Raw genomic sequence first — 55,118 nt, forward strand, 5'->3', positions numbered from 1 at the left:
CCCATGCGAGAGTAGGTCATCGTCAGGCACCTTTTCAGAAACCCCGGCCATTGGTCGGGGTTTCGTCGTTCAGGGGTCTCCCACGGAGAGTAGCGGAGCGCCGCCCGGATCATCGTCAGGCACCTTTTCAGAAACCCCGGCCATTGGTCGGGGTTTCGTCGTTTGGGGGCTCCCACGGAGAGTAGCGGAGCGCCGCCCGAGTCATCGTCAGGCACCTCTTCAGAGAAAACCCCGTGCACATCCGTGTTCGGGGTTTTTTCGTTTCCGATCGATGGATTTCCGGGGGACGAGAGTTCCGCTAGAATGTGCCTTTTCCCGTCTGGGGCATGAGGCATGACCATCGGTGACTTGATCCGCTTGCTGAGCGATGGCGAGTTCCATTCCGGTGAGCAGCTCGGCGAGCGCCTGGGGGTGTCGCGGGCGGCCGTCTGGAAGCAGTTGAGGAAGCTGGAATCGCTGGGTATCGCCATGGAGGCGGTGAAGGGGCAGGGGTATCGCCTGGCTGAGCCGTTGGAGTTGCTCGACGGGAGCAAGATCGTGGCTGGTCTATCAAGAGGGGGGCGACAGCACCTGGTGCGTCTGTTCGTCGAGGAGACGCTGCCCTCCAGCAACGCCTTCATCCGCGAGCGCTTCGAGCACAAGGCCGGTCATGGTGAGGTCTGTCTGGTGGAGCAGCAGAGTGAGGGCCGCGGGCGCCGTGGGCGTGTCTGGTCGACGCCTTGGGGGCGTACCCTGATGCTCTCTCTGGGGTGGCGCTTCGAGTCCGGTGTCACGGCCCTGGAGGGACTCAGCCTGGCCATCGGTGTGGTACTGGCGGAGGTGCTGGAGCAGCACGGCGTGCACCCTCTGCTGAAATGGCCAAACGATGTGCTGCTTGAGACGCCGGATGGCGAGTTGGGCAAGCTGGCCGGCATCCTGGTGGAGATCAGCGGCGATGCGGCCGGCCCTTGCGAGGTGGTCGTGGGCATGGGCATCAATGTCGACCTGCCCGCCGACTTCCGGGCCGGTATCGATCAGCCGGTGGCGGCGGTGCGTGACCAGGCCCCCGGGATCTCGCGCAATGCGTTGGCGCTGGAGCTGCTCGAGGGCTTGCTGCCGTTAATGGCGAACTTCGAGCGGCAGGGCTTTGCGGTGTGGCAGGAGGAGTGGAACAACCGTCACGCCTTCGTTGGCCGTGAGGTGGACATCTTGCGAGGCGGGGAGCGCGAGGTGGCCGTTGCCGAAGGGGTGGATGCATCCGGCAATCTCTGGGTCCAGCAGGGGCAGCGGCGTCTGCGCCTGGCGGGAGGGGAAATCAGCGTGCGTGGTCGCCCATGATCCTGGATCTCGATATCGGCAATACCCTGTCCAAGTGGCGATTGAAGGATGCCGATAGCAGCGAAATTCGCTCGCGCGGTGCCGTCTGGACCCGTGAGGAGTGGCGTCCCGGCGCGGATATACCGGACCTGGACGTGGTAGAGGCGGTGCGCATCTCCAGCGTGGCGCGCAAGGCGGTCCTGGAGGAGACTGTGGCGTTGCTGCGCCGTCGGGTCGGGGCGGTGCATGTGGCGCGCTCCACCGCCGAGGCTCTCGGCGTCACCAACGGCTACGAGGAGCCCGGTCGGTTGGGTGTGGATCGCTGGATGGGGACGCTGGCCGGCTACCAGCTGGCCGGTGGCTGCTGCAGCGTCGACTGCGGCAGTGCCATCACCGTCGACTTCGTGCTGCCGGGGGGGCGGCACCTGGGGGGATACATCCTCCCGGGCCTGCGACTGATGAAGGAGAGTCTCAAGCTCGGTACCCGCAACGTGGCCATCGACCCCGACAGCGAGGCAGAGGAGCTGCTGGTGCCGGGGCGCAGGACCGTCGAAGCGGTCAATCACGGCATCTACATGGCCGCGGTCAGCGCGCTGAATCGCATCTACAGCGAGGTGTGCGACCGGGAGAGCGTGCCTCTGCCCATGTTGTTGACCGGCGGGGATGCGCGGGTGATCTCACGGGGTATCGAGGTGCCCCATGCGGTCTGGCCGGACATGGTCTATGCCGGGCTCGAGGCCTGCTTCCCGTTGACCGCCGCCGAACGAGCGGGGCGACTGTCCGGAGCGCCGCGCGTGCCGGCGCCGGTTTCGCTGGAAAAGATACGTGCCGGGCTTGCATTCTCCATGCTGCTTTGACACAATGCGCCGCGTTCCGAGGCGACGGGGCTGTGCTGGAAGGTCGGTCTCCCTGGTCAAGATAGCTGAGAAAACAGTGACTTGACATCGGATAAAAAGGTGGTAACATGTGCCGCCAGTTGGAGGGGTTCCCGAGTGGCCAAAGGGAGCAGACTGTAAATCTGCCGCGAAAGCTTCGAAGGTTCGAATCCTTCCCCCTCCACCAGAATTCGCCGGCACCGGCATGGTCGGGTGGCGGCCGCAAGAGTGGGTAGGCGGGCATAGTTCAATGGTAGAACCTCAGCCTTCCAAGCTGATGATGCGGGTTCGATTCCCGCTGCCCGCTCCAGGCATCGAGTGACATATGGTGTCGACAGGTTGCGCTCATGTAGCTCAGGGGTAGAGCACACCCTTGGTAAGGGTGAGGTCGACGGTTCAAATCCGTCCATGAGCTCCATATCGAAAAGGCGAGCCACGTGGTTCGCCTTTTCTCTTTCCCCTCCGCGGCGGCGTCGTTGGGGAGGGGTTGTCAGGCGAGGCGGCTTTCGCTATCATAGCGCCCGCTGTCGTGCAGGCCGCTCGCAAGGGGTGGTTGCGGTACAGATACAGGCCAGTAGCTCAATTGGCAGAGCAGCGGTCTCCAAAACCGCAGGTTGGGGGTTCGATTCCCTCCTGGCCTGCCAGTCTTCCCCAGGCTGGCGTTATTTCATATACTTTCATGTTTCGATTGCCGCGCCCTGAGGAGTCTCGTTTTCATGAAGCATAGCGCCGAGGTGCAAGAGTCGCGCCACGACGGGCTCAAGTGGACGGTTGTCGTCACTCTGCTGGTCCTGGCCGTTGTCGGCAATACCTATTTCGCCGATCAGGCACTCCTCTATCGCGTGCTGGGTGTCGTCGCCCTGAGTGTAGTGGCGGCCCTGATCGCCCTGACCACGGGCAGGGGGCGCGAGCTCACTGAGCTGGCCAAGAGCGCCAAGAAGGAGATCCAGCGCGTGATATGGCCGACCCGCCCCGAGGCCGTGCAGACAACGGGCATCGTGCTGGTGGCCGTGCTGGTGGTCGGTCTGATGCTGTGGCTGATCGACACCCTTCTAGGCTGGGCGATGTCCGGCGTCATTGGTTAGGAGTTTCCATGTCCAAGCGTTGGTACGTCGTGCACGCCTACTCCGGCTTCGAGAAGCATGTCATGCGCTCGCTGATCGAGCGCGTGAAGATGCATGGCATGGAGGACCGTTTCGGCGAGATCCTGGTGCCCACCGAAGAAGTCGTCGAGATGCGAGATGGCAAGCGCCGCAAGAGTGAGCGCAAGTTCTATCCCGGCTACGTGCTGGTCGAGATGGAGATGGACGACGCGACCTGGCACCTGGTCAACGAGACCCCGCGCGTGATGGGGTTCATCGGCGGCACCAAGGAGAAGCCGGCGCCGATCACCCAGAAGGAGGCCGATGCCATCCTGCGTCGAGTGAAGGACGGCACCGACAAGCCTCGCCCCAAGACCTTGTTCGAGCCGGGTCAGTCCGTTCGCGTCATCGATGGCCCCTTCGCCGATTTCAATGGTGTGGTCGAAGAAGTCAACTACGACAAGAGTCGCCTGCAGGTCAGCGTGTTGATCTTCGGTCGCGCGACCCCTGTCGAACTGGAATTCGCGCAGGTCGAGAAGGAATAGCCTCTCGGCCTGACGTTCGCGATGCGGCCGCCTGGCCGGCCGCGTAACCCGGGGAGCCGCAAGGCGCTATTACCCAACTGGAGTTTACCATGGCCAAGAAAGTACAGGCTTACATCAAGCTGCAGGTCGCAGCTGGCAAAGCCAATCCGAGTCCCCCCGTGGGCCCCGCGCTGGGTCAGCACGGTGTCAATATCATGGAGTTCTGCAAGGCCTTCAATGCGGCCACCCAGGACATCGAGCCGGGCCTGCCGACTCCCGTGGTCATCACCGTCTACTCCGATCGCAGCTTCACCTTCGTCACCAAGACCCCGCCCGCGGCGGTCCTGCTGAAGAAGGCGGCTGGCATCAAGTCCGGCTCCGGTGAGCCGAACAAGAAGAAGGTCGGTACCGTGACCCGCGAGCAGCTCGAGGAGATCGCCAAGACCAAGGAGCCGGACCTGACGGCTGCCGATCTCGACGCCGCGGTGCGTACCATCGCCGGTAGCGCCCGCAGCATGGGCCTGAACGTGGAGGGTCTCTGATCATGGCTAAACTGTCCAAGCGCGCCAAGCTGATCCAGGAGAAGGTCGACACCACCAAGGTGTACTCCCTCGAGGACGCCGTGGCTCTGCTCGCCGAGCTGTCCACCGTCAAGTTCAAGGAGTCCCTGGACGTCGCCATCAACCTGGGCGTCGATCCGCGTAAATCCGACCAGGTCGTGCGTGGCGCCACCGTCATGCCCAATGGTACCGGCAAGGACGTGCGTGTCGCCGTCTTCACCCAGGGTGCCAACGCCGACGCCGCCAAGGAAGCCGGTGCCGACATCGTCGGCATGGACGACCTGGCCGAGCAGGTCAAGAAGGGGCAGCTCGACTTCGACGTGGTCATCGCCTCGCCGGACGCCATGCGCGTCGTCGGCCAGCTGGGCCAGATTCTCGGTCCGCGCGGCCTGATGCCGAACCCCAAGGTCGGCACCGTGACGCCGGACGTCGCCACCGCGGTGAAGAATGCCAAGGCCGGCCAGGTGCGCTTCCGCACCGACAAGAACGGCATCATCCATACCACCCTGGGCAAGGTCGACTTCGACGCTGCCGCCATCCAGGGCAATCTGGAGGCATTGGTCGCCGACCTCAAGCGGCTCAAGCCGAGCTCGTCCAAGGGTATCTATTTCAAGAAGGTGACCCTGTCCACCACCATGGGCCCGGGTATCACCGTCGATCACTCCGCGCTGGTCTGAGCGGCGGGTCGACGACAACAGGCAAGAACTTTGCGGTCCCCGTGCATGGTTGCAGAACGTGCCGGCGGGGCACCGTCAAAGACCGCAGGCGCCGCGCTTCATTGAGAAGGGCGGCTTAATCTTCCGCCGGGAAGGCCTGCGCAGATGGTGTGCCGCCAGGTTTCTGGTGAGCACCATCACCCAGGACTCCCGTTCAGGCGCTCGAGCGACTGAACGGGAGAGATGGTAACCACCGGAGTCTCGTTCGAGGTTCCGGCACGAAGGAGTGATCACTGTGCCACTAGCACTCGAAGGCAAGAAGGCGATTGTTGCCGAGGTCAGTGCAGCCGCCAAGGATGCTCTCTCCGTCGTAGTTGCCGACTCTCGTGGCGTCGCGGTCAGCGCGATGACCGACCTGCGCAAGCAGGCCCGCGAGAATGGCGTGCAGATCCGTGTTGTCCGCAACACCCTGGCACGCCGCGCCCTGTCCGGAACTCCCTGGGAGATTCTGGAAGAGACCTTCTCCGGCCCGACCATGCTGGCCTTCTCCTACGAGCATCCGGGCGCTGCCGCCCGCCTGTTCAAGGAGTTCGCCAAGGGTGAGAAGGACTTCGAAGTCAAGGCGCTGGCCTACGAAGGTGAGTTGATCCCGGCAAGCGACATCGACCGCCTGGCGACACTGCCGACCTACGATGAGGCGATCGCCAAGCTGATGTCCGTCATGAAGGAGGCTTCTGCCGGCAAGCTGGTTCGTACCCTCGCCGCGCTGCGTGACCAGAAGCAGGAAGCCGCCGCCTGATCGGGCGAACTCCTGCGCGCAGCCCGAATCGAATATTGAATCCTTGAGCTATCGGTCCACCGAAGCTCCCGCAAAGTTAGGAACCTGAAAATGGCACTGACCAAAGAAGACATCATCAACGCCGTTGCCGACATGTCCGTGATGGAAGTCGTCGACCTGATCGAAGCCATGGAAGAGAAGTTCGGCGTCTCTGCCGCTGCTGCCGTCGTGGCCGGCCCTGCCGCCGCCGGTGAAGTTGCCGAGGAGCAGACCGAGTTCGACCTGGTGCTGACCGCTGCCGGCGAGAAGAAGGTCAACGTGATCAAGGTCGTCCGCGAGATCACCGGCCTGGGCCTGAAGGAAGCCAAGGGTGCCGTCGATGGCGCACCGGCGACCATCAAGGAAGCCCTGTCCAAGGAAGACGCCGAAGCGGCCAAGGCCAAGCTGGAAGAAGCCGGCGCGAGCGTGGAGCTCAAGTAATCCTTGTGCCCATGGCTTCACGCGCTGCGTAAGCTTCCACGGCTGGTGGCGGGACACCCGCTGCCGGCCTTTTTCTGTTGTCACTGGCCTCTGCCCGTGCAGAGCCGCCAGCCGAATTCCGAAGGCGAGCAACCCAACGCGGTGCTTGCCTTCATCGCCTGACGGAGCCGCTCCCGTCGGGTGGCGCCGACCACGCATCGGTCACCCATGGTGAACAAGCTGGGGAATACAGATGGCTTACTCATACACTGAGAAAAAACGCATCCGCAAGGATTTCGGCAAACTGCCCCAAGTGATGGATGTGCCCTACCTGCTGGCCATCCAGCTTGATTCCTACTACGACTTTCTCCAGCAGGACCGCTCGCCCGAGGAGCGCCTCGAGATCGGTCTGCATGCGGCCTTCAAGTCCGTGTTCCCGATCGAGAGCTTCTCCGGCAATGCCGCCCTGGAGTACGTCAGCTACCGTTTCGGCACCCCGGCCTTCGACGTCAAGGAGTGCCAGTTGCGTGGCGTCACCTACTCGGCTCCGCTGCGGGTCAAGGTTCGCCTGATCATCTACGACAAGGAGTCGTCGAACAAGGCCATCAAGGACATCAAGGAGCAGGAAGTCTACATGGGGGAAATCCCCCTGATGACTGAGAACGGCACCTTCGTCGTCAACGGCACCGAGCGGGTCATCGTTTCCCAGCTGCACCGCTCGCCGGGGGTATTCTTCGACCACGACAAGGGCAAGAGCCACTCCTCCGGCAAGCTGCTCTACTCCGCCAGGGTGATCCCCTACCGCGGGTCCTGGCTGGACTTCGAGTTCGACCCGAAGGACAGCGTCTTCGTGCGCATCGACCGCCGCCGCAAGCTGCCGGCCACGGTGCTGATGCGGGCGCTGGGCATGAGTGCCGAGGAGATCCTCGACGAGTTCTTCGAGACCAGTACCTTCCACATCGAGCAGTCCGGCTTCTCCGTGGAGCTGGTGCCGTCGCGCCTGCGCGGCGAGACCGCCACCTTCGACATCAAGGATGGCGAGGGCAACCTGATCGTCGAGGAAGGCCGCCGCATCACCCAGAAGCACATCCGCCAGCTGGAGAAGGCCGGCCTCGAGCGCCTCGAGGTGCCGATGGAGTACCTCTTCGGCAAGACCCTGGGCAAGGACCAGGTCGACCCCAACACCGGCGAGTTGATCTGCCCCTGCAACAGCGAGATCACCCCGGATCTGCTCGAGAAACTGGGCCAGGCCGGCATCACTACCCTCGAGACCCTCTACACCAACGACCTCGACTGCGGGCCCTTCATCTCGGACACCCTCAAGCTGGACACCACCGGGTCCCAGCTCGAGGCATTGGTCGAGATCTACCGCATGATGCGTCCCGGCGAGCCGCCCACCAAGGAGGCCGCCGAGACCCTGTTCCACAACCTGTTCTTCACCGAGGACCGCTACGACCTTTCCGGCGTCGGTCGCATGAAATTCAACCGTCGCCTGCGTCGCGACGCCGACACCGGTTCCGGTGTGCTCGACCAGCGCGACATCCTCGATGTGCTCAAGGAGCTGATCAATATCCGTAACGGCTTCGGTGAAGTCGACGATATCGATCACCTGGGCAACCGTCGCATCCGCTGCGTCGGCGAGATGGCCGAGAACCAGTTCCGCGTCGGCCTGGTGCGCGTCGAGCGCGCGGTCAAGGAGCGCCTCTCCATGGCCGAAAGCGAAGGTCTGATGCCCCAGGACCTGATCAACGCCAAGCCGGTGGCGGCGGCGGTCAAGGAGTTCTTCGGCTCGAGCCAGCTCTCCCAGTTCATGGACCAGAACAACCCGCTCTCCGAGGTCACCCACAAGCGCCGTGTCTCCGCACTCGGTCCGGGCGGCCTGACACGCGAGCGGGCCGGCTTCGAGGTGCGCGACGTCCACGCCACGCACTACGGTCGCCTGTGCCCGATCGAGACCCCGGAAGGTCCCAACATCGGCTTGATCAACTCGCTGGCCACCTACAGCCACACCAACAGCTACGGCTTCCTCGAGACGCCCTACCGCAAAGTGGTGGACCGTCAGGTGACCGACGAGGTGGTGCACCTCTCGGCCATCGAGGAGGGGGATTACATCATCGCCCAGGCCTCGGCCACCGTGGATGAGGCCAACAAGCTGGTCGACGACCTGGTGCAGGTGCGCCACAAGGGCGAGACCACCTTCATGCGTCCCGAGCAGGTCACCCTCATGGACGTCTCCCCGCGCCAGGTGGTGTCGGTGGCGGCGGCGCTGATTCCGTTCCTCGAGCACGACGATGCCAACCGCGCCCTGATGGGGTCGAACATGCAGCGTCAGGCGGTGCCGACCCTGCGTGCCGAGAAGCCGCTGGTGGGGACCGGCATGGAGCGCTTCGTGGCCCGTGACTCCGGTGTCTGCGCCGTGGCACGCCGCGGCGGCGTGATCGATTCGGTCGACGCCAAGCGCATCGTGGTGCGCATCAACGAGGACGAGATCATCGGCGGCGAGGCCGGCGTCGACATCTACAACCTCACCAAGTACGTGCGGTCCAACCAGAACACCTGCATGAACCAGCGTCCCATCGTGCGCCCCGGCGACGAGGTGGCGCGAGGCGACATCCTGGCCGACGGCCCCTCCGTCGACATGGGCGACCTGGCGCTGGGCCAGAACATGCGCATCGCCTTCATGCCCTGGAACGGCTACAACTTCGAGGACTCCATCCTGCTCTCCGAGCGGGTGGTCCAGGAAGACCGCTTCACCACCATCCACATCCAGGAGCTGACCTGCGTGTCGCGCGACACCAAGCTGGGGCCGGAGGAGATCACCTCCGACATCCCCAACGTGGGCGAGTCGGCACTGGCCAAGCTGGATGAGGCCGGCGTGGTCTACATCGGTGCCGAGGTCGGACCGGGCGATATCCTGGTCGGCAAGGTCACGCCCAAGGGCGAGACCCAGCTGACCCCGGAAGAGAAGCTGCTGCGCGCGATCTTCGGCGAGAAGGCCAGCGACGTGAAGGACACGTCTCTGCGGGCGCCGACTGGCATGCGCGGCACCGTCATCGACGTCCAGGTGTTCACCCGCGACGGCGTGGAGAAGGACTCCCGGGCGCTGGCCATCGAGCAGATGCAGCTCGACGAGGTGCGCAAGGACCTGCAGGAGACCTACCGCATCGCCGAGGACGCCACCTTCGAGCGCCTCAGGCGCACCCTCTCCGGCCAGGCCGTCAACGGCGGTCCGAAGCTGAAGAAGGGTGATATCCTCTCCGACGACTACCTGGAGGAGCTGCCGCGCCAGCAGTGGTTCAAGCTGCGCCTGCAGGACGAGGCGCTCAATGAGCTGCTGGCCCAGGCCGACGAGCAGCTGGAGAATCGTCGCAAGGAGATGGACGAGCGTTTCGAGGACAAGAAGCGCAAACTGACCCAGGGCGACGATCTCGCGCCGGGCGTGCTCAAGATCGTCAAGGTCTACATGGCGGTCAAGCGCCGCATCCAGCCGGGCGACAAGATGGCCGGCCGTCACGGCAACAAGGGCGTCATCTCGGCGATCATGCCGATCGAGGACATGCCCTTTGACGACAACGGCGAGCCGGTCGACGTGGTGCTCAACCCGCTCGGCGTGCCGTCACGGATGAACGTCGGTCAGATCCTCGAGACCCACCTGGGCCTGGCGGCCCGTGGCCTCGGGGTGAAGATCGAACGGATGCTGCGCGAGGCCCGTGACCAGCAGGTTGGCCAGCTGCGCGACTTCCTGGGGCAGGTCTACAACACCGAGGGCACTCGCGTCGAGAACCTCGACTCGCTGACCGACGATGAGGTGATCGCCCTGGCGAAGAACCTCCAGGGCGGCGTGCCCATGGCCTCGCCGGTGTTCGACGGCGCCAAGGAGGGCGAGATCAAGCACCTGCTCAAGCTGGCCGAGCTGCCGGATTCGGGCCAGATGACCCTCTACGACGGCCGCTCCGGCGACGCCTTCGACCGCCCGGTGACGGTGGGGTACATGTACATGCTGAAGCTCAACCACCTGGTGGACGACAAGATGCATGCGCGTTCCACCGGCTCCTACTCGCTGGTCACCCAGCAGCCGCTGGGCGGCAAGGCGCAGTTCGGTGGTCAGCGCTTCGGCGAGATGGAGGTCTGGGCCCTGGAAGCCTACGGTGCGGCCTACACCCTCCAGGAGATGCTCACGGTCAAGTCCGACGACGTGGAAGGGCGCACCAAGATGTACAAGAGCATCGTGGACGGCGACCACACCATGCAGGCGGGCATGCCGGAATCCTTCAACGTGCTGGTGAAGGAGATCCGTTCGCTGGGCATCGATATCGAGTTAGAGAGCTAGGAGCCTCCCAATGAAAGATTTGGTGAAAGTCCTCAAATCGCAGTCTCAGTCCGACGAGTTCGACGCGATCAAGATCACGCTCGCGTCGCCGGACATGATTCGCTCCTGGTCCTTCGGCGAGGTCAAGAAGCCCGAGACCATCAACTACCGCACCTTCAAGCCGGAGCGGGATGGGCTGTTCTGCGCCAAGATCTTCGGTCCGGTGAAGGACTACGAGTGCCTGTGCGGCAAGTACAAGCGCATGAAGCACCGTGGCATCATCTGCGAGAAGTGCGGCGTCGAGGTCACCAAGGCCGCGGTACGCCGTGAACGCATGGGCCACATCGAGCTGGCCAGCCCCGTCGCGCATATCTGGTTCCTCAAGTCGCTGCCGTCGCGCATCGGCATGTTCCTCGACATGACCCTGCGCGACATCGAGCGCGTGCTCTATTTCGAGAGCTTCGTGGTCATCGATCCGGGCATGACCACCCTCGAACGCGGTCAGTTGCTCAATGACGAGCAGTACTTCGAGGCCCTCGAGGAGTTCGGCGACGACTTCGACGCCCGTATGGGCGCCGAGGCCGTCCAGGCGCTGCTCAAGGATATCGACCTCGAGGAGGAGATCGATCGCCTGCGCGAGGAGATCCCCCAGACCAACTCCGAGACCAAGATCAAGAAGCTCTCCAAGCGGCTCAAGCTGCTGGAGGCCTTCCACCAGTCGGGCAACGCCCCGGCGTGGATGGTCATGGAGGTGCTGCCGGTGCTGCCGCCGGACCTGCGTCCGCTGGTGCCGCTGGACGGCGGGCGCTTCGCGACCTCCGATCTCAACGACCTCTACCGTCGCGTGATCAATCGCAACAATCGCCTCAAGCGGCTGCTCGACCTCAATGCGCCGGACATCATCGTGCGCAACGAGAAGCGCATGCTGCAGGAGGCGGTCGACGCCCTGCTCGACAACGGCCGTCGCGGCCGGGCCATCACGGGCTCGAACAAGCGCCCGCTGAAGTCGCTGGCCGACATGATCAAGGGCAAGCAGGGGCGCTTCCGCCAGAACCTGCTGGGCAAGCGCGTCGATTACTCGGGCCGCAGCGTGATCACCGTCGGCCCGACCCTGCGCCTGCATCAGTGCGGCCTGCCGAAGAAGATGGCGCTCGAGCTGTTCAAGCCGTTCATCTACTCCAAGCTGCAGACCCTGGGGTACGCGTCGACCATCAAGGCCGCCAAGAAGATGGTCGAGCGCGAGCTGCCCGAGGTGTGGGACATCCTCGCCGATGTCATCCGCGAGCACCCGGTGCTGCTCAACCGTGCCCCGACCCTGCACCGCCTCGGCATCCAGGCCTTCGAGCCGCTGCTGATCGAGGGCAAGGCGATCCAGCTGCACCCGCTGGTGTGTGCCGCCTACAACGCCGACTTCGACGGTGACCAGATGGCGGTCCACGTGCCGCTGACGCTGGAGGCCCAGCTCGAGGCGCGGGCGCTGATGATGGCCACCAACAACGTGCTGTCACCGGCCAACGGCGAGCCGATCATCGTGCCGTCCCAGGACGTGGTGCTGGGCCTCTACTACATGACCCGCGAGCGCATCAACGCCAAGGGCGAGGGCATGGTGTTCGCCAACCTCAACGAGGTGGAACGCGCCTTCGGCACCCAGAGCGTCGAGCTGCACGCCCGGGTCAAGGTGCGCCTGAGCGAGGTCGAGATCGACGAGGAGACCGGCGAGAAGCGCGAGCACCGCCGCATCTACGACACCACCGTGGGGCGCGCCCTGCTGTTCCGCATCCTGCCCGAGGGCGTGCCCTTCGAACTCGTCGACCAGTCGATGAAGAAGAAGGCGATCTCGAAGCTGATCAACGAGGTGTATCGCCGTGCCGGCCTCAAGCCGGCGGTGATCTTCGCCGACCAGCTGATGTACACCGGCTTCCGCCTGGCGACCTGGTCCGGCGCCTCCATCGGGGTCAACGACTTCGTCATTCCCGAGGCCAAGGCCGAGATCATCGAGGCCGCCGAGGACGAGGTGAAGGAGATCGAGGACCAGTTCTCCTCCGGTCTCGTCACCGCGGGCGAGAAGTACAACAAGGTCATCGACATCTGGTCCAAGGCCAACGATAAGGTGGCCAAGGCGATGATGGCAGGCATCTCCAAGGAGACGGTGATCGACCGCGACGGCAAGGAGGTCGAGCAGGACTCGTTCAACAGCGTCTTCATCATGGCCGACTCCGGGGCCCGGGGGAGTGCCGCCCAGATCCGTCAGCTGGCAGGGATGCGTGGCCTGATGGCCAAGCCGGATGGCTCGATCATCGAGACGCCGATCGTCGCCAACTTCCGCGAGGGCCTGAACGTCCTCCAGTACTTCATCTCGACCCACGGCGCGCGGAAGGGCCTCGCGGACACCGCACTCAAGACCGCCAACTCCGGTTACCTGACCCGCCGCCTGGTCGACGTGGCCCAGGACATGGTGATCACCGAGGCGGATTGCGGTACAGAGAACGGCCTGACCCTGCACCCGGTCATCGAGGGTGGTGATATCATCGTCTCCCTGGCGCAGCGTGTGCTGGGGCGCGTGGTGGCCCAGGACGTCATCGACCCGTCCACCCAGGACGTGTTGATCCCGCGCGGCACCCTGCTCGATGAGGCCTGGTGCGCCGAGCTCGACACCATGGGTGTCGATGAGATCGTGGTGCGCAGCGCCATCGCCTGCGAGACCGCCCACGGCGTCTGCTCGGCCTGCTACGGTCGCGACCTGGCGCGTGGCCACCAGGTCAACATCGGTGAGGCGGTGGGCGTCATCGCCGCCCAGTCGATCGGCGAGCCGGGTACCCAGCTGACCATGCGGACCTTCCACATCGGTGGCGCGGCATCGCGTGCCTCCGCCGTGGACAGTGTGCAGGTCAAGCATGGTGGCAGGGTGCGCTTGCACAACATCAAGTTCGTAGAGCGTGCCGATGGCAAGCTGGTGGTGGTCTCCCGCTCCAGTGCCCTGGCGGTGGCCGACGATCATGGTCGCGAGCGGGAGTACTACAAGCTCCCCTACGGCGCCGAGCTCTCGGTCAGGGACGGTGAGGCGGTCGAAGCCGGCCAGGCCGTCGCCAAGTGGGATCCGCACACCCACCCGATCGTCGCCGAGGCCGAGGGTACCGTGCAGTACGCCGACATGGACGAGGGCCTGACCATCCACCGCAGCGTGGACGAGATGACCGGTCTCTCCTCCATCGAGGTGATCGAGGCGGCGGCGCGGCCCATGGCCGGCCGCGACAAGCGTCCGATGATCCTGCTGGCAGGCGATGACGGCAAGCCGGTCACGGTGTCCGGCTCCGACACTCCTGTGCAGTACCTGCTGCCGGGCAAGGCGATCGTCACCGCCGACAACGGCTCGAAGATCGGTATCGGCGAGATCGTCGCGCGGATCCCGGTGGAGGCGTCCGCCAACAAGGACATCACCGGGGGTCTGCCGCGCGTGGCCGACCTGTTCGAGGCGCGCAAGCCGAAGGAACCGGCGATCCTCGCCGAGATCAGCGGCGTGATCAGCTTCGGCAAGGAGACCAAGGGCAAGCGGCGCCTGACCATCACCCCCGAGGGTGGCGGCGACCCGTTCGAGATGCTGATCCCGAAGTGGCGCCAGATCGCCGTGTTCGAGGGCGAGAGCGTCGAGAAGGGCGAGGTGATCTCCGATGGCCCGAGCAATCCCCACGACATCCTGCGCCTGCTGGGCGTGGCGGAGCTGGCCAAGTACATCACCGCCGAGATCCAGGACGTCTACCGCCTGCAGGGCGTGGGCATCAACGACAAGCACATCGAAGTGATCGTGCGTCAGATGCTGCGCAAGGTGGAGATCACCGACTCCGGCGACTCGGACTTCATCCCGGGCGACCAGGTCGAACTGGTTCGAGTGCTCGAGCAGAACCACTTCCTCGAGAAGGGAGAGAAATTCCCGGCCAAGTACCAGCGGGTGTTGCTGGGTATCACCAAGGCCAGCCTGGCCACCGAGTCGTTCATCTCCGCCGCCTCCTTCCAGGAGACCACGCGGGTGCTGACCGAAGCGGCGGTCACCGGCAAGCGCGATTACCTGCGCGGCCTGAAGGAGAACGTGGTGGTGGGACGCTTGATCCCGGCCGGTACCGGCCTGACCCACCACGCGGAGCGCAAGCGCAAGCGTGAAGACGCCGACCGCCTGCTCCATCCGTCGGCCTTCGATGTCGAGCAGGAGCTGGGCGCCCAGCTCACGGCGCTCGACTCGGATGACGACGAGATCTGACGCCCGCTCCGTCGGCCTGGCGTCCTCCCCGCAGGGCAGGACGCCAGGCTTGACGGCCAGCCTCGTCAGCCATTAGAATGCGCAGCCTTTAACAGTGGGGTGGGTGCGCCCGCGCCCGCTGAAAGGCAAGGCAACCCATTGGAGTCAGCTACACACCATGGCAACGATCAATCAGCTCGTGCGCAAGCCGCGCAAGCGTCCCGTCAGCAAGAGCGACGTGCCGGCGCTGCAGGCCTGCCCGCAGAAGCGCGGGGTCTGCACCCGCGTCTACACCACCACCCCGAAGAAGCCGAACTCGGCCCTGCGTAAGGTGTGCCGTGTGCGCCTCACCAACGGCTACGAGGTCTCTTCGTACATCGGCGGTGAGGGCCATAACCTCCAGGAGCACTCCGTGGTCCTGATTCGCGGCGGCCGTGTCAAGGACCTCCCCGGTGTGCGCTATCACACCGTGCGTGGCGCCCTCGACACCTCTGGCGTACAGAACCGCAAGCAGGGCCGCTCCAAGTACGGCACCAAGCGTCCCAAGGTGTAATCGGGCGGCTCCCGTCGCCCCTACGAAATGCATGGCATCGGTCTGATAAGAGTAAGGTCGAGCACCGCCGTCGGTGGTCGTCTCGGGTTTACCTGAAGGACCCTTTACAGAGGGCTTATCATGCCTAGAAGAAGAGTTGCTGCTAAGCGCGAGATCCTGCCGGATCCCAAGTTCGGAAGCGAGCGCCTGGCGAAGTTCATGAACCACCTGATGGTCAGCGGCAAGAAGTCCGTAGCTGAGCGCATCGTCTACGGTGCGCTGGACAGGGTTGCCGAGCGTAGCAAGGAAGAGCCGCTGGAGATCTTCGACAAGGCGCTGGAAGCCATCCAGCCGATGGTCGAGGTCAAGTCGCGCCGCGTCGGCGGTGCGACCTATCAGGTGCCGGTCGAGGTTCGCCCCTCGCGTCGTCAGGCGCTGGCCATGCGCTGGCTGGTGGATGCGGCCCGTCGTCGTGGCGAGAAGACCATGGTGCAACGCCTGGCCGGCGAGATGCTGGATGCCGCCGAAGGCAAGGGCTCGGCCGTCAAGAAGCGTGAAGACGTGCATCGCATGGCAGAAGCCAACAAGGCCTTCTCGCACTATCGTTTCTAAGTGCAGCGCTTCTAACGCATCGCCAACCAACGGGGAGTTCCAACGTGGCTCGCAAGACTCCGCTAAATCGTTACCGCAATATCGGTATCGTTGCACACGTCGACGCCGGCAAGACCACCACGACCGAGCGCGTCCTGTTCTACACCGGCCTGTCCCACAAGGTCGGTGAGGTCCATGAGGGGGCTGCCACCATGGACTGGATGGAGCAGGAGCAGGAGCGTGGTATCACCATCACCTCCGCGGCGACCACCTGCTTCTGGCAGGGCATGAACAAGCAGTTCGATGAGCACCGCATCAATATCATCGACACCCCCGGGCACGTCGACTTCACCATCGAGGTGGAGCGTTCCCTGCGCGTGCTCGACGGGGCCGTGGTGGTGCTGTGCGGCAGCTCCGGCGTGCAGCCCCAGACCGAGACCGTGTGGCGCCAGGCCAACAAGTACGAAGTGCCGCGCATGGTGTTCGTCAACAAGATGGACCGCACCGGTGCCGACTTCTTCATGGTGGTCGAGCAGCTCAAGGAGCGTCTCGGCGCCAATGCGGTGCCGATCCAGATCAACTGGGGCACCGAGGAAGAGTTCAAGGGCGTCATCGACCTGATCGCCATGAAGGCCATTCTCTGGGACGAAGACAACTTCGGCATGAACTACGAGCTGGTGGATATCCCCGCCGAGCTCCAGGAGACCGCCGAGAAGTATCGCGAAGAGATGGTCGAGGCGGCCGCCGAGGCCTCCGAAGAGCTGATGGACAAGTACCTCGAGGAGGGGGAGCTGACCGTCGAGGAGATCAAGGCCGGCCTGCGTCGTCGCACCCTGGACAACGAGATCGTGCTGGTCACCTGCGGCTCCGCGTTCAAGAACAAGGGCGTGCAGGCGGTGCTGGATGGCGTGATCGAGTACATGCCGTCACCCACCGAGGTCAAGGCCATCGAGGGTGAGCTGGACGACAAGGACGGCACCATCGCCACGCGCGAGGCGGACGACAACGCTCCCTTCTCGGCGCTGGCGTTCAAGATCGCCACCGACCCCTTCGTCGGTACCCTGACCTTCATTCGCGTCTACTCCGGCGTGCTGAAGTCGGGTGACAGCGTCTACAATTCGGTCAAGCAGAAGAAGGAGCGCGTGGGGCGTATCGTGCAGATGCACGCCAACTCGCGCGAGGAGATCAAGGAGGTGCTGGCCGGCGACATCGCCGCGTGCATCGGTCTCAAGGACGTCACCACCGGTGACACCCTGTGCGATCTGGAGAACAAGATCGTTCTCGAGCGCATGGAGTTCCCCGATCCGGTGATCTCCGTGGCCGTGGAGCCGAAGTCCAAGGCCGACCAGGAGAAGATGGGCGTGGCGCTGGGCAAGCTGGCCCAGGAGGATCCGTCCTTCCAGGTCAAGACCGACGAAGAGACCGGCCAGACCATCATCTCCGGCATGGGCGAGCTGCACCTCGACATCCTTGTCGACCGCATGCGCCGCGAGTTCAAGGTCGAGGCCAACATCGGCAAGCCGCAGGTCGCCTACCGCGAGACCATCCGCGGCACGGTCGAGCAGGAAGGCAAGTTCGTGCGCCAGTCCGGCGGTCGCGGCCAGTACGGCCACGTCTATCTTCGCATCGAGCCGCTCACCGCAGCGGACAAGGGTGAAGACGAGGAGATGCACTTCAAGTTCGCCTCGGAAATCGTTGGCGGCGTGGTTCCCAAGGAATACGTGCCGGCCGTCGAGAAAGGGGCCTACGAGCAGCTGCAGAACGGTGTCATCGCGGGCTACCCGATGATTGACGTCAAGGTCACGCTGTTCGACGGTTCCTACCATGACGTGGACTCGAACGAGACCGCGTTCAAGGTTGCCTCTTCCATGGCGATCAAGGAAGGTGCCAAGAAGGCGAGGGCCGTGCTCCTGGAGCCGGTGATGAAGGTCGAGGTCGTGACCCCCGAGGACTTCATGGGTGACGTCATGGGCGACCTGAACCGCCGTCGTGGCCTCGTTCAGGGCATGGATGATTCCTCTTCCGGCAAGGTCATCCGCGCCACGGTACCGCTGGCTGAGATGTTCGGTTACGCGACCGACCTGCGTTCTCAGACCCAGGGCCGCGCAAGCTACACCATGGAGTTTGCGAGTTACGAAGAGGCGCCGTCCAGCGTCGTTGAAGCCGTCATCAACCAGAACGGTTAACCGTTAGCTAACGTAAAGAGGTTAAAGCAGTGGCTAAGGAAAAATTCGAACGTTCCAAACCGCACGTCAACGTCGGCACCATCGGTCACGTCGACCACGGCAAGACCACCCTGACTGCGGCCCTGACCCGCGTTTCTGCCGAGGTGTTCGGCGGCGACTGGCGCGAGTTCGACTCCATCGACAACGCCCCGGAAGAGCGTGAGCGCGGCATCACCATCGCCACCTCTCACGTCGAGTACCAGTCCGAGGCGCGTCACTACGCCCACGTCGACTGCCCCGGGCACGCCGACTACGTCAAGAACATGATCACCGGTGCGGCCCAGATGGATGGCGCCATCCTGGTGGTGTCCGCCGCCGACGGCCCCATGCCGCAGACCCGTGAGCACATCCTGCTCTCGCGTCAGGTCGGCGTGCCGTACATCGTCGTGTTCCTGAACAAGGCCGACATGGTCGACGACGAAGAGCTGCTCGAGCTGGTCGAGATGGAAGTCCGTGAGCTCCTCTCCGAGTACGACTTCCCGGGTGACGACACCCCGATCATCACCGGTTCCGCCCTGATGGCCCTGGAAGGCAAGGACGACAACGGCATGGGGACCACCGCCGTTGCCAACCTGATCAAGGCCCTGGACGACTACATCCCGGAGCCGGAGCGTGCCATCGATCAGCCGTTCCTGATGCCGATCGAGGACGTCTTCTCCATCTCCGGTCGTGGCACCGTGGTCACCGGTCGTATCGAGCGCGGCATCATCAAGGCCGGCGAGGAGATCGAGATCGTCGGCATCAAGGACACCACCAAGACGACTGTCACCGGCGTCGAGATGTTCCGCAAGCTGCTCGACGAAGGTCGTGCCGGTGAGAACGTCGGCGCCCTGCTGCGTGGCACCAAGCGTGACGAGGTCGAGCGTGGTCAGGTCCTGGCCAAGCCGGGCACCATCACCCCGCACACCGTCTTCGAAGCCGAAGTCTACGTGCTGTCCAAGGAAGAGGGTGGTCGTCACACTCCCTTCTTCAAGGGCTACCGTCCGCAGTTCTACTTCCGTACTACCGACATCACCGGTACCTGTGAGCTGCCGGAAGGCGTCGAGATGGTCATGCCGGGCGACAACGTCAAGATGGTCGTCACCCTGATCGCTCCGATCGCCATGGACGAAGGCCTGCGTTTCGCCATCCGCGAAGGCGGTCGTACCGTCGGTGCCGGCGTCGTGGCCAAGATCGTTCAGTAAGTCCCCGGACTGCTGGGTCGATCGAAGGGGGCCCCGGGAGGGGCCCCCTTTCTGCGCACCGCAGGCAGAGTGTTTGACTCTTGCCGGCGGCGTGCCTATAATGCGCATCCTTTGAATGCGTGGGTGGACGGCTCGCGCCGTCGAAATCCATTGGAGTTTAGGGCAAATGCAGAACCAGAAGATTCGCATTCGGTTGAAGGCCTTCGACCATCGCCTGATCGACCAGTCCGCTGCGGAGATCGTTGAGACCGCCAAGCGTACTGGCGCCCAGGTTCGTGGTCCGATTCCCTTGCCGACCAATCGCGAGCGGTACACCGTGCTGATCTCGCCGCACGTCAACAAGGACGCGCGCGACCAGTACGAGATCCGTACCCACAAGCGGGTGCTCGACATCGTCGAACCCACGGAAAAGACCGTTGATGCCCTGATGAAGCTCGACCTCGCCGCCGGCGTGGACGTGCAGATCAAGCTCGACTGAGACCACACTAGACACTCGCGGCCCAGCGCTCGTTCGACCCTGATGGGGCATGAGCAGCAGCCGCCACGCCGGGATGGCGTCATACAACGTGCTAGTGGAATGCTCTGGAAAGGGCAGCCATAGCGGGTGATAGCCCCGTACACTAAAGGAGACTGAGAATGACTATCGGTTTGGTCGGTAGGAAGGCCGGGATGACCCGCGTCTTCACCGAGGATGGCGCATCCGTGCCCGTAACCGTGATCGAGGTTGAGCCCAACCGCGTGACTCGCGTCAAGTCCGTCGAGAGCGACGGCTACGCCGCGGTTCAGGTGACAACCGGCTCCCGCAAGGCCAAGCATCTCACCAAGGCGCAGGCAGGTCTGTACGCCAAGGCGGGTGTCGAGGCCGGTCGTTCACTGATGGAGTTCCGCCTGTCCGAAGGCGACGAGGCTCCGGAAGTGGGCGGCGAACTCACCGTATCCCTCTTCGAAGCTGGTCAGATGATCGATGTGACCGGCACCTCCAAGGGCAAGGGCTTCCAGGGCGCCGTCAAGCGCTGGAACTTCCGCACCCAGGACAATACCCACGGTAACTCCCTGTCGCATCGTGCGCCGGGTTCCATCGGCATGTGCCAGACTCCGGGCCGCGTGTTCAAGGGCAAGAAGATGGCAGGCCAGATGGGCAACGTCCGTTGTACCGTCCAGAGCCTCGAAGTCGTCCGCGTCGATGCCGAACGCAATCTGCTGCTGGTCAAGGGTGCCGTTCCCGGTGCCACCGGTAGTGACGTCGTCGTGCGCAGCGCCGTGAAAGCTGGCTGAAGGGGAGTTTACCGATGAATCTGAATCTTGCTGCAGGCGCCGGTACCGTCGAAGTGTCCGACGCCACCTTTGGCAAAGAATTCAACGAGGCGCTCGTGCACCAGGTCGTCACTGCCTATCTGGCCGGTGGTCGTCAGGGTACTCGCGCCCAGAAGACCCGTTCCGACGTGCGGGGCGGTGGCAAGAAGCCGTGGCGTCAGAAGGGCACCGGTCGTGCCCGTGCCGGCACCATCCGTTCTCCGCTGTGGCGCAGCGGCGGTGTGACCTTCGCGGCGCGTCCGCAGGACCACTCGCAGAAGGTCAACCGCAAGATGTACCGCGCGGCGATGCGCTCGATTCTCTCCGAGCTGGTGCGTCAGGAGCGCCTGGTCGCCGTCGACGAGATCACCGTCGAGGCGCCCAAGACCAAGCAGCTGGTGGCCAAGCTCAAGGAGCTCGACCTGGAGAAGGTGCTGATCGTCACCGAGGACGTCGACGAGAAGCTCTACCTCGCCGCCCGCAACATCCCCAACGTGGATGTGGTGGACGTGGCGGCCGCTGATCCGGTGAGCCTGGTCGCCTTCGACAAGGTGTTGGTCACCGTCTCCGCCCTGCGCAAATTCGAGGAGAAGCTGGCATGAACCAGGAGCGTGTATTCAAGGTTCTGCTTGGTCCGCACGTGACCGAGAAGGCCGCCATGGCTGCCGAACGCAATCAGTACGTGTTCAAGGTGGCCAGCGACGCGACCAAGCCCGAGATCAAGAAGGCCGTGCAGGCCCTGTTCGGCAAGAAGGTCGATCGTGTTCAGGTGCTGAACATGAAGGGCAAGACCAAGCGCACCGCGCAGGGTCTGGGTCAGCGCAAGGGGTATCGCAAGGCCTACGTGACACTGGCCGCCGGCGAAACCCTCGAAGACTTCTCTGGCGCCGAATAAGGGCAGGAGTACGGATCATGGCAATCGTCAAGACTAAACCCACTTCCGCCGGTCGTCGCCACGTCGTCAAGATCGTCGGCGAGGAGCTGCACAAGGGCCGGCCCTATGCGCCGCTGCTCGAGAAGCAGTCGCGCAGCGGTGGGCGTAACAACAACGGTCGCATCACCACCCGTCACGTGGGCGGTGGGCACCGTCAGCACTACCGGATCGTCGACTTCAAGCGCACCAAGGATGGCGTTCCCGCCATCGTCGAGCGTCTGGAGTACGATCCCAACCGTAGCGCCCATATCGCGCTGCTGAAGTACCTCGATGGCGAGCGTCGCTACATCATCGCGCCCAAGGGCGTGCGCGCCGGCGACCGTCTCGAATCCGGCGTCAATGCGGCGATCAAGAAGGGCAACGCCCTGCCGCTGCGCAACATTCCGCTGGGTTCCACCGTGCACTGCATCGAGCTCAAGCCCGGCAAGGGTGCGCAGCTCGCCCGCAGCGCCGGTACCAGCGCCCAGCTGGTCGCCCGTGAAGGCAACTACGCCACCCTGCGTCTGCGCTCCGGCGAGATGCGCAAGGTGCTGGCCGAGTGTCGCGCGACCCTGGGTGAAGTGAGCAACTCCGAGCACAGCCTGCGTCAGCTTGGCAAGGCCGGTGCGAAGCGCTGGAGAGGTGTGCGTCCGACCGTTCGCGGCGTGGCCATGAACCCGGTGGATCACCCGCACGGCGGCGGCGAAGGCCGCACCAGCGGTGGTCGTCACCCGGTGACCCCGTGGGGCATTCCCACCAAGGGCCACAAGACCCGCAAGAACAAGCGCACCGACAAGCTGATCGTCCGTCGCCGCAAGGCCCGGAACTGAGAACTTACGCCAAGACATTAAGAGGTAACGGCTGTGCCACGTTCACTGAAGAAAGGTCCCTTCATTGACCTTCATCTGCTGAAGAAGGTTGAGGCTGCAGTGGAGAAGAGCGATCGCAAACCGATCAAGACCTGGTCGCGCCGCTCCATGATCCTGCCCAACATGGTCGGGCTCACCATTGCGGTCCATAACGGTCGCCAGCATGTCCCGGTGCATGTCTCCGAGGAAATGGTTGGCCACAAGCTGGGCGAATTCGCTGCCACCCGCACCTATCGCGGCCACGCGGCGGACAAGAAAGCCAAACGGTAAGCCAGAGAGGATTGAGAGATGGAAGTCACAGCTAAGCTGCGTGGCGCTCGTTTATCCGCCCAGAAGGCCCGTTTGGTGGCTGACCTGGTGCGCGATAAGCCGGTCGCCGAAGCGCTGGACCTGCTGACCTTCTCGCCGAAGAAGGCTGCCAAGCTGGTCAAGAAGGTGCTTCAGTCCGCCATCGCGAACGCGGAAGAAAACAACGGCATGGATATTGACGAGCTGCGTGTCTCGACCATCTGCGTCGATGAGGGCATGACGCTCAAGCGCATCCGTCCGCGCGCCAAGGGCCGTGCGGATCGCATTCTGAAGCGCACCTGCCACATCACCGTCAAGGTAGCCGAGAAGTAGGAGTCGACCAGATGGGTCAGAAAGTCAATCCAACGGGCATCCGGCTGGGTATCGTCAAGGACCATACCTCCGTCTGGTATGCCGAGCGCGGCGCCTATGCCGACAAGCTCAACAACGACCTCGAAGTGCGTCGCTTCCTGGAGGAGCGTCTCAAGAACGCCTCCGTGAGCCGTATCACCATCGAGCGTCCGGCCAACAACGCCCGCATCACCATTCACACCGCCCGCCCGGGCATCGTGATCGGCAAGAAGGGCGAGGACGTCGACCGTCTACGCCGCGACGTCACTGCGATGATGGGCGTGCCCGTGCACGTCAACATCGAGGAAGTCCGCAAGCCGGAACTCGATGCCAGGCTCGTCGCGCAGAACATCGCCGGCCAGCTCGAGCGTCGCGTGATGTTCCGTCGTGCCATGAAGCGTGCCGTGCAGAACGCCATGCGTCTGGGCGCCGGCGGCATCAAGGTGCAGCTCTCCGGCCGCCTCGGTGGCGCGGAAATCGCCCGCACCGAGTGGTACCGGGAAGGTCGCGTTCCGCTGCACACCCTGCGTGCGGATATCGACTACGCCACCTACGAAGCCAAGACCACCTACGGCATCATCGGTGTCAAGGTCTGGGTCTTCAAGGGTGAAATCCTCGGGGGCATCGAAGAGGTCCGCGCCAAGGCGAAACAGCCGCAGGCCGCGCCCTCCAAGAAGAAAGGTTCCAGGTAAGGGGAGAGCGAGTCGATGTTACAGCCCAAGCGTATGAAGTTCCGCAAGATGATGAAGGGCCGCAACCGTGGCCTGGCACATCGCGGAAGCAAGGTCAGCTTCGGGGAATACGGCCTCAAGGCTACCGGTCGCGGCCGCATCACGGCACGCCAGATCGAAGCCGGCCGTCGTGCGATCACCCGTCACGTCAAGCGTGGCGGCAAGATCTGGATCCGCGTGTTCCCCGACAAGCCGATTTCCAAGAAGCCGCTCGAAGTCCGTATGGGTAAGGGCAAGGGCTCCGTCGAGTACTGGGTCGCCCAGATCCAGCCGGGTCGGGTCCTGTACGAGATCGAAGGCGTTCCCGAGGAGCTGGCCCGCGAAGCCTTCTCCCTGGCCGCCCAGAAGATGCCCCTGTCCACCACCTTTGTGAAACGGACGGTGATGTGATGAAAGCCCAGGAAATTCGTGAAAAATCAGTCGAGCAGCTCCAGGAGCAGCTCTTCGAACTCCTCCGCGAGCAGTTCAACCTGCGCATGCAGAAGGCCACCGGCCAGCTGAGCCAGACTCATCTGCTCAAGCAGGTCCGTCGGGATATCGCCCGGGTGAAGACTGTGCTCAACGAGAAGGCAGGTGACTGAGATGGCCGAAGAAAAGAAAGCCCGTACGCTCACCGGCAAGGTGGTGAGCGACAAGATGGACAAGTCCATCGTCGTGATGATCGAGCGCCGTGAGCGTCACCCGATCTATGGCAAATATGTAAAGCGCTCCACCAAACTGCACGCCCATGACGAGGCCAACCAGGCGAAGGCCGGCGATACGGTCTCCATCCAGGAGTGCCGTCCGCTGTCCAAGAAGAAGTCCTGGACGCTGGTCGAGGTGGTCGAGCAGGCCAAGGGCTGAGCTCGGCGAGAGCAGTCAGATTAGGTTTGGAGAAAACCGATGATTCAGACTCAGACAATGCTGGATGTCGCCGACAACAGCGGAGCGCGCCGGGTGCAGTGCATCAAGGTGCTTGGCGGTTCACACCGTCGCTACGCTCGCGTGGGTGACATCATCAAGGTCACGGTGAAGGAAGCCATCCCGCGTGGCAAGGTCAAGAAGGGCCAGGTCCTCAAGGCGGTGGTGGTTCGCACCCGTAGCGGCGTCCGTCGCCCCGACGGCTCGCTGATCCGCTTCGACGGAAATGCGGCGGTTCTGTTGAACAACACCAACGAGCAGCCGATCGGCACCCGTATCTTCGGGCCGGTGACCCGTGAGCTTCGGAACGAGAAGTTCATGAAGATCATTTCCCTGGCGCCCGAAGTGCTGTAAGGAGCGAGGCGGATATGCAAAAGATCAAACGTGACGACGAAGTGGTCGTCATCGCCGGCAAGGACAAGGGCAAGCGTGGTACGGTCAAGCGCGTCCTCAAGGACGACCGCTTCGTCGTGTCCGGTGTGAACATGATCAAGCGTCACACCAAGCCCAACCCCATGGCGGGTAAGCAGGGCGGTATCGTCGAGCGCGAGGCTCCGATTCACGCGTCCAATGTTGCCATCTTCAATCAGGAGACCGGTAAGGCGGATCGCGTCGGCTTCCAGGTGAAGGAAGACGGTACCAAGGTACGTATCTACAAGTCGACGCAGACGCAGATCGACGCCTAACGCGAGTCGGGTAGCAAAATGGCGAACTTGAAAGAACGTTATCAGAACGAGGTGGTGGCTCAACTCAAAGAGCAGTTCAGCTACGCCAACGTGATGCAGGTGCCGCGGATCACCAAGGTGACTCTGAACATGGGCATCGGCGAAGCGACCAGCGACAAGAAGCTGATCGAGAATGCCATCGGCGACCTGGAGAAGCTCTCCGGTCAGAAGCCGTTGGTGACCAAGGCGCGCAAGTCCATCGCGGGCTTCAAGGTGCGTGAAGGCTGGCCGATCGGGATCAAGGTGACCCTGCGCTCCGAGCGCATGTGGGACTTCCTCGATCGCCTGGTGAATATCGCGATCCCCCGCGTTCGTGACTTCCGTGGTCTCAACCCGAAGTCCTTCGACGGTCGTGGCAACTACTCGATGGGGGTGCGTGAGCAGATCATCTTCCCGGAGATCGAATATGATAAGATCGACCGGATTCGTGGTCTGGATGTCACCATCACCACCACCGCCAACACCGATGAAGAAGGTCGTGCGCTGCTCAGCGCGCTGAACTTCCCGTTCAAGAAATAAGGGTGGGATCATGGCAAAGAAGAGCATGGTAGAGCGTGAGCTCAAGCGCACCAAGCTGGTGGCAAAGTATGCCGCCAAGCGCGCCGAGCTCAAGGCGGTCATCCAGGACGTCAACGCTTCCGATGAAGAGCGCTTCGAGGCAACGCTGAAGCTGCAGCAGCTGCCGCGTGACTCTAGTCCGGTGCGCCAGCGTAACCGCTGCCGTATCACTGGCCGTCCGCACGGCTTCTACAACAAGTTCGGCCTCGGCCGCAACAAGCTGCGTGAAGCCGCCATGCGTGGCGACGTCCCTGGGCTCAAGAAGTCCAGCTGGTAACGCCACGTAGAAACATCAGGAGCGCAACGTAAATGAGCATGCAAGACACTCTGGCGGATATGTTCACCCGTATCCGCAATGCGCAGATGGCCACCAAGGAGACGGTCACCATGCCGTCCTCCAGGCTGAAGGTCGAGGTGGCCCGCGTATTGAAGGAAGAGGGTTACATCAACGACTTCGCGGTGTCCGAAGGTGCCAAGCCGGAGCTGACCGTGACCCTCAAGTATTTCGAGGGCAAGCCGGTCATCGAGCACATCCAGCGGGTTTCCAAGCCGTCCCTGCGCCAGTACAAGGGCAAGGATGCGCTTCCGAAGGTCGCCGATGGCCTGGGTATCGCGATCGTCACCACCTCCAACGGGGTGATGACCGATCGTGCGGCTCGCAAGGCTGGTGTCGGTGGCGAAGTCATCTGCACCGTATTCTAGGAGTTTGGAATGTCCCGCGTAGCCAAATATCCGGTTAAAGTGCCCAGCGGCGTCGACATCAAGCTCGACGGCGACCAGCTGACCGTCAAGGGCAGCCAGGGCACCCTGTCCCTGACCGTTCACACCGATGTGGCAATCGGTCAGGAGGACGGACAGCTGACCTTCGCTCCGAGCGAGACCGCCAAGAGCTGGGCGATGGTCGGTACCACCCGTGCCCTGGTTCAGAACCTGGTCACCGGTGTCTCCGAGGGCTTCACCAGGACCCTCGAGATCAACGGCGTCGGTTACCGTGCCCAGGCAAAGGGCCAGACGCTCAATCTTACACTGGGCTTCTCGCACCCGGTCGACTACACGCTGCCTGACGGTGTCGTGGCGGAAACGCCCAAGAACACCGTGATCGTGCTGAAGAGCGCGGACAAGCAGCGGCTCGGTCAGGTCGCCGCGGAAATCCGCGCCTTCCGTCCGCCCGAGCCCTACAAGGGCAAGGGTGTCCGGTACGCCGACGAGCAGGTGCGTCGCAAAGAAGCCAAGAAGAAGTAAGGCAGGGTTATGAACGCGAAGAAAGAATCTCGTCTCCGTCGTGCCCGCCGCGCTCGCGCCAAGATCCGCGAGCTGGGCGTGTATCGCCTGTGCGTCAACCGTACCCCCCGCCACATCTATGCGCAGATCATCTCGCCGGATGGTGGCAAGGTCCTGGCCAGTGCTTCCACGCTGGACAAGGCCCTGCGCGAGGGTGCGACCGGCAACGCCGATGCCGCCGCGAAGGTGGGCGCACTGATTGCCGAACGCGCCAAGCAGGCAGGCATCACCCAGGTGGCCTTCGATCGCGCCGGTTTCAAGTACCACGGTCGCGTGAAGGCCCTGGCCGACGCCGCTCGTGAAGGCGGCCTGGAATTCTAAAGGGTTTTTACGATGGCGAAGAACGAACAGCAAAGCGGCGATCTGCAGGAAAAGCTGGTGCAGGTCAACCGTGTCGCCAAGGTGGTCAAGGGTGGCCGGATCTTCGGTTTCACCGCCCTGACCGTCGTGGGCGATGGCAAGGGTCGTGTCGGCTTCGGTCGCGGCAAGGCGCGTGAAGTGCCGGTCGCGATCCAGAAGGCGATGGACCAGGCGCGCCGCAACATGATCAAGGTCAATCTCTCCGGCAGCACCCTGCAGTACCCGGTCAAGGCCCGTCACGGCGCCTCCAAGGTGTACATGCAGCCTGCCTCCGAGGGTACCGGGATCATCGCCGGCGGCGCCATGCGCTCCGTGCTCGAGCTGGCCGGCGTCCACGACGTCCTGGCCAAGTGCTACGGCTCCACCAACCCGGTGAACGTGGTGCGGGCGACCGTCAATGGTCTGGCCTCCATGCAGTCGCCGGATGACATCGCCGCCAAGCGCGGTCTGTCTGTCGAAGCGATCACGGGGTAAACACCATGGCAGCAACACTCAAGGTTACCCAGACCCGTAGCACCATCGGCGTCCTGCCCAAGCACAAGGCCACCATGAAGGGCCTCGGGCTGCGCCGCATCGGTCACTCGGTCGAGCTGGAAGACACCCCCGCCGTGCGCGGCATGATTCACAAGGTCAACTACCTTGTGCGCGTTGAGGGAGAGTAATCCATGAAACTCAATAGCCTGAGCCCGGCTCCGGGTTCCAAGCACGCCGAGAAGCGCGTCGGCCGTGGCATCGGCTCCGGTCTGGGCAAGACCGGTGGTCGTGGCCACAAGGGCCAGAAGGCGCGCAGTGGCGGCACGGTCAAGCCCGGTTTCGAGGGTGGCCAGATGCCGCTGCAGCGGCGTCTGCCGAAGTTCGGCTTCACCTCCATGAAGTCGCTGGTCTCCGAGGAAGTCCGTCTGGCCGAGCTGGCCAGAGTCGCGGGTGACGAGGTTACCCTGGAGACCCTCAAGCAGGCCAATGTGCTGAAGGGTGCCACGCAGCACGCGAAGGTGATCCTTTCCGGCGAACTGAACAAGGCGGTCACGGTCCGCGGCCTCAAGGTCACCAAGGGTGCCCGTGCCGCGATCGAAGCCGCCGGTGGCAAGGTAGAGGACTAAATGGCCAAGTCAGGAAAAATGCCGGCGATGGGCAGCGGTCTGAGTGAACTGTGGGCGCGTCTGCGCTTCGTGCTCCTCGCCATCGTGGTCTACCGTATCGGTGCCCACATCCCCGTTCCCGGTATCAATCCTGACCAGCTTGCTGCCTTGTTCAGGGAGCAGCAGGGCACCATCCTGGGCATGTTCAACATGTTCTCGGGCGGCGCCCTGGAGCGCATGAGCATCATGGCGCTGGGCATCATGCCCTACATCTCGGCGTCGATCATCATGCAACTGCTGACCGCGGTCTCGCCTCACCTCGAGCAGCTCAAGAAGGAGGGCGAGGCCGGCCGCCGCAAGATCAGCCAGTACACCCGCTACGGCACCGTGCTGCTGGCGCTCGTCCAGGCCACCGGCATGTCGGTGGGCCTGGCCAGCCAGGGCATCGCCTACACGGCCGACTTCAGCTTCTACTTCACCGCCATCGTCAGCTTCGTGACCGGTGCGGTGTTCCTGATGTGGCTGGGCGAGCAGATCACCGAGAAGGGTATCGGCAACGGCATCTCGCTGCTGATCTTCGCCGGTATCGTCGCCGGTCTGCCCGGCGCCGTCGGCCAGGCCTTCGAGCTGGCTCGCAGCGAAGGTGCGTGGAACGTGCTGCCGTTGCTGGCCCTGTCCGTGCTGGGCATTGCCACCGTGGCCTTCGTGGTGTTCATCGAGCGCGGCCAGCGCCGTATCACGGTGAACTACCCGCGGCGCCAGGTCGGCAACAAGATGTACGCCGGCCAGAGCAGCTACCTGCCGCTCAAGGTGAACATGGCCGGCGTCATTCCGGCGATCTTCGCCTCCAGCATCCTGTTGTTCCCGGCCTCGCTGGGGCAGTGGGTGGGAGCCGGCGAAGGCATGGAGTGGCTGCAGCGTGCCTCCCAGGCCCTGGGGCCCGGACAGCCGCTGTATATCTTGCTTTTCGGCGCGGCGGTGGTATTCTTCTGCTTCTTTTACACAGCGCTGGTCTTCAATCCCAAGGATGTCGCCGACAACCTCAAGAAGTCGGGGGCCTTCCTGCCGGGGATTCGTCCGGGCGAGCAGACCGCTCGCTACGTCGACAAGGTCATGACCCGTCTGACCCTGTTCGGTGCCTTGTACATCACTGCGGTTTCCCTGATGCCCCAGTTCCTGATCGTGGCGTGGAACGTGCCGTTCTTCTTCGGCGGTACCTCGTTGCTGATCGTGGTGGTGGTCATCATGGACTTCATGGCCCAGGTGCAGTCGCACCTCATGTCGCACCAGTACGAGTCGGTGATGAAGAAGTCCAACCTGAAAGGCTATGGTAGCGGCGGCATCATGCGCTGAGCGCTGCGAGCTGGTTTCATGAAAAGCGCCGCAGGCTGGTTCGGAGCGCCGCAGCCGATTTTGGAGAAGGAACGATGAAAGTTCGAGCTTCCGTGAAGAAGATGTGCCGTAACTGCAAGATCATTCGTCGCAATGGCGCCGTGCGCGTCATCTGCAGCGAACCGCGGCACAAGCAGCGTCAGGGTTGATCCTGAGAGCTGTGCTAGACCGGGTGCCGGCATGCCCCTTGCCCTCTGGTAGGGAAAGGGGTATGCTGTTGCGCCTTTTGTAGATGACCAATCGAGCAAGCCGCTCAAGAAAACGCCGAGTGAGTCGGCGAGCGGAGTGAAGCGCAAGGCGCACGGAGCGCAGGAACCGGAGCCTATAGGTATAGGTGAGGATTTCGAGCACCGCGCAACGCAGCGATTCGCCCGCGTAGCCATTCAAGCGGTTTTTCGCAAATTTCGGAGTAAGCTGATGGCCCGTATAGCAGGCGTCAATATCCCGGACAACAAGCATGCGGCGATCTCGCTGACCTATATCTTCGGGATTGGCCGTACTCGCGCTCAGGAGATCTGTGCCGCGACCGGCATCGCGCCGACCACCAAGATCCAGGAGCTCTCCAGCGAAGAGCTGGATGGCCTGCGGTCCGAAGTCGGCAAGTATACCGTTGAAGGTGACCTGCGCCGTGATGTCACGCTGAATATCAAGCGTCTCATGGACCTGGGTTGCTACCGTGGTCTGCGTCATCGTCGTGGTCTTCCGCTGCGTGGTCAGCGTACCAAGACCAATGCGCGTACCCGCAAGGGCCCGCGCAAGCCGATCCGCAAATAACACGCACGTTCTGGCGTAAAGACAGGAATAGACATCAACATGGCTAACCCGCGTAGCAACCGTAAAAAGGTTAAAAAGCAGGTCGTGGATGCCGTTGCGCATATCCATGCCTCTTTTAACAACACGATCGTGACGATCACAGACCGCCAGGGCAACGCTCTCTCCTGGGCGACTGCCGGTGGTTCGGGTTTTCGTGGTTCTCGCAAGAGCACCCCGTTCGCTGCTCAAGTGGCAAGCGAGCGTGCAGCGACTGCTGCAGCCGAGTATGGTGTGAAAAACGTCGACGTGCTGGTCAAGGGCCCCGGTCCTGGCCGTGAATCCGCCGTGCGCGCCCTCAATGCCGCCGGCTTCCGCGTGCAGAGCATCACCGACGCGACGCCCATTCCCCACAATGGCTGCCGTCCGCCGAAGAAACGCCGCGTATAAGGAGACAGATTCATGGCTCGTTACATTGGACCGAAGTGCAAACTGTCTCGTCGTGAGGGGACCGACCTCTTTCTCAAGAGCGGTGTCACCCCCTTCGAGAAGAAGTGCAAATCCGAGCAGATTCCGGGTGTGCACGGCCAGCGCCGTCAGCGTCTTTCCGACTACGGCTTGCAGCTTCGCGAGAAGCAGAAAGTGCGCCGCATGTACGGCGTGCTCGAGAAGCAGTTCCGCAACTACTACAAGGAAGCGGCCCGTCTCAAGGGCGCGACCGGCGAGGTGTTGCTGCAGCTTCTCGAATCCCGACTGGACAATGTCGTCTACCGCATGGGCTTCGGCTCGACGCGCTCCGAGGCGCGTCAGCTGGTCAGCCACAAGGCCATCGCCGTGAACGGCAAGACCGTCAACGTGGCGTCCTATCAGGTCAAGCCCGGTGACGTGGTGTCCGTGCGCGAGAAGGCGAAGAACCAGGCGCGTATCCAGAACGCCCTGGCGATTTCCGCCAACCGCGGCGATGTCGCCTGGATCGACATCGATGCCAAGAAGATGGAAGGCACTTTCAAGGCTCTGCCTGAACGCGGTGACCTGACTGCCGACATCAACGAAAACCTGATCGTCGAGCTGTACTCGAAGTAATCGCCCACGGGTGATGCCGGGCCCGCGGTGCGGGCCCGGTGAAAGAGTACCGAGTATCCGTTTGGCAGCCTGAAAGGTGTTCATATGCAGCGTTCAGTGACAGAGTTTCTCCGTCCTCGCGACATCAAGGTCGAAGAAATCAGCGCACATCACGCGAAGATCGTGCTCGAGCCCTTCGAGCGTGGCTTCGGCCACACTCTGGGCAATGCACTGCGCCGTATCCTGCTCTCGTCCATGCCCGGCTGCGCCGTGGTGGAGGCCGAGATTGCCGGTGTCGACCATGAGTACAGCGCGATCGAGGGCGTCCAGGAAGATGTCATCGAGATCCTCCTGAACCTCAAGGACGTGGCGATCAAGATGCACAGCCGCGACGAGGCGGTGCTCTCGCTGAACAAGCAGGGCCCGGCCGTGGTGACCGCGGGGGATATCGCTCTCGATCATGACGTCGAGATCGTCAATCCCGAGCACGTCATCGCTCACGTCAACGAAGGGGCCGAGCTCAAGATGCAGCTCAAGGTGGCCCGTGGCCGCGGCTATGAGCCGGCAGATGCCCGTCTCGGTGCCGACGACGAGTCCCGCGGCATCGGTCGCCTGCAGCTGGATGCGACCTTCAGCCCCGTGCGCCGGGTTTCCTACGCGGTCGAGGCGGCACGTGTCGAACAGCGCACCGACCTCGACAAGCTGATCCTCAGCCTGGAGACCGACGGCACCCTGGATCCGGAAGAGGCGATCCGTCGCAGCGCGACCATCCTGCAGGAGCAGTTGGCCGCGTTCGTCGACCTGGAAGCCGACAAGGAACAGGAAGTGGAGGAGGAGGAGGATCACATCGATCCGATCCTGCTGCGCCCCGTAGACGATCTCGAGTTGACCGTCCGCAGTGCCAACTGCCTGAAGGCCGAGAATATCTACTACATCGGTGATCTGATTCAGCGCACCGAGGTGGAGCTGCTGAAGACCCCGAACCTCGGCAAGAAGTCCCTGAACGAGATCAAGGACGTTCTGGCAGCCCGTGGTCTGTCCCTGGGCATGCGGCTGGAGAACTGGCCGCCGGCAAGCCTGAAGGACGACAAGGCCTCCGCGTGAGCGTCGACTCGAGTCCCAGTTTGGTAAGGAATCACAACCATGCGTCATCGTAAGAGTGGTCGTCACCTGAATCGCACGAGCTCGCATCGCCAGGCCATGTTCAAGAACATGAGCGTGTCGCTGATCGAGCACGAAGTGATCAAGACAACCCTGCCCAAGGCCAAGGAGCTGCGTCGCGTCATCGAGCCGCTGATCACCCTGGCCAAGCAGGACAGCGTCGCCAACCGGCGTCTGGCCTTCAGCCGTACCCGCTCGAAGGAAGCGGTCGGCAAGCTCTTCAACGAGCTGGGCCCGCGTTACGTCGAGCGTCCGGGCGGTTACGTCCGGATCCTCAAGTGCGGCTTCCGCACCGGCGACAACGCGCCCATGGCCTTCGTCGAACTGGTCGATCGTCCGATCGTCGAGGTCGAGGAAGACGAGGCCGTCGCCGAGGAGTGATCCCGGCAGCGGGCTTCGGCCTGGCAGCGCAACAGAAAAACCGGCTCCCGAAAGGGGCCGGTTTTTTTAGCTTCCAGCTGCCAGCTCAGGTCTCCGCCGCGCTCGCGGCCCGTGGCTCTCGCCCCGTCGCTTGCCTCTCCAGCAGCGGCTTGAGGAAACGCCCGGTGTGCGAGGCCTCCAGCCTGGCCACCTGCTCCGGCGTACCTTCGGCGATGATCCGGCCGCCCCCGGAGCCACCCTCGGGGCCGAGGTCGATGATCCAGTCGGCGGTCTTGATCACATCCAGGTTGTGCTCGATCACCACGACGGTGTTGCCGTGGTCGCGCAGGCGGTGCAGTACGGTGAGCAGTTGGCGGATGTCCTCGAAGTGCAGGCCGGTGGTCGGCTCGTCGAGGATATAGAGTGTCTTGCCGGTGTCGCGCTTGGCCAGTTCGCGGGCCAGCTTGACGCGCTGGGCCTCGCCGCCGGAGAGGGTGGTGGCGCTCTGCCCCAGGTGGATGTAGGAGAGCCCCACGTCCATCAGCGTCTGCAGGCGCCGGGCGATGGCCGGCACCGGGCTGAAGAACGCCAGCGCCTCCTCCACTGTCATCTCCAGCACCTCGTGGATGCTCTTGCCCTTGTAGGCGATCTCCAGGGTCTCGCGGTTGTAGCGCTTGCCCTTGCAGACGTCGCAGGGCACATAGATATCGGGCAGGAAGTGCATCTCGACCTTGATCATGCCCTCGCCCTGGCACGCCTCGCAGCGCCCGCCCTTGACGTTGAACGAGAAGCGGCCGGGCTTGTAGCCCCGCGAGCGGGCCTCCTGGGTGCCGGCGAAGAGCTCACGGATCGGCGTAAAGATGCCGGTGTAGGTGGCGGGGTTGGAGCGCGGGGTGCGGCCGATGGGGCTCTGGTCGATGTCGATCACCTTGTCGAGCTGATCCAGGCCCTCGATGCGGTCGTGGGCCTCCGGCGTCAGGCTGGTGGCCTTGTTGAGCTCCCGGGCGGCGATCGGCATCAGGGTGCCGTTGATCAGCGTCGACTTGCCGGAACCGGAGACACCGGTGACGCAGATCAGCAGCCCGAGGGGTAGCTCCAGGGTGACGTTCTGCAGGTTGTTGCCGGTGGCACCGACCAGACGCAGCACCTTTTCCGGGTTGCCGGGGATGCGCCAGGGTGGTACTTCGATGCGCCGCGTGCCCGCCAGGTACTGGCCGGTGAGCGACCCAGGCGTAGCCATGATTTCCCGAGGCGTGCCCTGGGCGACGATGCGGCCGCCGTGGACCCCGGCGCCGGGGCCGATGTCCAGGACATGGTCGGCGGCGCGGATGGCGTCCTCGTCGTGCTCGACCACGATCACGGTATTGCCCAGGTCGCGCAGGTGCTCCAGGGTCTTGAGCAGGCGGTCGTTGTCGCGCTGGTGCAGGCCGATGGAGGGCTCGTCGAGGATGTACATCACCCCCACCAGGCCGGCGCCGATCTGGCTGGCCAGGCGGATGCGCTGAGCCTCACCGCCGGAGAGGGTATCGGCACTGCGCTCCAGGTTGAGGTAGTCGAGGCCGACGTTGACCAGGAACTCCAGGCGGGCGTGGATCTCGTTGATGATCTTCACGGCGATCTCGCCCTTGCGGCCCGGGAGCTCGAGGCCCCTGAAATAGCTCAGCGCCTCGCCGATCGGCAGGTGAACGATCTCCGGCAGGGGGCGGTCGTCGATATAGACGTGGCGCGACTCCTTGCGCAGGCGCGAGCCGTGACAGGTGGGGCAGGGCTGAACGGCGATATAGCGCGCCAGTTCCTCGCGTACCATGCTCGACTCCGTCTCCCGGTAGCGCCGCTGCAGGTTGGGCAGCACGCCCTCGAAGGGGTGTTCGCGGGTTACCTTGCGCCCGCGGTCGTTGACGTAGCTGAAGGCGATCTCGTCGTGGTCGCTGCCGTGAAGGATGACCTCGCGCTCGTGGCGGGCGAGCTCCTGCCAGGGGGTCTCCAGGGTGAAGCGATAGTGGTCGGCGACCGCCTGGAGCTGGTTGAAGTAGTAGACGCTGCGGCGGTCCCAGCCCTTGATCACGCCCTCGGCCAGCGACAGCTCCGGGTGGCTGATCAGCTTGTCCGGGTCGAAGACCTGCTGCACCCCCAGGCCGTCACAGGTGGGGCAGGCCCCGGCCGGGTTGTTGAACGAGAACATCCGTGGCTCGAGCTCGGCGATGGAGTAGCCGCACACCGGGCAGGCGAAACGCGCCGAGAAGTTGATGTCTTCCTGTTCGCCGTCCATGAAGTGGATCACGGCGACGCCGTCGGCCAGGTTGAGGGCGGTCTCGAACGACTCCGCCAGGCGCTGGGCCAGGCCCTCGCGGACCTTGATGCGGTCGACCACCACGCTGATGTCGTGCTTCTTGTGCTTGTCCAGGGGGGCGATGTCGTCGAGCTCGAGCACCTGGCCGTCGACCAGGGCGCGCACGAAGCCCTGGGCGCGGAGTTCGGCGAGCAGCTGCAGGTGTTCGCCCTTGCGGCCCTTGACCACCGGCGCCAGCAGCATCAGCTTGCTGCCCTCGGGCAGGGCGAGCACCTGGTCGACCATCTGCGAGATGGTCTGGGCCTCGAGGTCCTCGCCGTGCTCCGGGCAGCGGGGGGTGCCGGCGCGGGCGAACAGCAGGCGCAGATAGTCGTAGATCTCGGTGATGGTGCCCACGGTGGAGCGCGGGTTGTGGGAGGTGGACTTCTGCTCGATGGAGATCGCCGGCGACAGCCCCTCGATATGGTCGACGTCGGGTTTCTCCATCATCGACAGGAACTGCCGGGCATAGGTCGAGAGCGATTCCACGTAGCGGCGCTGGCCCTCGGCGTAGAGGGTATCGAAGGCCAATGACGACTTGCCCGAGCCGGAGAGCCCGGTGACCACGATCAGGGCGTCGCGTGGCAGTTCCACATCGATCTGCTTGAGGTTGTGGGTGCGGGCACCCCTGACCAGAATCCTGTCCATTCCCACCTCGAGACGCACGGCAAAGGCTCGATTATACGTCCACCGCCGCATCACCGGCAAAAGCGTTGCCGGGGGGCGGCTTTCCCTGGGGGGTGGCGAGCCGGTAGAATGTGCGGTCCACCAACGGGCAGACGAGGCCCGCTCACGGAATGCCGAAAACCCTATGCGAAAGGTCACTGGACTGCTGTTAGCCACCGAACGGCGTGCCATCGCCGGCCTTGCCGGCCTCTATGCCACGCGCATGCTGGGGCTGTTCATGGTGCTTCCGGTCCTGGCGCTGTATGCCGATGCCCTGGCCGGCGCCACGCCGCTGCTGGTGGGCCTGGCGCTGGGAGTCTACGGGCTCACCCAGGCCGTGCTGCAGATCCCCTTCGGCTTGCTCTCTGACCGCTTGGGGCGCAAGCCGGTGATCGCCGGCGGCTTGCTGCTGTTCCTGCTCGGCAGCGTGGTCGCCGCCCAGGCGGACACCATCGGCGGGGTGATCCTGGGGCGCTGCCTGCAGGGCAGCGGGGCCGTGGCCGCGGCGATCATGGCGCTGCTCGCCGACCAGACCCGCGAGCAGGTCCGCACCGCGGCCATGGCCACCATCGGGCTCTCCATCGGGGTGGCCTTCGCCGTGGCCATGGTGCTGGGCCCCTGGCTGGCGGCGTGGCTCGGGCTGTCGGCGGTGTTCTGGTTCACCGCGCTGCTCGCCGTGCTGGGGCTCGCGGTGCTATGGAAGCTGGTGCCGCCGGCGCCGCGTCGGCTGCGTCACCGCGACGTGGGGCTCGACCGCGACCAGTGGCGGGCGGTCGTCGTCCGCAGCGACCTGTGGCGGATGGACCTATCGATCTTCGCCCTGCACCTGATCCTGATGGCGATCTTCGTCGCCGTGCCGTTCCGCCTGGTGGAGGCGGGCATCGAGCTCGAGCGTCACGGGCTGACCTATCTGGGGATCATGGTGCTGGCCTTCGCCGCCATGGTGCCGCTGGTGATCGTCGCCGAGAAGCAGCGTCAGATGAAGGCGATGTGCCTGCTGGCGATCGTGGCCATTACCCTCAGCCTCGGTGGGCTGGCGGGCCTTGCCTCGGGATGGTGGGGGCTGTTCGGTTGGCTGCTGCTGTTCTTCACCGCCTTCAACCTGCTCGAAGCCACCCTGCCGTCGATGCTCAGCAAGCTGGCCCCGGCCGGCGCCAAGGGGACCGCCATGGGGATCTACTCCACCAGTCAGTTCCTCGGCGCCTTCCTCGGTGGCGTGCTGGGTGGCTTCCTCGCCCAGCAGTGGGGGCTGTCGGCGGTCTTCCTCGGCGGAGCCTTGCTCGGCCTGGTATGGCTGGCGCTGATGGCCGGCATGGCGGCGCCACGCCACCTCTCCAGCGAGGTGGTGGCGTTGGAGGGCGAGCACCATGGCGATGCGCTGGAGACACTGATGGCCCATCTCGCCGAAGTGGCCGGGGTCGAGGACGTGTTGGTGGTGCCCGAGGAGCGCTTGGCCTACCTCAAGGTGGATCGCCAGCGCCTCGACGAGGAGGCGCTGGCGAAGTTGATCGAGTCACGAAGGGGCCACAGCGACGCCTGAGCGGCGTATGATCCGAGATAGGGCGCCTGACGCGCCACCGATACCACAGCATCACGAATTCACGACAGCAAGGAGTCCATCATGGCCCGTGGCGTCAACAAGGTCATTCTCATCGGTAATCTGGGGCAGGATCCGGAAGTGCGCTTCATGCCTTCCGGTAGCCCGGTCGCCAACCTGCGTCTCGCCACCACCGATACCTGGACGGATCGCCAGAGCGGCCAGCGCCAGGAGCGCACCGAATGGCACACGGTGGTGATGTTCAACAAGCTGGCCGAGATCGCCCAGCAGTACCTCAAGAAGGGCTCGCGCATCTATATCGAGGGGCGTCTGCAGACCCGCAAGTGGCAGGGGCAGGACGGCCAGGATCGCTACAGCACAGAGATCGTGGCCAACGACATGCAGATGCTCGACTCCCGTGGCGGTGGTGATGTTCAGGGGGGGGGCATGGCCCAGCAGCAGGGCGGCGGCTATCAGGGCGCTCCACAGCAGCAGCCCCAGGGGGGAAGCTACGGCAACGCGGCCCAGCCGGGCGGTGGCACTGCGGCTCAGCAGGGCGGCGGTTACGGTGGCGGTCGGCCGCAGCAGCGCCCGGCCCCTCAGCCCGCACCGGCCCCCCAGCCGGGTGGCGGCCAGCAGGGCAACTATGGCGCTCCCGACCCGGGCAGCTTCGATGATTTCGACGACGAGATCCCGTTCTGAGTGAGTGAATCGGCCCTGATGCCCCGGTGGCGTCGGGCACCGAAGGAGACGCCGTGAAGCTGCTGATACTCGATGCCGGCCACTGCCTGAGCCTGGCGCTGGCCCGGGAAGCCAACCGGCGTAGCGACACCGAACTGGTCATCGAGGCCGGGCTTGCGCTCGGCGAGGGCCGACTCGAGGAGATCGCCCCCGACGCCCTGGTGATCCCGCCGCTGGCACGGCCGATCAGCGCCGAGCCAGCCGCCGTCACCGCCCATGCCGAGGCGGTGGAGGCGTGCCTGGAGGCCTGCCGAGTGGCCGATGTCCCCCTGGTGTGGTGCGTCTCCGACCAGCTCTACGAGGATGGCTTCGAGGCGCCGATCGACGAGGATGTCATCCCTGCGCCGCGTGACGAGAGTCTGCGCCGGTTGGTCGCCACCGGCGACCGTATCCGCGCCGAGCATCCGCGTCACCTGATCGTGCGGCTGGGGCCGCTGTTCGCCCTGGAAGGCAGTAGTGCCTGGCTGGGTGAGTTGATCGATACTCTGGTGGCCGGCCGGGAACTGCGTGGCGAGTCCGACGTGACCTTCTGCCCGACCTCGGCCGATGCCGTGGCCATGGCGCTGATCGGCATGCTGCAGCAGCAGCACTGCGGTGCCAATGCCTGGGGCAGCTACCATCTGGCCGGTACCGAGCCGGTCAGTGCCTATACCTTCGTCTCCATGGTGCGCACCCAACTGGCGACCCGGCTGGAGGGGCGCGGCGAACACCTCGAACTGGGCAGCGTCAAGGCGCTCCACCACCATCATGATCAGCCGTTGCGCCGGGTGCTCAACTGTCGGCGGGTTCTGGCGGTGTTCGGCGTGCACCAGAAACCCTGGCGGCTGGAGCTGGGTCGCATGCTGGATGCCTGGTGCCGCGCCAACGACCGCTGTCGCCCCGGCACGGAGGTCGAGGAGAGGTCATGAACGTCCTGCGCAGCCTGCTGTTCTATGCCGGTTACTTCCTGGCCATGCTGGTCTGCGGGGTCCTGTTCCTGCCGGTGGCCCCCCTGCTGCCGCTGCCCAAGCGCTATCGGCTGCTCAACCTCTACAACCACTTCATCATCGCCTGGTTCCGGCTGGCCTGCGGGGTGCGTTATGACGTTCGCGGCCGCGAGCGGCTGCCCACCGGACCCTGCGTGATCCTGGCCAATCACCAGTGCGAATGGGAGACGATCTACCTGCAGCTGATCAAGCCGCCGGTGTGCACGGTGCTCAAGCGCGAGCTGCTCAATATCCCGCTGTTCGGTTGGGGGTTGCGCCTGCTGCATCCCATCGCCCTGGATCGCTCGAGGCCGGCCCGGGCGATGAAGCAGGTGCTCACCCAGGGCAAGACACGCCTGGAGGAGGGGCTCTCGGTGCTGATCTTCCCGGAAGGCACCCGGGTAGCGCCGGGAAACCGCAAGCGCTACAACAAGAGCGGGGCAGTGATCGCCTGTCGGGCGGGGAGGCCGGTGGTGCCGGTGGCGCACAACGCCGGCGAGCGCTGGCCGGGCCGGCACTGGGTGAAGAACCCCGGGCGGCTCTCGCTGGTGGTGGGCGACCCCATCGAGACCGTGGGGCGCACGCCCGAGGAGGTGCTGATCGAGGTGGAGGCGTGGATCGAGGCGCGGCTGGCGGAGATCTCCGAGGTGCCGCGGCCGGCGTCGGCCGATTCGCCCGTTGCCGAGAAGCCGACGGCCTGACCCACCGATCGCCCGCTGTCACGACGCAAGAGGCGCCCCATCGGGGCGCCTCTTGCATCTCGGCCGCTGGCGACGAACTCGTCAGTCGCGGAACTTCTCCAGCACCAGGCAGGCGTTGGTGCCGCCGAAGCCGAAGCTGTTGGTGAGCACGCGTTCGACGCTCACGCCGTCGCGCCGAGTGGTGACGATATCGAAGCCGTCGGCCTGGTCGTCCAGCGTCTCGACGTTGGCGGAGGCCGCGATGAAGTCGTTCTCCATCATCAGCAGCGAGTAGATCGCCTCCTGCACGCCGGTGGCGCCCAGAGAGTGACCGGTCAGCGACTTGGTGGAGCTCATCGCCGGGGTCTTGCTGCCGAAGACCTCACGGATCGCCTTGAGTTCGGCGACATCGCCCACCGGTGTGGAGGTGCCGTGGGTGTTGATGTAGTCGATGCTGCCATCCACCGTGGCCAGCGCCTGGCGCATGCAGCGCACCGCCCCCTCGCCGGAGGGTGCGACCATGTCGTGGCCGTCGGAGGTGGCGCCGTAGCCGGTCACCTCGGCATAGATTTTCGCGCCGCGGGCCCTGGCGTGCTCGAGCTCCTCGAGCACCAGCATGCCGCCGCCGCCGGCGATGACGAAGCCATCACGGGCCTGGTCATAGGGGCGAGAGGCCTTCTCGGGGGCATCGTTGTAGTGCGTCGACAGGGCCCCCATGGCATCGAACAGGCACGACAGCGTCCAGTGCTCCTCCTCGCCGCCGCCGGCGAAGACCACGTCCTGCTTGCCCATCTGGATCTGTTCCATGGCGCTGCCGATGCAGTGGGCCGAGGTGGCGCAGGCCGACGAGATCGAGTAGTTGACGCCCTTGATGCGGAAGGGGGTGGACAGGCAGGCGGACACGGTGCTGCCCATGGTGCGGGTCACCCGGTAGGGCCCGACCCGGCGCAGGCCCTTCTCGCGCATCACGTCGGCGGCTTCCACCTGGTTGGCGCTGGAGGCGCCGCCGGAGCCGGCGATCAGGCCGGTACGCTCGTTGGAGACCTGCTCGGGGGTGAGGCCCGCGTCCTCGATGGCCTGGGCCATGGAGACGTAGGCATAGGCCGCGGCATCCCCCATGAAGCGGCGCAGCTTGCGGTCGATCAGGGGATCGAGGTCGATGTCGACGACACCGGCCACCTGACTGCGAAAGCCGCACTCGGCGTACTCCTCCTTGAAGCGAATACCTGAGCGCCCGGCCTTGAGCGCCTCGAGAACCTGTTGCCGGTCGTTGCCCAGGCAGGACACGATGCCCAGGCCGGTGACTACCACTCGTCGCATGGAAGCCTCCTGATCAGAAGTTCGCGGTGGAGGTGAACAGGCCGACGCGCAGGTCATTGGCCTGGTAGATGTCGCGGCCATCGACACATACGGTGCCGTCGGCGATGCCGAGGATCAAGCGCCGGGTGATGATGCGCTTGATGTTGATGCGGTAGGTGACCCTCTCGGCATCGGGCAGGATCTGGCCGGTGAACTTGACCTCGCCGCAGCCCAGTGCCCGGCCACGCCCCGGGTGGCCCAGCCAGCCCAGGTAGAAGCCGACCAGCTGCCACATGGCATCGAGGCCCAGGCAGCCGGGCATCACCGGGTCGCCGGGGAAGTGGCAGTCGAAGAACCACAGGTCGGGATGGATATCGAGTTCGGCGATCAACTCGCCCTTGCCATGGTCGCCGCCATCTTCGTAGATGCGCGTGATGCGATCGAGCATCAACATGTTGGGGGCCGGCAACTGGGCGTTACCCGGGCCGAACAGCTCGCCGCGTGAGCACGCCAGCAGTTCTTCGCGATCAAAGGAGTGTTGCTTGGTCACTGAGTCGTTCCGAGAGTCGAAATTGTTGTGGCCGCAAGCGGCAGGCTGCCGCCCTGGCGGCCCCGCCTAGTCTACTGTCCGTGGCCCGGGAATGCACGTCGGGTCGCCGGCGTTGAATCCCGCGGGCCCATCCCGGGTTACAGTTATGCGGTCGTCGGCCGATATCGGCTGAAACGTGACCACCCGCGCCAGGCGCGATACCCCATCAGTCCGAGCCGAGCCTTCCTCCATGTGGCCAGCCTTCTCGCTCAATCGCCCCCTGCTCTGGATCGGCCTGGCCGCCCTGTCGGCGAGTGTCTGGCTGCCTGGTGTCGCCCTGCGACTGGCGGCCGCTTCCCTGGTGGTGCTCGGCCTGATGGATGCCTGGCGGCAGGTGCGGCAGGAACACCGGCGCGCCCGTCTGGGCGAGGATGCCCTGGCGCTGTCGGAGGACGGGGTGATCATCACCGATGCCGACAACCGCATCCAGGCGGTCAATCCCGCCTTCACCCGCATCACCGGTTATACCGCCGAGGAGGTGCGCGGACGCAATGCCACGACCCTCTCCGCCCCGCGCCACGACAAGGCCTTTTTCGAGCACTACTGGCAGACCCTGCGCAGTACCGGGCGCTGGGAGGGGGAGATCTGGAACCGTCGCAAGCATGGCGACGAGTATCCCGAATGGCTGCGAGTTCGGGCCGTGGGCGACGAGCAGGGTCGCGTCACCCACCATGTCTGTCTGTTCACCGACATTTCGATGCACAAGGCCCGGGAGCGGGACCTGCGCCGCATCGGTTTCGAGGATCCGCTTACCGGCCTGCCCAACCGCCGTCGCCTGCATGACCTGCTCGATTCCCGGCTGCGCCACCTGCGGGCCGGCGAGAGCCTGGACATGGCGTTGATCGACATCGACGGCTTCAAGTCGATCAACGATGGCCTGGGGGTGGAGGTGGGTGACCGGCTGCTGGCACGCTTCGGTCAGCGACTCGCGGGGCATGTCGCCGGTGGCGTGGTGGGGCGCCTCGGCGGCGACGAGTTCATGGTGATTCGCACCACCACTTTCGACGACCATGACAACTGGATCACCGGTCTCCAGGCCCACCTGGGCGAGCCCTTCGAGATCGAGGGGCACTCGTTGCGCTTCGGCCTGACCATCGGCAGCTGCCGGGCCCCCGAGGACGGCCGCGAGTCCGGCGTACTATTCCAGCGGCTGGAATCGGCCCTCTATACCGCCAAACGCCACGGCCGCAATCACAGCCAGCGCTTCCGGCCGGCCCTGGACATGCAGGACAGCCCCCAGTTGGGGCTGGTCAACGAGCTGCGCAATGCCCTGGCGACCGGCACCCAGCTGGAGCTTCACTACCAGGGGCAGCACCACCTGGCGGACGGCGCCCTGGTGGGGCTCGAGGCGCTGTTGCGCTGGCGCCACCCGCGGGACGGGATGATCTCGCCGGCGGACTTCATCCCGCTGGCCGAGCGCCATGGCCTCATGGCCTCGCTGGGCAACTGGGTGATCGATCAGGCGCTGGCGCAGCTGGCGCACTGGCGGCGCCTCGGCATGCCCGAGGTGCCGGTGTGGATCAACGTCTCGGCGCTGCAGATGTTCCAGGGCGAGCTGGAGACGGCACTGGCCGCGGGACTCTCCCGGCACGGCATACCGGCGCGCCTGCTCGGCCTGGAGATCACCGAGTCGGTGCTGCTCGACGAGCGGGCCGGCGATATCGCCCCGCGCCTCGGTGTACTGCGTGAGCGTGGCCACCCCATCGCGATCGATGACTTCGGGACCGGTTACTCGTCGCTGGGCTACCTCAAGAAGCTGCCGCTGGACAAGCTCAAGCTCGACCGCGCCTTCATCAAGGCGCTGCCCGATGACCGGGCCGACGCGGCCATCGTCGGCGCGGTGCTGGCCATGGCCCGGGGGCTCGAGCTCGAGGTGATCGCCGAGGGGGTGGAAACGGTCGCCCAGCGGGACTTCCTGCAGGAAGCGGGATGTTCGCTGGTGCAGGGCTTCCTCTATGCTCGCCCGTTGCCCGCCGCGATGCTCGAGGCGCAGTGGCAGGATCACGACTCGGCCGGGGGCTCGCCCCCAGGCGCGCGGGTGGCGGCGGAGGCGACCGCGACCGCCTAGCCTGGGTGGGCGTCCGAAGCATGGCCATGTCTCCCGGGGGATCAGTCCGTCTTGAGCGCCTTGAAAGCGTCCAGGGCGCGGGCCCGGGCGGCTGGGTGGTCGACGATGGGGGGCGGGTAGGCGACGCCGCCGATCGGCTCCCGGGGCGGCGCATGGCGAGCCTTCGCCGGCAACCCGGCGAGCTCGGGCAGCCACTCGGCAAGGAAGGCGCCGTCCGGGTCGAAGCGTTGCGACTGGGTAGTGGGGTTGAAGAGGCGGAAGTAGGGCGCGGCATCGGTGCCGGTGGAGGCGGCCCACTGCCAGCCGCCGTTGTTGGCACAGAACTCGCCGTCGATCAGGTGGCGCAGGAAGAAGGCCTCGCCGCGTCGCCAGTCGATCAGCAGGTGCTTGGCGAGGAACATGGCGGTGATCATGCGCAGCCGGTTGTGCATCCAGCCGGTGGTCACCAGCTGGCGCATGGCCGCATCGACGATGGGATAGCCGGTGCGGCCCTCGCACCAGGCGCGAAAGCCGGCGGCGTCGTCGCGCCAGGCGAGCGCTTCGGTGTGGGCCTGGAAGGCACGATGGCGACAGACCCGGGGAAAGCCCACGACCACATGGCGGTAGAACTCCCGCCATACCAGCTCATTGACCCAGGCCACCAGGCCCGCATCCCCCGCGGCAAGGTCACCGTCATTCTCGGCCAGCACCGCCTGCAGGCACTGTCGATGGGAGATCATGCCCAACGCCAGGTAGGGCGAGAGCTCGCTGGTGCCGCGAATCGCCGGGAAATCGCGCTGGCGGGCATAGTGGCGGCCGCGAAAGCGCAGGAAGCGCTCCAGGCGGTCGGCGGCCGGCCCCTCGCCGGCGGGCCAGAGCCGGCCGCCGACCGGGGTGTCGTCGAGCTCGGGGAGCCCGGGCAGCGGGTCGGACCCGAGGGGCATGGTCGCCTGGGGCGGTGGTGTCTCGGACAGCACCAGGCGATCGGCGGTGAGCCGCCGGTGCCAGGCCTTGGCGAAAGGGGTGAAGACGCCGTAATGGTCGCCCTTGCCGGTGAGCAGTTCGCCGGGGGCAAAGGCGACACTGTCGTGATGGCCTCGAGCCGCCAGCCCGACGGACTCGAAGGCACCGATCACCGCCTCGTCGCGGCGCACCTCATCGAGCGGATATTCGTGGTTGAAATGCAGTGTCCGGGCGCCGGTCTGTCGAGCCATGGCCAGCAGCACCGCGGGGGCCTCGGCGAAGTCGTCGAGCTCCCGGTGCAGCAGCGGAATGTTGAGCCCCTCGAGCGACGCCTTGAGTGCGGCCACGCCGCGGGCCCAGAAGTCGAGCTTGTTGGCGCCGTGGCCGTGGCGTTGCCAGTGGGGCAGGCAGCGCAGGAAGACCGCGACCACCGGCCCCTGATGGGCGGCGGCGGCCAGGGCGCGGTTGTCGTGGACGCGCAGGTCGCTGCGGAACCAGACAAGGACGGGGGCGGGCATGGGGCGAAGGCTCAACTATCCCGGATCAGCGAACCCAGGCGGGCGACGGCCTGGGGCAGGTCATCGCCCAGGACCTCGACCCGGCTCGGGCCCAGCTCGGCGGCCCGGATGCGAGCGACCGGGCCACACAGGGCCAGGGGCACGTCGAGTTGCTCGGCCAGACGCGGCAGCTGGCGCCGTATCAGGTCGGCGCGCTCGGCCTTGCCGCTGGTCAGCAGCAGGGCCGCCGCGTGGAAGCGCTCCATGGCCAGCGGCAGCTCGGTGAACGGCAGGGGGGCATCGAACAGCTGCACCCGGTAGCCTTGGTCGCTCGCGGTCAGGGCCGCCAGCAGCATCCACAGCGGGCCGGGGTCTTCCGGCAGCAGGCCGAGCAGCAGCAGCGGGCCGGCGGCGGCCTGGTTGGCATGATAGAGCCGGGTGCCGATGCGGGTGCGCAGGAAGGCTTCGAGGGTGCGACGCTGGAGCAGGGCGCCGAGCTGGTGGTCCCAGCGCTCTTCCAGTTCGCGGACCACCGGCTGCCAGAGTTCGGCGATGCAGGTGGTCACCGGATAGAGGGCCAGGCTCTGGTTGAACAGGGTTTCCAGCCGAGTCAGGTCGAAGGCCTCCAGGGCCGCGACCAGCTGACGACGCTGGCTCGGCCAGTCGCCTGCGGAGGGGGCCGGTGACTCCACCGGTTCGGGCTGCTCGAGCAGCTCCCGGACCTGACTGACCGGCACGCCACGGTTGAGCCACTGCAGAATGCGTTCGATGCGCTCGATGTCGTCGCGGGCGTAGAGGCGGTGTCCCTTGGGCGTACGGCAGGGGCGGATCAGTCCGTAACGGCGCTCCCAGGCCCGCAGGGTAACCGAGTTGACGCCGGTCAGCCGGGAGACTTCCCGGATCGGGTAGAGCGGCGTGTCGGCCGGATGGGTCGCCTTGTCACTCATGGGCGGTTGTGCCTCTTGCTGATCGCTTGCCCCGCCGGTGTCAGGGCGGCCGGAGTCCAGGGCTGATTTTGTACAAGTCATTGTCAATGTACAACATGGTGCCGGCTATCCGCCCGTTCCTATCACCCGGCGGGGCGTTCTCCGGCCTGCTCGGCAATCACGGCGGCCAGGGCCTCGACGAAGGCCGGGTGCTCGCCCACCGGCGGCAGCAGGCGCAGGTCGGTACCGGGGTGGGCCTCGGCCAGGGCCTCGACCTGCCCGGGAACATCCTTGCGCAGGTGCCGCCCCGCGGCGAAGAACAGCGGCAGGATCTCGGCGCGTTCGACACCCGCTGCGACCAGCTCGGCCACGGTGGTTTCCAGGGTGGGTTCGCTGAGTTCCATGTAGGCGAGCCGTAGCGGGGTCTCCAGGCGCCGGGCCAGGGCATCGGCCAGCTGTTCGAAAGGCGCTCGCCAGCGAGGGTCGCTGGAACCGTGAGCGAGCAGGATCAGGGCGTAGGACATGCCAGGGGCCTCCGGATATCGAGAGTCGTGGACGAGCGTCAGGGCGCGTGGGCATCGCAGGCACGCGCAACTGAAGGACTTTTCAGCTAGACTAGCAGAAGTGTACAACGGCTGTATAACTCATCGGCGCGAAAGGAGGGATCCACGATGCGAGTGCTGGTCACCGGGGGGAGCGGCTTTGTCGGGCAGCGACTGTGTCAGCGGCTGAAGGAAGCCGGGCATCGCCTGCTGGTGGTTTCCCGGGAGCCGGATCGGGTGCGGGACCGGCTGCCGAGTGGTACCGACGTTCGTCGTTCGGTGCTGGACTTCGTCGACACCCCGCCGGATGCCATCGTCAACCTGGCCGGTGAGTCCATCGCCGCGCGTCGCTGGAGCGATGACCAGAAGAAGCGGCTGATCGATTCCCGGGTCAACATCACCCGCGACCTGGTGATGCTCTGTGAGCAACTGGGGTCCAGCCGCGGGAGTGCGCCGCGGGTCATGGTCTCCGGGTCGGCACTGGGCTACTACGGCGATCAGGGCGACCGGGAGGTGACCGAGGAGACGCTACCCCACGACGAGTTCGCCCATCGCCTGTGCAAGCGTTGGGAGGATGTCGCCAGCGAGGCGGCGGATTTTGGCACCCGGGTGGCGATCCTGCGTACCGGACTGGTGCTCGACGCCGGCGGCGGCAGCCTGCAGAAGATGCTGCCGCCGTTCAAGCTGGGGCTGGGGGGGCGCTTCGGCGATGGCTCGCAGTTCATGCCCTGGATCCACCGCGAGGACCTGGTGCGGGCGATCCTCTTCCTGCTCGACAACGAGGAACTCGAGGGGCCCTTCAACGGCAGTGCGCCGCATCCGGTGACCAATGCCGAGTTCACCCGGGTGCTGGCGAAGCAGCTGGGCCGCCCGGCGATCATCCCGGTCCCGGCCATCGTGCTGGAGACCGCCTTCGGCGAGATGTCGCGGCTGCTGCTGACCGGCGCCGACATGCGCCCGAAACGGCTGCTCGATGCCGGCTTCGAGTTCCGCTTCCCGACCCTCGACGAGGCCCTGGCCGATATCCTGGGTTGATGCCCTCCCGCCGGGAGAGGGGCGACGGGGACAGGCCGAAGAGGAGGTCCTTTGCCTGGGATGGCAAAGGTAGCGCCCAGGGACGGGGTCGCAGCGTCTCCTCGCAGGCCTGTTGCCGGATCAGCCCCGAGGCATTATCCGGGCTCGATGGCGTCAGCGGCTGTCGTGATCCACGGTGACGATGACCCGCACGGCGTCCAGGCGCAGGCGGGTGCCCTCGATGGCGGCGTCCAGGGTGCGGCGTTCCTCGCGCAGGGCCTGGAGCTCGTCGGCGCGCACCGCCGGGTTGTGCAGGGCCAGCGCCTCCAGGCGGTTGAGCTCGCTGTCGAGCTCGGTGCGCATGCGCCTCTGGGCTGCCTCGACAATGGAGGGGAGCTCGCGCTCGGCCTCCGTCTCGCCGCGATCGATCAGCTCGCGCAGCTGGTCGTGTCGACTGCGGATCAGGTCCCGGGCCATGGCCTTCTTGACCTTCTGCAGGTTCTTGGCAAGCCCGGTGAAGGAGACCTTGTCGCTGAGGCTGGCGCCGGACTCGTCGAGCAGCACCCGCACCGCAGTGGGCGGCAGGAAACGGTTGAGATGCAGGCGCCTGGGCGCCGGGCAGTGGGTGCGGAAGACCAGTTCGACCATCAGCCGGCCGGCGGGGATCGACGGGTGCTTGAGCAGGGCCAGGGCGGTGTTGCCCATGGTGCCGTCGAGGATGCGGGCCATCATCTCACGCACCAGGGGGTGCTCCCAGGAGAGGTGCTGGACGTCGTCGCGGGACAGGGCGCGCAGCCGCGAGAAGGTGGCCGAGAAGCCCTCCTCGCCCTTCACCAGGCCCGGCAGGCCGTCGAGCATCTGTGGGCTCGGCTGCAGGTGGTGGATGCCGCCGCCGAGTTCCCGGCTGTCGACGCCGAAGATGTCCAGCGCCTGATCCAGATAGCGCGGCAGGGCGCGATCCTCGTCGAGCTCGCGGATCACCTCGGCGACTGCCTCGGCACGCTCAAGGCGGCAGGCGTTGAGCTCCAACAGCCGGTTGCGCCCGGCATCGCGCTCGGCGAGGCGGCTCTCGAACAGCGCCCGGGTCTCCTCGATCACCTCCGCCAGGCTCTCGTCGTCGAGCAGGGCGTCGGCCAGGGCGTCGCCGAAGGCGGTGACGATCTCGCTGCCCACGCCGTGGGGAGTGCCGAAGGCGTCCATGCCATCACGATACCAGCGCAGCAGCCGCTCGCCGGGGCTGCCCTCGAACACCGGCACGTGGAGCTCGATGGCGTGGCGCTGGCCGATGCGATCGAGTCGGCCGATGCGTTGTTCGAGCTGGTCCGGATGCAGCGGCAGGTCGAACATCACCAGGTGACGGCAGAACTGGAAGTTACGCCCCTCCGAGCCGATCTCCGAGCACACCAGTACCTGGCAGCCTTCCTCCTCGTCGGCGAAGGCGGCGGCGGCGCGGTCACGCTCCACCAGCGAGAGCCCCTCGTGAAACACCGGGGCATGGAGGCCGCCGAGCACCCGCAGCCCCTCGGCGAGGCCGCGGGCGGTCTCTCGATCGTGAGCGATCACCAGCACCTTGTCGTCGGCGAAACCGCCATCCTCGGTGTCGGCGAGCCGCTCCAGCAGCCAGGTGACGCGCGGATCGAACTGCCACCAGGGCTCGGTATTGAGCGGGTCGTCGGCGAGCGCGCGGTACATGGTGTCGAGGTAGACCAGCACCTCGGGGTGGTCGAGGCCGGTCTCGATCAGCAGCTCGTCCAGGTAGTCCTCGTCACGCTCCAGGCGACGCAGCACCCGGCGGTAGGAGGAGGGCAGGTCGAGGTGGGCGACATGCAGGCGACGCTCGGGGAAGCCGCCCACGTGGCGGCGACTGTTGCGAAACATCACGCGGCCGGTGCCGTGGCGGTCGAGCAACTGGTCGCGCAACTGATCGCGGGCCGCGGCTCGCTGGGCCGTGTCGCTCTCATGACTGGCCAGGGTCTCGAGCAGCGCCAGGCTGTCGGGCTCGTCGATCACCGCCGTGACCCGCTCGCGGTCGACGTCGCTGCGGCCGGTCGCCTCGCCGGGCAGGCGGTCGAGGGCATCGATCGCCTCGGCCACCTCGACGTAGTGCGCCTCCTCCTCGCGGAAGCGCTCGAGGCTGTGGTAGCGGTCCGGATCGAGCAGGCGGAGCCGGGCGAAGTGGCTCGTGAGGCCCATCTGCTCGGGGGTCGCGGTGAGCAGCAGCAGGCCCGGTACCGCCGCCGCCAGCCGCTCCACGCTGGCGTAGCCCGGGCCCACCACCTCGTCGGACCAATCGAGGTGGTGGGCCTCGTCGACGATCAGCAGGTCCCAGTCGCAGGCCTCGGCCTGGGCCTGGCGGTGGGGGTTGGCGAACAGCCAGTCCTGGCTGGCCAGCACCAACTGGCCGGCCTCGAAGGGATTGGCCTCGCCGTGGGCCTGGCTCTGCTGCTCGTCGAGCAGGGTCACTTCCAGGGCGAAGCGGCGCAGCAGTTCCACCAGCCACTGGTGGGTGAGGCTCGCCGGCACCAGGATCAGCGCCCGCTCGGCACGGCCGGTGAGCAGCAGCCGGTGCAGTATCAGGCCGGCCTCGATGGTCTTGCCCAGGCCGACTTCGTCGGCCAGCAGGACCCGGGGGGCATGGCGGCGGGCGACCTCGTCGGCGATATAGAGCTGGTGGGGGATCAGGTCGATGCGCGGGCCGGCCAGGCCCAGCGCCGGGTTCTGTTCGACGCGATGGAAGTGGTGCAGGGTGCGAAAGCGCAGGTCGAACCAGTCGTTGCGGTCGACCTGCCCGGTGAGCAGCCGGTCGCGGGCCTGGTCGAACTGCATGGTGTCGGCCAGCTGGGCCTCGGGCAGTTCGCGCAGCTCGCCCCGATCATCCTCACCGATGTAGACGATCAGGCCGTCGACCTCCTTGCTGTCGTCGACGGTCAGGCTCCAGCCCTCGGCGGCCTGGATGCGGTCGCCGCTGCCGAACGCCACCCGGGTGAGGGGGGCCTGGTGGCTGCTGTAGGTGCGGGTCTCCTGGCTGGCGCCGAAGAGAACGGTGACGCTGCGGAAGTCGCAGCCGAGAATGGTGCCCAGGCCGAGTTCGGCTTCGCCGTCGCTGATCCAACGCTGGCCGGGTGAATAATCGCTCATGATGCCTCGGAGGATGCTGAAAACGGTGCGCTCGTCCGCCGTCGACGCCGGGATGACGGCAACGGGGCGCGGTATCTTACAGCAAAGGCCGGCGCGGCTTAAGCATGGCGCTGCATTCGGCGCCATGGTAAGGCGTGCTCCCGGAAGGCCCCTCAGTAGCGGTTCAGCCAACCGTTGAGCTGGGCACGACTGAGCTCGCCGACGTGGCGCTCCACGGCACGCCCCTCGGCGTCGAACAGCACCGTGGTGGGTAGCCCGGGAGACTCCATCAGTACCATCAGCTCCTGCTGCGGGTCGAGCAGCGGATAGCGGAACGCCAGGCCCTGCTCGTCAAGATAGCGCACCACCTGCAGCAGGTCCTCGCCCTGGTTGGCCACCACCACGCTGACGCCGTCGCGGGTGTCGGCCTCGGCCAATAGCGGCATCTCGCGCAGGCAGGGGGGGCACCAGGTGGCCCAGAGGTTGACCACCACCAACTCGCCGCGCAGAGACCGCAGCTCGACCGGCTCGCCCTCGAGGTTCTCCAGGGCGATCTCGGGCAGTTCGCGCAGCGGCATGTCGCCGCCCAGCGGGGCCAGGGTCACCAGCACCAGCCACAGGCTCGATCCACCCACCACCAGCGCCATGGCGCCAATCAGGCGCAACAGGTTCGTCCGCAGCGCCCAGCCGGTCCAGATCAGCGCCGCCACCATTCCCCACAGGCCGTGAAAGCCCGGCTGCCAGATCTTGACGATGTCCAGCGGGGCGGCAGCGTAGGCCTCCAGGTGCAGGGCCACATGGCCCAGCCGGGCGCCGACCAGCCAGGCCAGTACCAGGCCATTGAACCAGCGGGCGTGCGCGCGCCGTGGCAGACCGAGCAGCCAGGCACTGGCCAGCAGCACGAGAAGGGCGGCGGCGAGGGCATAGAGTCGGGGGACCGAGAGTAGTACGGGGCCCAGGGCAATGGCGTCCATGGCGGGGTCAGGCTCCAGAGAGAGGGTCGGCGTTCGCGAGCAGGCACGTTACAATGCCGGGCTTGACGGCTAGCCTACTGCCAGCGTGCGAGGCTGTCACTCATACTCGTGCGGGAGCATTTATGGCCAAGCCTGCCTTCGATACCCTGCGCGCCCTGGCCATTGCCAGTCAGGCGCTGGGGTTCATTCTCATCATCACCCTCGAGACCCTGATGGGTGATGCCGCGCGGCCCTGGCAGGGGTGGACCCTGGCGGCGATGCTGGTGGCGGCGCTGTGGATCGCCCTGGTGCGCCTGTACCGGCGCAACCGGGCGCGCAAGGCACTGGAACGCCGGCTGGCGGACGATGACGATGATCCTGCCTGAGTGGCGCTGGCGCCGGCTGGCCGCGCTCGTCGGCCTGCTGGCGCTGCTGAGCGGTTGTACCACCCCGGTACCTCGCGTGCATACCAGTGCCCTGCCCATCGCCGAGGCCGAGGTGACCTCCCTGGGGCGCTGGGTCGAGCAGCGGGCGGCCTTCCGCGAGGGCCTGAGTGGCTTCGCCCTGCTGGCCAACGGCAAGGACGCCTTCGCCGTGCGTGCCCTGCTCGCCGCCCGGGCGGAGCGTCGCCTGGATATCCAGACCTACCTGATGGGGGATGGCCTCACCACCCGGGCGCTGCTGCACCGGATGCTGGAAGCCGCCGAGCGAGGCGTGCAAGTACGGCTGCTGATCGACGACATCGGGGCAGTGGGGCAGGGGCCCCGCCTGGCGGCGCTGGACAGTCACCCCGCCATCCAGGTGCGGGTCTACAACCCCCTGCCGGTGGGGCGCGGCCACCTGGCGGCCCGGGTGCTGGCGACGATCCCCGTGTTCGGCCGCCAGCATCGGCGCATGCACAACAAGCTATGGATCGCCGACAACGCCCTGGCCATCGTCGGCGGGCGCAACCTGGGCGACGAGTACTACAGCGCCAGCGAGCCGCGCAACTTCGCCGATCTCGACCTGCTGACCCTGGGGCCGGTGGTGGAGCCGTTGTCGCGCAGCTTCGACCTCTACTGGAATCACGGCCTGGCTCAGCCCGTCGCCCGCTATCATCACGCCTCCCCCGAAGCCTGGCGCGAACTGCACGCCTCGCTGGCTACCTGGCTCGAGGAGCAGGGCGACTCGGTCTATTTCACTGCCCTGCGCGAGCGGCACGATGCTCGTGCCCGGGAGCCGCTGGTCGACGCGCTGCACTGGGGCGAGGGCGAGGCCCTGTGGGATCCTCCCGGCAAGCCGGCGCACCCGGGCCGGCCGGCGCTCGCCGGCACCATGGCCGGCCAGCTGCAGCGTCGGGCGGTGCCCGAGACGCGGCTGGTGGTGGTATCCGCCTACTTCGTGCCGACCGCCCCCGGCAGCCGGCTGCTGCAGGATCTCGCCGAGGCGGGCATCGAGGTGCAGGTGATCACCAATTCGCTGGAGGCCACCGACGTGCCGGCGGCGCACGGTGCCTATGCCGCCCACCGTTCCGACCTGCTGGAAAGCGGCGTGGCGCTCTTCGAGCTGCGCGCCGAGGCCGACAACGGCGAGGGGGTCGCCATCGGCATCCCCGGCACCTCGGCCTCGGTGCTGCATATCAAGGCGATGGGCATCGACGACGACAGGGTCTTCGTCGGCTCGGCCAATGCCGACCCGCGTTCGGTATGGTGGAACACCGAAGTGGGGGTGCTCGCCGAGAGCGAGGCCCTGGCCGCCGACTTCCTGGTACTCACCGAGGTGGGCGCCGGTCCCGGGCTGAGCTATCGCGTGGTGCAGGAGGGCACGGGCGAGTCGTTGCAGTGGGAGACCGAGATCGAGGGGGAGCCCGTTCGGTTGGCGCGCGAGCCCGGCAATGCCTGGCGGCGCCTCAATGCCTGGCTGAGTCGGGTATTGCGGCTCGAGCGCTGGCTGTGAGAGGGGGCGTTCAGCGTCCTTCGCGCAGCAGCGGACACGCTGCCCCTGCTGCAGGATATGCGTTGACCGCGACCTCAACGGAGCAGGCTGCAGAGTGCACTATGTCAACGCGGATGCCGCTCAGTACACGATCAAGCTCCCAGTCCACCCAGTACCACCATGCCAAGCACTACGGCGAGCAGCAGTAGCGTCTCTAGCACCATGAGGATCACCGGTCGCCAGCCCACCACGGCCAGCTTCTGAAAGGACGTCTTGATGCCGAGGGCTGCGATTGCGGTCACCAGGCACCAGCGCGACAGGGTCGTCATCACCTCGTTCACCGGTTCAGGTATCGCGCCGAGGCTGTTGATCGCAACCAGCACGACAAAACCCACCAGAAAGCCCGGCAGCATGGGCATCCGGGCTGTCTCGCCGGCGTCCCGGCGTGACTTGCGAAATAGCCACATGAACACCATGACCACCGGCACCAGCATCCCCACGCGGACTAGCTTGACCAGCGTGGAAACGTCGCCCGTCTGCTCCGAGATCATGTAGCCGGCCCCCACCACCTGGGCGACATCGTGGATGGTTCCCCCCAGGAAGATCCCGGCCTGGGTATTGGCGAGTGCCAGGGCACCGGCGATGAGAGGATAGATTACCATGGCCATGGTCGAGAGCGTGGTCACCCCCACCACGGTGAGAATGGTATTGCGCTCGCTGGTGTCGTCGCGTGGCATCACCGCCGACAGGGCGAGGGCAGCCGAGGCACCGCAGATCCCTACCGCGCCACCGGTCAACAGTCCCAGATCACGTGTCAGGCCAAGCGCCCTGGCAAGCAGGGCCCCCATGAGGATGACCAGTGCCACCGAAACGATCACCGCAAGCACCGGGCCCATGCCCAGGTCTCCGACCTGCTCCAGCGTCATTCGTGCGCCCAGCAGCGCCACCCCCAGGCGAAGCACCG

At 65.5% G+C, this 55,118-nt stretch carries 59 protein-coding genes and 4 tRNA genes (1 of these 63 running past the window's edge); 54 read left to right on the plus strand and 9 right to left on the minus strand.

All coding sequences use genetic code 11. The features are described 5' to 3' along the window. Positions 1–333 precede the first annotated feature (333 nt). The 46 genes from AC5W54_RS13215 (at position 334) to rplQ (ending at position 33,396) form a co-directional block, all read left to right on the plus strand. Positions 334–1,317, plus strand: a complete 984-nt coding sequence (locus AC5W54_RS13215; protein WP_495962565.1) for a biotin--[acetyl-CoA-carboxylase] ligase — start codon at positions 334–336, stop codon at positions 1,315–1,317. After that, entirely contained in the window at positions 1,314–2,153 is an 840-nt protein-coding gene (locus AC5W54_RS13220) for a type III pantothenate kinase (protein ID WP_495962566.1), read from the plus strand. Before AC5W54_RS13215 ends, AC5W54_RS13220 begins: the two co-directional genes overlap by 4 nt. Positions 2,154–2,274: 121 nt before the next feature. Then, positions 2,275–2,358, plus strand: a tRNA-Tyr gene (locus tag AC5W54_RS13225). Positions 2,359–2,407: 49 nt separating this feature from the next. Continuing rightward, a tRNA-Gly gene (locus AC5W54_RS13230) sits at positions 2,408–2,481 on the plus strand. Positions 2,482–2,514: 33 nt separating this feature from the next. Next, a tRNA-Thr gene (locus AC5W54_RS13235) sits at positions 2,515–2,589 on the plus strand. Positions 2,590–2,739: 150 nt separating this feature from the next. Beyond that, positions 2,740–2,815, plus strand: a tRNA-Trp gene (locus AC5W54_RS13240). A gap of 72 nt (positions 2,816–2,887) precedes the next feature. Beyond that, the gene (gene secE / locus AC5W54_RS13245) at positions 2,888–3,256 is read left to right on the plus strand and encodes a preprotein translocase subunit SecE (protein ID WP_495962567.1); all 369 of its coding nucleotides are present in this window, start codon (positions 2,888–2,890) and stop codon (positions 3,254–3,256) included. Positions 3,257–3,264: 8 nt separating this feature from the next. Continuing rightward, on the plus strand, positions 3,265–3,798 hold the full coding sequence (nusG, locus tag AC5W54_RS13250) for a transcription termination/antitermination protein NusG (RefSeq protein WP_495962568.1): 534 nt from the start codon (positions 3,265–3,267) through the stop codon (positions 3,796–3,798). A gap of 89 nt (positions 3,799–3,887) precedes the next feature. Continuing rightward, positions 3,888–4,319 (plus strand): 50S ribosomal protein L11, encoded by a 432-nt coding sequence (gene rplK / locus AC5W54_RS13255; protein WP_102626767.1) that lies wholly within the window; start codon positions 3,888–3,890, stop codon positions 4,317–4,319. 2 nt (positions 4,320–4,321) lie between these two features. Then, positions 4,322–5,014, plus strand: coding sequence for a 50S ribosomal protein L1 (gene rplA / locus AC5W54_RS13260; protein WP_495962569.1), 693 nt, complete (start codon positions 4,322–4,324; stop codon positions 5,012–5,014). 274 nt (positions 5,015–5,288) lie between these two features. Next, on the plus strand, positions 5,289–5,792 hold the full coding sequence (rplJ, locus tag AC5W54_RS13265; protein ID WP_495962570.1) for a 50S ribosomal protein L10: 504 nt from the start codon (positions 5,289–5,291) through the stop codon (positions 5,790–5,792). 90 nt (positions 5,793–5,882) lie between these two features. Then, a complete protein-coding gene (gene rplL / locus AC5W54_RS13270) occupies positions 5,883–6,251 on the plus strand; it encodes a 50S ribosomal protein L7/L12 (protein WP_495962571.1) in 369 nt (122 codons plus the stop codon). Between the two features lie 232 nt (positions 6,252–6,483). Next, a complete protein-coding gene (gene rpoB, locus AC5W54_RS13275; RefSeq protein ID WP_495962572.1) occupies positions 6,484–10,560 on the plus strand; it encodes a DNA-directed RNA polymerase subunit beta in 4,077 nt (1,358 codons plus the stop codon). 10 nt (positions 10,561–10,570) lie between these two features. After that, positions 10,571–14,791 (plus strand): DNA-directed RNA polymerase subunit beta', encoded by a 4,221-nt coding sequence (gene rpoC / locus AC5W54_RS13280; protein WP_495962573.1) that lies wholly within the window; start codon positions 10,571–10,573, stop codon positions 14,789–14,791. A 157-nt stretch (positions 14,792–14,948) separates the two neighbouring features. Beyond that, positions 14,949–15,323 carry a 30S ribosomal protein S12 gene (gene rpsL / locus AC5W54_RS13285; RefSeq protein ID WP_183332947.1) on the plus strand — a complete coding sequence of 125 codons (375 nt, stop codon included), beginning with the start codon at positions 14,949–14,951 and terminating at the stop codon, positions 15,321–15,323. Positions 15,324–15,443: 120 nt separating this feature from the next. Beyond that, positions 15,444–15,914 (plus strand): 30S ribosomal protein S7, encoded by a 471-nt coding sequence (rpsG, locus tag AC5W54_RS13290; protein ID WP_102626760.1) that lies wholly within the window; start codon positions 15,444–15,446, stop codon positions 15,912–15,914. Between the two features lie 44 nt (positions 15,915–15,958). Further along, on the plus strand, positions 15,959–18,079 hold the full coding sequence (gene fusA, locus AC5W54_RS13295; RefSeq protein ID WP_495962574.1) for an elongation factor G: 2,121 nt from the start codon (positions 15,959–15,961) through the stop codon (positions 18,077–18,079). A 29-nt stretch (positions 18,080–18,108) separates the two neighbouring features. Further along, positions 18,109–19,302: an elongation factor Tu gene (gene tuf, locus AC5W54_RS13300; protein ID WP_495962575.1), complete on the plus strand. Its 1,194-nt coding sequence runs from the start codon at positions 18,109–18,111 to the stop codon at positions 19,300–19,302. Positions 19,303–19,468: 166 nt separating this feature from the next. Then, a complete protein-coding gene (rpsJ, locus tag AC5W54_RS13305) occupies positions 19,469–19,780 on the plus strand; it encodes a 30S ribosomal protein S10 (protein WP_021819602.1) in 312 nt (103 codons plus the stop codon). 158 nt (positions 19,781–19,938) lie between these two features. After that, the gene (rplC, locus tag AC5W54_RS13310) at positions 19,939–20,577 is read left to right on the plus strand and encodes a 50S ribosomal protein L3 (protein ID WP_495962576.1); all 639 of its coding nucleotides are present in this window, start codon (positions 19,939–19,941) and stop codon (positions 20,575–20,577) included. Between the two features lie 14 nt (positions 20,578–20,591). Beyond that, positions 20,592–21,197: a 50S ribosomal protein L4 gene (gene rplD / locus AC5W54_RS13315; RefSeq protein WP_495962577.1), complete on the plus strand. Its 606-nt coding sequence runs from the start codon at positions 20,592–20,594 to the stop codon at positions 21,195–21,197. Beyond that, complete coding sequence (rplW, locus tag AC5W54_RS13320) at positions 21,194–21,490, plus strand: 50S ribosomal protein L23 (RefSeq protein WP_495962578.1); 297 nt, start codon at positions 21,194–21,196, stop codon at positions 21,488–21,490. Before rplD ends, rplW begins: the two co-directional genes overlap by 4 nt. A 17-nt stretch (positions 21,491–21,507) precedes the next feature. Continuing rightward, positions 21,508–22,338 (plus strand): 50S ribosomal protein L2, encoded by an 831-nt coding sequence (gene rplB, locus AC5W54_RS13325; protein WP_495962579.1) that lies wholly within the window; start codon positions 21,508–21,510, stop codon positions 22,336–22,338. A gap of 33 nt (positions 22,339–22,371) precedes the next feature. After that, positions 22,372–22,647, plus strand: a complete 276-nt coding sequence (rpsS, locus tag AC5W54_RS13330) for a 30S ribosomal protein S19 (protein WP_008959165.1) — start codon at positions 22,372–22,374, stop codon at positions 22,645–22,647. A gap of 18 nt (positions 22,648–22,665) precedes the next feature. Beyond that, the gene (rplV, locus tag AC5W54_RS13335) at positions 22,666–22,998 is read left to right on the plus strand and encodes a 50S ribosomal protein L22 (RefSeq protein ID WP_495962580.1); all 333 of its coding nucleotides are present in this window, start codon (positions 22,666–22,668) and stop codon (positions 22,996–22,998) included. Positions 22,999–23,009: 11 nt separating this feature from the next. After that, complete coding sequence (rpsC, locus tag AC5W54_RS13340) at positions 23,010–23,708, plus strand: 30S ribosomal protein S3 (protein ID WP_495962581.1); 699 nt, start codon at positions 23,010–23,012, stop codon at positions 23,706–23,708. Between the two features lie 15 nt (positions 23,709–23,723). Beyond that, positions 23,724–24,137, plus strand: coding sequence for a 50S ribosomal protein L16 (gene rplP / locus AC5W54_RS13345; RefSeq protein WP_110285363.1), 414 nt, complete (start codon positions 23,724–23,726; stop codon positions 24,135–24,137). Further along, positions 24,137–24,328: a 50S ribosomal protein L29 gene (gene rpmC / locus AC5W54_RS13350; RefSeq protein ID WP_010626474.1), complete on the plus strand. Its 192-nt coding sequence runs from the start codon at positions 24,137–24,139 to the stop codon at positions 24,326–24,328. Before rplP ends, rpmC begins: the two co-directional genes overlap by 1 nt. A 1-nt stretch (position 24,329) precedes the next feature. Further along, entirely contained in the window at positions 24,330–24,590 is a 261-nt protein-coding gene (gene rpsQ, locus AC5W54_RS13355; RefSeq protein ID WP_346300295.1) for a 30S ribosomal protein S17, read from the plus strand. 39 nt (positions 24,591–24,629) lie between these two features. Further along, positions 24,630–25,001, plus strand: a complete 372-nt coding sequence (rplN, locus tag AC5W54_RS13360) for a 50S ribosomal protein L14 (RefSeq protein WP_008959163.1) — start codon at positions 24,630–24,632, stop codon at positions 24,999–25,001. Between the two features lie 14 nt (positions 25,002–25,015). Further along, positions 25,016–25,333: a 50S ribosomal protein L24 gene (gene rplX, locus AC5W54_RS13365; RefSeq protein WP_495962582.1), complete on the plus strand. Its 318-nt coding sequence runs from the start codon at positions 25,016–25,018 to the stop codon at positions 25,331–25,333. Positions 25,334–25,351: 18 nt separating this feature from the next. Then, a complete protein-coding gene (rplE, locus tag AC5W54_RS13370) occupies positions 25,352–25,891 on the plus strand; it encodes a 50S ribosomal protein L5 (RefSeq protein WP_421417157.1) in 540 nt (179 codons plus the stop codon). 10 nt (positions 25,892–25,901) lie between these two features. After that, entirely contained in the window at positions 25,902–26,207 is a 306-nt protein-coding gene (gene rpsN / locus AC5W54_RS13375) for a 30S ribosomal protein S14 (RefSeq protein ID WP_110285361.1), read from the plus strand. A 32-nt stretch (positions 26,208–26,239) separates the two neighbouring features. Continuing rightward, positions 26,240–26,632, plus strand: coding sequence for a 30S ribosomal protein S8 (rpsH, locus tag AC5W54_RS13380; protein ID WP_495962583.1), 393 nt, complete (start codon positions 26,240–26,242; stop codon positions 26,630–26,632). 9 nt (positions 26,633–26,641) lie between these two features. After that, positions 26,642–27,172, plus strand: coding sequence for a 50S ribosomal protein L6 (gene rplF / locus AC5W54_RS13385; RefSeq protein WP_495962584.1), 531 nt, complete (start codon positions 26,642–26,644; stop codon positions 27,170–27,172). Between the two features lie 9 nt (positions 27,173–27,181). Next, positions 27,182–27,532, plus strand: coding sequence for a 50S ribosomal protein L18 (gene rplR / locus AC5W54_RS13390; protein WP_102626746.1), 351 nt, complete (start codon positions 27,182–27,184; stop codon positions 27,530–27,532). A 12-nt stretch (positions 27,533–27,544) separates the two neighbouring features. Further along, the gene (rpsE, locus tag AC5W54_RS13395) at positions 27,545–28,045 is read left to right on the plus strand and encodes a 30S ribosomal protein S5 (protein ID WP_495962585.1); all 501 of its coding nucleotides are present in this window, start codon (positions 27,545–27,547) and stop codon (positions 28,043–28,045) included. A 5-nt stretch (positions 28,046–28,050) separates the two neighbouring features. Next, complete coding sequence (gene rpmD, locus AC5W54_RS13400) at positions 28,051–28,233, plus strand: 50S ribosomal protein L30 (RefSeq protein ID WP_102626776.1); 183 nt, start codon at positions 28,051–28,053, stop codon at positions 28,231–28,233. A 3-nt stretch (positions 28,234–28,236) separates the two neighbouring features. After that, on the plus strand, positions 28,237–28,671 hold the full coding sequence (gene rplO / locus AC5W54_RS13405) for a 50S ribosomal protein L15 (RefSeq protein ID WP_495962586.1): 435 nt from the start codon (positions 28,237–28,239) through the stop codon (positions 28,669–28,671). Beyond that, a complete protein-coding gene (secY, locus tag AC5W54_RS13410; protein WP_495962587.1) occupies positions 28,672–30,003 on the plus strand; it encodes a preprotein translocase subunit SecY in 1,332 nt (443 codons plus the stop codon). It abuts the gene before it with no gap. Positions 30,004–30,077: 74 nt separating this feature from the next. Then, positions 30,078–30,191 carry a 50S ribosomal protein L36 gene (gene rpmJ / locus AC5W54_RS13415; RefSeq protein ID WP_008959154.1) on the plus strand — a complete coding sequence of 38 codons (114 nt, stop codon included), beginning with the start codon at positions 30,078–30,080 and terminating at the stop codon, positions 30,189–30,191. Between the two features lie 268 nt (positions 30,192–30,459). Next, entirely contained in the window at positions 30,460–30,816 is a 357-nt protein-coding gene (gene rpsM / locus AC5W54_RS13420) for a 30S ribosomal protein S13 (RefSeq protein ID WP_282720203.1), read from the plus strand. 39 nt (positions 30,817–30,855) lie between these two features. Further along, positions 30,856–31,242: a 30S ribosomal protein S11 gene (gene rpsK / locus AC5W54_RS13425; RefSeq protein ID WP_009723883.1), complete on the plus strand. Its 387-nt coding sequence runs from the start codon at positions 30,856–30,858 to the stop codon at positions 31,240–31,242. Between the two features lie 12 nt (positions 31,243–31,254). Next, positions 31,255–31,875: a 30S ribosomal protein S4 gene (gene rpsD, locus AC5W54_RS13430; RefSeq protein ID WP_495962588.1), complete on the plus strand. Its 621-nt coding sequence runs from the start codon at positions 31,255–31,257 to the stop codon at positions 31,873–31,875. Positions 31,876–31,959: 84 nt separating this feature from the next. Then, positions 31,960–32,958, plus strand: coding sequence for a DNA-directed RNA polymerase subunit alpha (locus AC5W54_RS13435; RefSeq protein ID WP_495962589.1), 999 nt, complete (start codon positions 31,960–31,962; stop codon positions 32,956–32,958). A 39-nt stretch (positions 32,959–32,997) separates the two neighbouring features. Beyond that, positions 32,998–33,396 (plus strand): 50S ribosomal protein L17, encoded by a 399-nt coding sequence (gene rplQ, locus AC5W54_RS13440; protein WP_495962590.1) that lies wholly within the window; start codon positions 32,998–33,000, stop codon positions 33,394–33,396. An 85-nt stretch (positions 33,397–33,481) separates the two neighbouring features. Here the strand turns inward: rplQ and uvrA are convergent, their stop codons facing one another. After that, positions 33,482–36,352, minus strand: a complete 2,871-nt coding sequence (gene uvrA, locus AC5W54_RS13445) for an excinuclease ABC subunit UvrA (RefSeq protein WP_495962591.1) — start codon at positions 36,350–36,352, stop codon at positions 33,482–33,484. Between the two features lie 163 nt (positions 36,353–36,515). On the opposite strand from uvrA, the gene AC5W54_RS13450 reads away from it, so the two are divergent. The 4 genes from AC5W54_RS13450 to AC5W54_RS13465 all read left to right on the plus strand — a co-directional run bounded on the left by AC5W54_RS13450 (position 36,516) and on the right by AC5W54_RS13465 (position 40,314). Next, entirely contained in the window at positions 36,516–37,910 is a 1,395-nt protein-coding gene (locus AC5W54_RS13450) for an MFS transporter (RefSeq protein ID WP_495962592.1), read from the plus strand. Between the two features lie 81 nt (positions 37,911–37,991). Next, positions 37,992–38,609, plus strand: coding sequence for a single-stranded DNA-binding protein (locus tag AC5W54_RS13455; RefSeq protein ID WP_495962593.1), 618 nt, complete (start codon positions 37,992–37,994; stop codon positions 38,607–38,609). A 53-nt stretch (positions 38,610–38,662) separates the two neighbouring features. Continuing rightward, on the plus strand, positions 38,663–39,556 hold the full coding sequence (locus AC5W54_RS13460; protein WP_495962594.1) for a sugar nucleotide-binding protein: 894 nt from the start codon (positions 38,663–38,665) through the stop codon (positions 39,554–39,556). Then, positions 39,553–40,314, plus strand: a complete 762-nt coding sequence (locus AC5W54_RS13465; protein WP_495962595.1) for a lysophospholipid acyltransferase family protein — start codon at positions 39,553–39,555, stop codon at positions 40,312–40,314. Before AC5W54_RS13460 ends, AC5W54_RS13465 begins: the two co-directional genes overlap by 4 nt. An 81-nt stretch (positions 40,315–40,395) precedes the next feature. On the opposite strand, the gene fabB is transcribed toward AC5W54_RS13465, so the two are convergent. Continuing rightward, positions 40,396–41,613, minus strand: a complete 1,218-nt coding sequence (gene fabB / locus AC5W54_RS13470) for a beta-ketoacyl-ACP synthase I (protein WP_495962596.1) — start codon at positions 41,611–41,613, stop codon at positions 40,396–40,398. Positions 41,614–41,626: 13 nt separating this feature from the next. Beyond that, positions 41,627–42,142: a 3-hydroxyacyl-[acyl-carrier-protein] dehydratase FabA gene (fabA, locus tag AC5W54_RS13475; RefSeq protein ID WP_495962597.1), complete on the minus strand. Its 516-nt coding sequence runs from the start codon at positions 42,140–42,142 to the stop codon at positions 41,627–41,629. A 229-nt stretch (positions 42,143–42,371) separates the two neighbouring features. Here fabA and AC5W54_RS13480 point away from each other — a divergent pair, with 229 nt between their 5' ends. Continuing rightward, a complete protein-coding gene (locus AC5W54_RS13480; protein WP_495962598.1) occupies positions 42,372–44,249 on the plus strand; it encodes a putative bifunctional diguanylate cyclase/phosphodiesterase in 1,878 nt (625 codons plus the stop codon). 41 nt (positions 44,250–44,290) lie between these two features. On the opposite strand, the gene phrB is transcribed toward AC5W54_RS13480, so the two are convergent. The 3 genes from phrB to AC5W54_RS13495 all read right to left on the minus strand — a co-directional run bounded on the left by phrB (position 44,291) and on the right by AC5W54_RS13495 (position 47,138). Further along, positions 44,291–45,709 carry a deoxyribodipyrimidine photo-lyase gene (gene phrB, locus AC5W54_RS13485; RefSeq protein ID WP_495962599.1) on the minus strand — a complete coding sequence of 473 codons (1,419 nt, stop codon included), beginning with the start codon at positions 45,707–45,709 and terminating at the stop codon, positions 44,291–44,293. Positions 45,710–45,720: 11 nt separating this feature from the next. After that, positions 45,721–46,635: a MerR family transcriptional regulator gene (locus AC5W54_RS13490; protein ID WP_495962600.1), complete on the minus strand. Its 915-nt coding sequence runs from the start codon at positions 46,633–46,635 to the stop codon at positions 45,721–45,723. A gap of 122 nt (positions 46,636–46,757) precedes the next feature. After that, a complete protein-coding gene (locus tag AC5W54_RS13495; protein ID WP_495962601.1) occupies positions 46,758–47,138 on the minus strand; it encodes a sirohydrochlorin chelatase in 381 nt (126 codons plus the stop codon). Between the two features lie 147 nt (positions 47,139–47,285). Between AC5W54_RS13495 and AC5W54_RS13500 the strand changes: the two genes are divergently transcribed. After that, a complete protein-coding gene (locus AC5W54_RS13500) occupies positions 47,286–48,191 on the plus strand; it encodes a TIGR01777 family oxidoreductase (protein ID WP_495962602.1) in 906 nt (301 codons plus the stop codon). Positions 48,192–48,344: 153 nt separating this feature from the next. Here AC5W54_RS13500 and rapA read toward each other — a convergent pair whose 3' ends face one another. Next, on the minus strand, positions 48,345–51,308 hold the full coding sequence (gene rapA / locus AC5W54_RS13505) for an RNA polymerase-associated protein RapA (protein WP_495962603.1): 2,964 nt from the start codon (positions 51,306–51,308) through the stop codon (positions 48,345–48,347). A gap of 152 nt (positions 51,309–51,460) precedes the next feature. Beyond that, a complete protein-coding gene (locus AC5W54_RS13510; protein WP_495962604.1) occupies positions 51,461–52,261 on the minus strand; it encodes a TlpA family protein disulfide reductase in 801 nt (266 codons plus the stop codon). 122 nt (positions 52,262–52,383) lie between these two features. On the opposite strand from AC5W54_RS13510, the gene AC5W54_RS13515 reads away from it, so the two are divergent. Together AC5W54_RS13515 and AC5W54_RS13520 are read left to right on the plus strand one after the other, a co-directional pair. Next, positions 52,384–52,626, plus strand: coding sequence for a hypothetical protein (locus AC5W54_RS13515; RefSeq protein WP_495962605.1), 243 nt, complete (start codon positions 52,384–52,386; stop codon positions 52,624–52,626). After that, complete coding sequence (locus tag AC5W54_RS13520; RefSeq protein WP_495962606.1) at positions 52,613–54,175, plus strand: phospholipase D family protein; 1,563 nt, start codon at positions 52,613–52,615, stop codon at positions 54,173–54,175. The genes AC5W54_RS13515 and AC5W54_RS13520 overlap by 14 nt, the downstream gene beginning before the upstream one ends. A gap of 131 nt (positions 54,176–54,306) precedes the next feature. On the opposite strand, the gene AC5W54_RS13525 is transcribed toward AC5W54_RS13520, so the two are convergent. Then, on the minus strand, positions 54,307–55,118 hold the 3' portion of the coding sequence (locus AC5W54_RS13525; protein WP_495962607.1) for a YeiH family protein. The gene runs 244 nt beyond the window's last position; only the last 812 of its 1,056 coding nucleotides appear in the window; its start codon lies off the right edge, out of view; it ends in the stop codon at positions 54,307–54,309.

The organism is Halomonas sp. LMYGS-3, assembly GCF_059509875.1.

Coding starts and splice junctions, on each gene's coding strand:
- rpsG (WP_102626760.1), top strand. CDS start 15,444: ATGCCTAGAAGAAGAGTTGCTGCTAAGCGCGAGATCCTGCCGGATCCC.
- rpsN (WP_110285361.1), top strand. CDS start 25,902: ATGGCAAAGAAGAGCATGGTAGAGCGTGAGCTCAAGCGCACCAAGCTG.
- secY (WP_495962587.1), top strand. CDS start 28,672: ATGGCCAAGTCAGGAAAAATGCCGGCGATGGGCAGCGGTCTGAGTGAA.
- fabB (WP_495962596.1), bottom strand. CDS start 41,613: ATGCGACGAGTGGTAGTCACCGGCCTGGGCATCGTGTCCTGCCTGGGC.
- rpsK (WP_009723883.1), top strand. CDS start 30,856: ATGGCTAACCCGCGTAGCAACCGTAAAAAGGTTAAAAAGCAGGTCGTG.
- rplC (WP_495962576.1), top strand. CDS start 19,939: ATGACTATCGGTTTGGTCGGTAGGAAGGCCGGGATGACCCGCGTCTTC.
- rpsQ (WP_346300295.1), top strand. CDS start 24,330: ATGGCCGAAGAAAAGAAAGCCCGTACGCTCACCGGCAAGGTGGTGAGC.
- rplK (WP_102626767.1), top strand. CDS start 3,888: ATGGCCAAGAAAGTACAGGCTTACATCAAGCTGCAGGTCGCAGCTGGC.
- AC5W54_RS13490 (WP_495962600.1), bottom strand. CDS start 46,635: ATGAGTGACAAGGCGACCCATCCGGCCGACACGCCGCTCTACCCGATC.
- AC5W54_RS13465 (WP_495962595.1), top strand. CDS start 39,553: ATGAACGTCCTGCGCAGCCTGCTGTTCTATGCCGGTTACTTCCTGGCC.
- AC5W54_RS13455 (WP_495962593.1), top strand. CDS start 37,992: ATGGCCCGTGGCGTCAACAAGGTCATTCTCATCGGTAATCTGGGGCAG.
- secE (WP_495962567.1), top strand. CDS start 2,888: ATGAAGCATAGCGCCGAGGTGCAAGAGTCGCGCCACGACGGGCTCAAG.
- AC5W54_RS13220 (WP_495962566.1), top strand. CDS start 1,314: ATGATCCTGGATCTCGATATCGGCAATACCCTGTCCAAGTGGCGATTG.
- rplW (WP_495962578.1), top strand. CDS start 21,194: ATGAACCAGGAGCGTGTATTCAAGGTTCTGCTTGGTCCGCACGTGACC.
- rpsL (WP_183332947.1), top strand. CDS start 14,949: ATGGCAACGATCAATCAGCTCGTGCGCAAGCCGCGCAAGCGTCCCGTC.
- rplD (WP_495962577.1), top strand. CDS start 20,592: ATGAATCTGAATCTTGCTGCAGGCGCCGGTACCGTCGAAGTGTCCGAC.
- AC5W54_RS13500 (WP_495962602.1), top strand. CDS start 47,286: ATGCGAGTGCTGGTCACCGGGGGGAGCGGCTTTGTCGGGCAGCGACTG.
- rpoC (WP_495962573.1), top strand. CDS start 10,571: ATGAAAGATTTGGTGAAAGTCCTCAAATCGCAGTCTCAGTCCGACGAG.
- rpmD (WP_102626776.1), top strand. CDS start 28,051: ATGGCAGCAACACTCAAGGTTACCCAGACCCGTAGCACCATCGGCGTC.
- rplR (WP_102626746.1), top strand. CDS start 27,182: ATGAACGCGAAGAAAGAATCTCGTCTCCGTCGTGCCCGCCGCGCTCGC.
- rplA (WP_495962569.1), top strand. CDS start 4,322: ATGGCTAAACTGTCCAAGCGCGCCAAGCTGATCCAGGAGAAGGTCGAC.
- AC5W54_RS13520 (WP_495962606.1), top strand. CDS start 52,613: ATGATCCTGCCTGAGTGGCGCTGGCGCCGGCTGGCCGCGCTCGTCGGC.
- rpoB (WP_495962572.1), top strand. CDS start 6,484: ATGGCTTACTCATACACTGAGAAAAAACGCATCCGCAAGGATTTCGGC.
- AC5W54_RS13515 (WP_495962605.1), top strand. CDS start 52,384: ATGGCCAAGCCTGCCTTCGATACCCTGCGCGCCCTGGCCATTGCCAGT.
- rplF (WP_495962584.1), top strand. CDS start 26,642: ATGTCCCGCGTAGCCAAATATCCGGTTAAAGTGCCCAGCGGCGTCGAC.
- rpsM (WP_282720203.1), top strand. CDS start 30,460: ATGGCCCGTATAGCAGGCGTCAATATCCCGGACAACAAGCATGCGGCG.
- rpsC (WP_495962581.1), top strand. CDS start 23,010: ATGGGTCAGAAAGTCAATCCAACGGGCATCCGGCTGGGTATCGTCAAG.
- rplB (WP_495962579.1), top strand. CDS start 21,508: ATGGCAATCGTCAAGACTAAACCCACTTCCGCCGGTCGTCGCCACGTC.
- AC5W54_RS13215 (WP_495962565.1), top strand. CDS start 334: ATGACCATCGGTGACTTGATCCGCTTGCTGAGCGATGGCGAGTTCCAT.
- rpsH (WP_495962583.1), top strand. CDS start 26,240: ATGAGCATGCAAGACACTCTGGCGGATATGTTCACCCGTATCCGCAAT.
- rplP (WP_110285363.1), top strand. CDS start 23,724: ATGTTACAGCCCAAGCGTATGAAGTTCCGCAAGATGATGAAGGGCCGC.
- AC5W54_RS13480 (WP_495962598.1), top strand. CDS start 42,372: ATGTGGCCAGCCTTCTCGCTCAATCGCCCCCTGCTCTGGATCGGCCTG.
- rplO (WP_495962586.1), top strand. CDS start 28,237: ATGAAACTCAATAGCCTGAGCCCGGCTCCGGGTTCCAAGCACGCCGAG.
- rpsE (WP_495962585.1), top strand. CDS start 27,545: ATGGCGAAGAACGAACAGCAAAGCGGCGATCTGCAGGAAAAGCTGGTG.
- nusG (WP_495962568.1), top strand. CDS start 3,265: ATGTCCAAGCGTTGGTACGTCGTGCACGCCTACTCCGGCTTCGAGAAG.
- rpmC (WP_010626474.1), top strand. CDS start 24,137: ATGAAAGCCCAGGAAATTCGTGAAAAATCAGTCGAGCAGCTCCAGGAG.
- AC5W54_RS13510 (WP_495962604.1), bottom strand. CDS start 52,261: ATGGACGCCATTGCCCTGGGCCCCGTACTACTCTCGGTCCCCCGACTC.
- rplQ (WP_495962590.1), top strand. CDS start 32,998: ATGCGTCATCGTAAGAGTGGTCGTCACCTGAATCGCACGAGCTCGCAT.
- rplL (WP_495962571.1), top strand. CDS start 5,883: ATGGCACTGACCAAAGAAGACATCATCAACGCCGTTGCCGACATGTCC.
- rpsJ (WP_021819602.1), top strand. CDS start 19,469: ATGCAGAACCAGAAGATTCGCATTCGGTTGAAGGCCTTCGACCATCGC.
- AC5W54_RS13495 (WP_495962601.1), bottom strand. CDS start 47,138: ATGTCCTACGCCCTGATCCTGCTCGCTCACGGTTCCAGCGACCCTCGC.
- rpsD (WP_495962588.1), top strand. CDS start 31,255: ATGGCTCGTTACATTGGACCGAAGTGCAAACTGTCTCGTCGTGAGGGG.
- rplE (WP_421417157.1), top strand. CDS start 25,352: ATGGCGAACTTGAAAGAACGTTATCAGAACGAGGTGGTGGCTCAACTC.
- AC5W54_RS13435 (WP_495962589.1), top strand. CDS start 31,960: ATGCAGCGTTCAGTGACAGAGTTTCTCCGTCCTCGCGACATCAAGGTC.
- rplN (WP_008959163.1), top strand. CDS start 24,630: ATGATTCAGACTCAGACAATGCTGGATGTCGCCGACAACAGCGGAGCG.
- rpmJ (WP_008959154.1), top strand. CDS start 30,078: ATGAAAGTTCGAGCTTCCGTGAAGAAGATGTGCCGTAACTGCAAGATC.
- uvrA (WP_495962591.1), bottom strand. CDS start 36,352: ATGGACAGGATTCTGGTCAGGGGTGCCCGCACCCACAACCTCAAGCAG.
- rplX (WP_495962582.1), top strand. CDS start 25,016: ATGCAAAAGATCAAACGTGACGACGAAGTGGTCGTCATCGCCGGCAAG.
- phrB (WP_495962599.1), bottom strand. CDS start 45,709: ATGCCCGCCCCCGTCCTTGTCTGGTTCCGCAGCGACCTGCGCGTCCAC.
- rplV (WP_495962580.1), top strand. CDS start 22,666: ATGGAAGTCACAGCTAAGCTGCGTGGCGCTCGTTTATCCGCCCAGAAG.
- AC5W54_RS13450 (WP_495962592.1), top strand. CDS start 36,516: ATGCGAAAGGTCACTGGACTGCTGTTAGCCACCGAACGGCGTGCCATC.
- rapA (WP_495962603.1), bottom strand. CDS start 51,308: ATGAGCGATTATTCACCCGGCCAGCGTTGGATCAGCGACGGCGAAGCC.